At 34.7% G+C, this 56234-nt stretch carries 52 protein-coding genes and 1 other RNA gene; 24 read left to right on the top strand and 29 right to left on the bottom strand.

All coding sequences use genetic code 11. The annotated features are described in order from the left end of the window. On the top strand, window positions 1-1817 hold a 1817-nt coding region (locus RQM59_RS14145), incomplete at its 5' end, for a PKD domain-containing protein (RefSeq protein ID WP_349242775.1). Between the two features lie 5 nt (window positions 1818-1822). Beyond that, the gene (locus RQM59_RS14140; protein ID WP_349242774.1) at window positions 1823-2821 is read left to right on the top strand and encodes a PorP/SprF family type IX secretion system membrane protein; all 999 of its coding nucleotides are present in this window, start codon (window positions 1823-1825) and stop codon (window positions 2819-2821) included. On the opposite strand, the gene RQM59_RS14135 is transcribed toward RQM59_RS14140, so the two are convergent. From RQM59_RS14135 to asnB, 3 genes are all read right to left on the bottom strand, one after another. Further along, window positions 2798-3508, bottom strand: coding sequence for a CPBP family intramembrane glutamic endopeptidase (locus RQM59_RS14135; protein ID WP_349242773.1), 711 nt, complete (start codon window positions 3506-3508; stop codon window positions 2798-2800). The genes RQM59_RS14140 and RQM59_RS14135 overlap by 24 nt on opposite strands. A gap of 22 nt (window positions 3509-3530) precedes the next feature. Then, window positions 3531-4100, bottom strand: coding sequence for a magnetosome magnetite crystal formation protein family (locus tag RQM59_RS14130; protein WP_349242772.1), 570 nt, complete (start codon window positions 4098-4100; stop codon window positions 3531-3533). Between the two features lie 159 nt (window positions 4101-4259). Beyond that, window positions 4260-5924 carry an asparagine synthase B gene (gene asnB, locus RQM59_RS14125; protein WP_349242771.1) on the bottom strand — a complete coding sequence of 555 codons (1665 nt, stop codon included), beginning with the start codon at window positions 5922-5924 and terminating at the stop codon, window positions 4260-4262. Between the two features lie 363 nt (window positions 5925-6287). On the opposite strand from asnB, the gene RQM59_RS14120 reads away from it, so the two are divergent. The 7 genes from RQM59_RS14120 to trpA are packed head-to-tail and all read left to right on the top strand — an operon-like array spanning window position 6288 to window position 12639. Next, on the top strand, window positions 6288-7679 hold the full coding sequence (locus tag RQM59_RS14120) for an anthranilate synthase component I family protein (RefSeq protein WP_349242770.1): 1392 nt from the start codon (window positions 6288-6290) through the stop codon (window positions 7677-7679). Next, window positions 7676-8254: an anthranilate synthase component II gene (locus tag RQM59_RS14115; RefSeq protein ID WP_349242769.1), complete on the top strand. Its 579-nt coding sequence runs from the start codon at window positions 7676-7678 to the stop codon at window positions 8252-8254. Before RQM59_RS14120 ends, RQM59_RS14115 begins: the two co-directional genes overlap by 4 nt. Further along, entirely contained in the window at window positions 8251-9237 is a 987-nt protein-coding gene (gene trpD / locus RQM59_RS14110; RefSeq protein ID WP_349242768.1) for an anthranilate phosphoribosyltransferase, read from the top strand. Before RQM59_RS14115 ends, trpD begins: the two co-directional genes overlap by 4 nt. A 33-nt stretch (window positions 9238-9270) precedes the next feature. Beyond that, window positions 9271-10056 carry an indole-3-glycerol phosphate synthase TrpC gene (gene trpC, locus RQM59_RS14105; RefSeq protein WP_349242767.1) on the top strand — a complete coding sequence of 262 codons (786 nt, stop codon included), beginning with the start codon at window positions 9271-9273 and terminating at the stop codon, window positions 10054-10056. Between the two features lie 3 nt (window positions 10057-10059). After that, window positions 10060-10680 carry a phosphoribosylanthranilate isomerase gene (locus tag RQM59_RS14100; protein WP_349242766.1) on the top strand — a complete coding sequence of 207 codons (621 nt, stop codon included), beginning with the start codon at window positions 10060-10062 and terminating at the stop codon, window positions 10678-10680. Between the two features lie 4 nt (window positions 10681-10684). Next, window positions 10685-11866 (top strand): tryptophan synthase subunit beta, encoded by a 1182-nt coding sequence (trpB, locus tag RQM59_RS14095; protein WP_349242765.1) that lies wholly within the window; start codon window positions 10685-10687, stop codon window positions 11864-11866. 8 nt (window positions 11867-11874) lie between these two features. Further along, a complete protein-coding gene (gene trpA / locus RQM59_RS14090) occupies window positions 11875-12639 on the top strand; it encodes a tryptophan synthase subunit alpha (protein WP_349242764.1) in 765 nt (254 codons plus the stop codon). A 32-nt stretch (window positions 12640-12671) separates the two neighbouring features. Here the strand turns inward: trpA and RQM59_RS14085 are convergent, their stop codons facing one another. The 7 genes from RQM59_RS14085 to RQM59_RS14055 all read right to left on the bottom strand — a co-directional run bounded on the left by RQM59_RS14085 (window position 12672) and on the right by RQM59_RS14055 (window position 22550). Then, window positions 12672-13304, bottom strand: coding sequence for a TonB-dependent receptor plug domain-containing protein (locus RQM59_RS14085; RefSeq protein ID WP_349242763.1), 633 nt, complete (start codon window positions 13302-13304; stop codon window positions 12672-12674). Window positions 13305-13412: 108 nt separating this feature from the next. Then, entirely contained in the window at window positions 13413-15032 is a 1620-nt protein-coding gene (locus RQM59_RS14080; protein ID WP_349242762.1) for an amidohydrolase, read from the bottom strand. Then, window positions 15029-15391, bottom strand: a complete 363-nt coding sequence (locus tag RQM59_RS14075; protein WP_349242761.1) for a DoxX family protein — start codon at window positions 15389-15391, stop codon at window positions 15029-15031. Before RQM59_RS14075 ends, RQM59_RS14080 begins: the two co-directional genes overlap by 4 nt. 3 nt (window positions 15392-15394) lie before the next feature. Further along, the gene (locus tag RQM59_RS14070; RefSeq protein WP_349242760.1) at window positions 15395-16825 is read right to left on the bottom strand and encodes a M20/M25/M40 family metallo-hydrolase; all 1431 of its coding nucleotides are present in this window, start codon (window positions 16823-16825) and stop codon (window positions 15395-15397) included. A gap of 108 nt (window positions 16826-16933) precedes the next feature. Beyond that, window positions 16934-17611 (bottom strand): hypothetical protein, encoded by a 678-nt coding sequence (locus RQM59_RS14065; protein WP_349242759.1) that lies wholly within the window; start codon window positions 17609-17611, stop codon window positions 16934-16936. Window positions 17612-17735: 124 nt separating this feature from the next. Then, window positions 17736-19508: a TonB-dependent receptor gene (locus tag RQM59_RS14060; RefSeq protein ID WP_349242758.1), complete on the bottom strand. Its 1773-nt coding sequence runs from the start codon at window positions 19506-19508 to the stop codon at window positions 17736-17738. Next, window positions 19509-22550, bottom strand: a complete 3042-nt coding sequence (locus RQM59_RS14055; protein ID WP_349242757.1) for a tetratricopeptide repeat protein — start codon at window positions 22548-22550, stop codon at window positions 19509-19511. It lies immediately after the preceding gene. Window positions 22551-22725: 175 nt separating this feature from the next. On the opposite strand from RQM59_RS14055, the gene RQM59_RS14050 reads away from it, so the two are divergent. Then, window positions 22726-23403 carry a cell division ATP-binding protein FtsE gene (locus RQM59_RS14050; RefSeq protein ID WP_349242756.1) on the top strand — a complete coding sequence of 226 codons (678 nt, stop codon included), beginning with the start codon at window positions 22726-22728 and terminating at the stop codon, window positions 23401-23403. Here RQM59_RS14050 and RQM59_RS14045 read toward each other — a convergent pair. The 3 genes from RQM59_RS14045 to ssrA form a co-directional block, all read right to left on the bottom strand. Further along, on the bottom strand, window positions 23400-24428 hold the full coding sequence (locus RQM59_RS14045; protein WP_349242755.1) for a glycosyltransferase family protein: 1029 nt from the start codon (window positions 24426-24428) through the stop codon (window positions 23400-23402). The genes RQM59_RS14050 and RQM59_RS14045 overlap by 4 nt on opposite strands. Window positions 24429-24507: 79 nt before the next feature. After that, window positions 24508-25593 (bottom strand): glycosyltransferase, encoded by a 1086-nt coding sequence (locus RQM59_RS14040; protein ID WP_349242754.1) that lies wholly within the window; start codon window positions 25591-25593, stop codon window positions 24508-24510. A gap of 192 nt (window positions 25594-25785) precedes the next feature. Next, window positions 25786-26180: a transfer-messenger RNA gene (gene ssrA / locus RQM59_RS14035) on the bottom strand. 134 nt (window positions 26181-26314) lie between these two features. Between ssrA and RQM59_RS14030 the strand changes: the two genes are divergently transcribed. Then, a complete protein-coding gene (locus RQM59_RS14030) occupies window positions 26315-27520 on the top strand; it encodes an NAD(P)-dependent oxidoreductase (protein ID WP_349242753.1) in 1206 nt (401 codons plus the stop codon). Here RQM59_RS14030 and RQM59_RS14025 read toward each other — a convergent pair whose 3' ends face one another. Further along, on the bottom strand, window positions 27521-28084 hold the full coding sequence (locus RQM59_RS14025) for a hypothetical protein (RefSeq protein ID WP_349242752.1): 564 nt from the start codon (window positions 28082-28084) through the stop codon (window positions 27521-27523). Window positions 28085-28115: 31 nt separating this feature from the next. Between RQM59_RS14025 and RQM59_RS14020 the strand changes: the two genes are divergently transcribed. Beyond that, window positions 28116-28475 (top strand): DUF1801 domain-containing protein, encoded by a 360-nt coding sequence (locus RQM59_RS14020; protein ID WP_349242751.1) that lies wholly within the window; start codon window positions 28116-28118, stop codon window positions 28473-28475. A gap of 4 nt (window positions 28476-28479) precedes the next feature. Here RQM59_RS14020 and RQM59_RS14015 read toward each other — a convergent pair whose 3' ends face one another. Together RQM59_RS14015 and kdsA are read right to left on the bottom strand one after the other, a co-directional pair. Then, window positions 28480-29439, bottom strand: a complete 960-nt coding sequence (locus RQM59_RS14015; RefSeq protein ID WP_349242750.1) for a transglutaminase domain-containing protein — start codon at window positions 29437-29439, stop codon at window positions 28480-28482. Window positions 29440-29473: 34 nt separating this feature from the next. Then, entirely contained in the window at window positions 29474-30292 is an 819-nt protein-coding gene (gene kdsA, locus RQM59_RS14010) for a 3-deoxy-8-phosphooctulonate synthase (protein ID WP_349242749.1), read from the bottom strand. A gap of 84 nt (window positions 30293-30376) precedes the next feature. On the opposite strand from kdsA, the gene RQM59_RS14005 reads away from it, so the two are divergent. Genes RQM59_RS14005 through RQM59_RS13995 form a run of 3 tightly spaced genes read left to right on the top strand, consistent with a single transcriptional unit; the run spans window position 30377 to window position 32206 of the window. After that, the gene (locus tag RQM59_RS14005; protein ID WP_349242748.1) at window positions 30377-31330 is read left to right on the top strand and encodes a M20/M25/M40 family metallo-hydrolase; all 954 of its coding nucleotides are present in this window, start codon (window positions 30377-30379) and stop codon (window positions 31328-31330) included. 1 nt (window position 31331) lies between these two features. Beyond that, complete coding sequence (locus RQM59_RS14000; RefSeq protein WP_349242747.1) at window positions 31332-31853, top strand: DUF4136 domain-containing protein; 522 nt, start codon at window positions 31332-31334, stop codon at window positions 31851-31853. A 2-nt stretch (window positions 31854-31855) separates the two neighbouring features. Further along, window positions 31856-32206 (top strand): TfoX/Sxy family protein, encoded by a 351-nt coding sequence (locus RQM59_RS13995; RefSeq protein WP_349242746.1) that lies wholly within the window; start codon window positions 31856-31858, stop codon window positions 32204-32206. 31 nt (window positions 32207-32237) lie between these two features. Here the strand turns inward: RQM59_RS13995 and RQM59_RS13990 are convergent, their stop codons facing one another. Then, window positions 32238-32711, bottom strand: coding sequence for a hypothetical protein (locus RQM59_RS13990; RefSeq protein ID WP_349242745.1), 474 nt, complete (start codon window positions 32709-32711; stop codon window positions 32238-32240). Window positions 32712-32839: 128 nt separating this feature from the next. Here RQM59_RS13990 and RQM59_RS13985 point away from each other — a divergent pair, with 128 nt between their 5' ends. After that, a complete protein-coding gene (locus RQM59_RS13985) occupies window positions 32840-34192 on the top strand; it encodes a UDP-N-acetylmuramate--L-alanine ligase (RefSeq protein ID WP_349242744.1) in 1353 nt (450 codons plus the stop codon). Here RQM59_RS13985 and RQM59_RS13980 read toward each other — a convergent pair. From RQM59_RS13980 to trkA, 7 genes are all read right to left on the bottom strand, one after another. Beyond that, window positions 34189-35247 carry a nucleotidyltransferase domain-containing protein gene (locus tag RQM59_RS13980; protein ID WP_349242743.1) on the bottom strand — a complete coding sequence of 353 codons (1059 nt, stop codon included), beginning with the start codon at window positions 35245-35247 and terminating at the stop codon, window positions 34189-34191. The two genes, RQM59_RS13985 and RQM59_RS13980, sit on opposite strands and share 4 nt — an antisense overlap. Continuing rightward, window positions 35237-36370 (bottom strand): phosphoenolpyruvate carboxykinase (ATP), encoded by a 1134-nt coding sequence (locus tag RQM59_RS13975; protein WP_349242742.1) that lies wholly within the window; start codon window positions 36368-36370, stop codon window positions 35237-35239. Before RQM59_RS13975 ends, RQM59_RS13980 begins: the two co-directional genes overlap by 11 nt. 2 nt (window positions 36371-36372) lie before the next feature. Beyond that, complete coding sequence (locus RQM59_RS13970; RefSeq protein WP_349242741.1) at window positions 36373-37593, bottom strand: NAD(P)/FAD-dependent oxidoreductase; 1221 nt, start codon at window positions 37591-37593, stop codon at window positions 36373-36375. A gap of 117 nt (window positions 37594-37710) precedes the next feature. Beyond that, complete coding sequence (locus RQM59_RS13965) at window positions 37711-37866, bottom strand: hypothetical protein (RefSeq protein ID WP_349242740.1); 156 nt, start codon at window positions 37864-37866, stop codon at window positions 37711-37713. Between the two features lie 14 nt (window positions 37867-37880). Beyond that, complete coding sequence (locus tag RQM59_RS13960; RefSeq protein WP_349242739.1) at window positions 37881-41186, bottom strand: T9SS type A sorting domain-containing protein; 3306 nt, start codon at window positions 41184-41186, stop codon at window positions 37881-37883. 114 nt (window positions 41187-41300) lie between these two features. Then, window positions 41301-42800 (bottom strand): TrkH family potassium uptake protein, encoded by a 1500-nt coding sequence (locus RQM59_RS13955; protein WP_349242738.1) that lies wholly within the window; start codon window positions 42798-42800, stop codon window positions 41301-41303. Between the two features lies 1 nt (window position 42801). Next, a complete protein-coding gene (gene trkA, locus RQM59_RS13950) occupies window positions 42802-44148 on the bottom strand; it encodes a Trk system potassium transporter TrkA (RefSeq protein ID WP_349242737.1) in 1347 nt (448 codons plus the stop codon). Between the two features lie 113 nt (window positions 44149-44261). On the opposite strand from trkA, the gene radC reads away from it, so the two are divergent. From radC to RQM59_RS13935, 3 genes are read left to right on the top strand one after another with little or no spacing between them, the layout of a single operon-like run. After that, complete coding sequence (radC, locus tag RQM59_RS13945; protein WP_349242736.1) at window positions 44262-44948, top strand: RadC family protein; 687 nt, start codon at window positions 44262-44264, stop codon at window positions 44946-44948. A gap of 13 nt (window positions 44949-44961) precedes the next feature. Next, complete coding sequence (locus tag RQM59_RS13940) at window positions 44962-46266, top strand: polysaccharide deacetylase family protein (protein ID WP_489752643.1); 1305 nt, start codon at window positions 44962-44964, stop codon at window positions 46264-46266. A 1-nt stretch (window position 46267) separates the two neighbouring features. Continuing rightward, a complete protein-coding gene (locus tag RQM59_RS13935; protein WP_349242734.1) occupies window positions 46268-47173 on the top strand; it encodes a hypothetical protein in 906 nt (301 codons plus the stop codon). On the opposite strand, the gene RQM59_RS13930 is transcribed toward RQM59_RS13935, so the two are convergent. Further along, window positions 47159-47773: a DapH/DapD/GlmU-related protein gene (locus RQM59_RS13930; protein ID WP_349242733.1), complete on the bottom strand. Its 615-nt coding sequence runs from the start codon at window positions 47771-47773 to the stop codon at window positions 47159-47161. The two genes, RQM59_RS13935 and RQM59_RS13930, sit on opposite strands and share 15 nt — an antisense overlap. Continuing rightward, window positions 47766-48965 carry a lipopolysaccharide biosynthesis protein gene (locus RQM59_RS13925; protein ID WP_349242732.1) on the bottom strand — a complete coding sequence of 400 codons (1200 nt, stop codon included), beginning with the start codon at window positions 48963-48965 and terminating at the stop codon, window positions 47766-47768. Before RQM59_RS13925 ends, RQM59_RS13930 begins: the two co-directional genes overlap by 8 nt. Before the next feature lie 82 nt (window positions 48966-49047). Here RQM59_RS13925 and RQM59_RS13920 point away from each other — a divergent pair, with 82 nt between their 5' ends. The 4 genes from RQM59_RS13920 to RQM59_RS13905 are packed head-to-tail and all read left to right on the top strand — an operon-like array spanning window position 49048 to window position 52479. Beyond that, on the top strand, window positions 49048-49734 hold the full coding sequence (locus RQM59_RS13920; RefSeq protein ID WP_349242731.1) for a YjjG family noncanonical pyrimidine nucleotidase: 687 nt from the start codon (window positions 49048-49050) through the stop codon (window positions 49732-49734). Window positions 49735-49756: 22 nt separating this feature from the next. After that, a complete protein-coding gene (locus RQM59_RS13915) occupies window positions 49757-50308 on the top strand; it encodes a hypothetical protein (protein ID WP_349242730.1) in 552 nt (183 codons plus the stop codon). Between the two features lie 37 nt (window positions 50309-50345). Continuing rightward, window positions 50346-51680, top strand: a complete 1335-nt coding sequence (locus RQM59_RS13910) for a DUF5723 family protein (protein ID WP_349242729.1) — start codon at window positions 50346-50348, stop codon at window positions 51678-51680. Between the two features lie 49 nt (window positions 51681-51729). Then, window positions 51730-52479, top strand: a complete 750-nt coding sequence (locus RQM59_RS13905; RefSeq protein ID WP_349242728.1) for a hypothetical protein — start codon at window positions 51730-51732, stop codon at window positions 52477-52479. On the opposite strand, the gene RQM59_RS13900 is transcribed toward RQM59_RS13905, so the two are convergent. Further along, a complete protein-coding gene (locus tag RQM59_RS13900; protein ID WP_349242727.1) occupies window positions 52476-53750 on the bottom strand; it encodes a replication-associated recombination protein A in 1275 nt (424 codons plus the stop codon). The two genes, RQM59_RS13905 and RQM59_RS13900, sit on opposite strands and share 4 nt — an antisense overlap. 75 nt (window positions 53751-53825) lie before the next feature. On the opposite strand from RQM59_RS13900, the gene RQM59_RS13895 reads away from it, so the two are divergent. Further along, the gene (locus RQM59_RS13895) at window positions 53826-54485 is read left to right on the top strand and encodes a rhomboid family intramembrane serine protease (protein ID WP_349242726.1); all 660 of its coding nucleotides are present in this window, start codon (window positions 53826-53828) and stop codon (window positions 54483-54485) included. Between the two features lie 7 nt (window positions 54486-54492). On the opposite strand, the gene rlmB is transcribed toward RQM59_RS13895, so the two are convergent. Together rlmB and RQM59_RS13885 are read right to left on the bottom strand one after the other, a co-directional pair. Beyond that, on the bottom strand, window positions 54493-55236 hold the full coding sequence (rlmB, locus tag RQM59_RS13890; RefSeq protein ID WP_349242725.1) for a 23S rRNA (guanosine(2251)-2'-O)-methyltransferase RlmB: 744 nt from the start codon (window positions 55234-55236) through the stop codon (window positions 54493-54495). Between the two features lie 78 nt (window positions 55237-55314). After that, window positions 55315-56034 carry a hypothetical protein gene (locus RQM59_RS13885; RefSeq protein ID WP_349242724.1) on the bottom strand — a complete coding sequence of 240 codons (720 nt, stop codon included), beginning with the start codon at window positions 56032-56034 and terminating at the stop codon, window positions 55315-55317. Window positions 56035-56234: the final 200 nt, after the last annotated feature.

Here is a 56234-nt window from a genome sequence, read left to right as displayed (position 1 = left end):
ATTATCAGGTAACCATTATGGATGCAAATGGCTGTATGATTGTTCAACAGTGGACCCTTAATGAGCCAGCCGATTTGTTAATATCAGAAGTGTTAGCATCCCATCAGAATGTATTGTGTTTTGGAGACACTACTGGAGTTATTGAAGTATCTATAGATCAAGGTTCAGTACCAAATTATACATTTATACTGAGAGATTCATTTACATCAGCAATCGTTCAACAAGGAACAAACCAGACGGGTCCTAATTATACATTTAACAATTTACCAGCTTCTACATATAATGTAACTGTATCGGATGCTAATGGAACTTCTAAAGTGATTAATGGAATCATTATTAGTTCCCAATCACCAGAGATAGTTGTAAATTATACAACAACAGATCTTACTTGTTACAATGATAATACAGGAAGTATAACCATGAACGTAACCGGAGGAATAGCACCGTTAACCTATACATGGAATGATTTAGCAACGGGTCCTATAAGAAATAATTTAGCAGCTGGAACCTATACGGTAACAATTGTAGATGCCATAGGATGTCAACAAGTGCGTCAAATAGAAATCTTTAATGGTCCTTTATTCGATATTACACCGGCGGTATCAAATGTTAGTTGTTTTGGAGCGAATGATGGATCAATTCAATTAAATCTTGCTGGAGGTGTAGCTCCGGTTACCGTTACCTGGTCAGATGGAAGTACAGATGGTTTGGTTCGAAATAATTTACTTCCAGGAACGTATAATGTAACAGTTAACGATGCTTCTGGATGCTCTATTAATCGACAGTTTATTATTATAGAACCACAAGAATTGATCCTAGATGCTGTTATTACAGATGCAACGGATTGTGTGGACCCGAATAGTGGAGCTATTGACTTAATCGTAAGTGGCGGAAGTGCTCCTTTTACATTTGTTTGGAGCAATGGAGATACCACTGAAGATTTACAGAATATAGGCGCAAATAATTATGCCGTAACGGTCACAGATATGAATGGCTGTTCGGCACAACAATCATTTAGTGTTATACGTCCAGATCCCGTTACAGCAACTATTGCCACATCGGAAAGTGCCGATTGCGATACTAGAATAGTGATGCAAAGAAATGTAGTTAACATTACGGGAGGTGTTCCTCCATTTTCAATTGTTTGGAGCGCGGGCACAGTAAGCGGTACTAATGGAGAAATCATGGAAACATCTCAGAATGGAACTTATTTTGCCGATGTAACGGATGCATTTGGTTGTACAGAACGCATTTCGGTTGATGTGAATTTGCCTGTTATTGGTACACCTGATTTTGAATATACTTCTTTGGCATTAACAACGTATGGAGAACTTTCTATAGAAGATCCAATCACTTTTACAAATCTATCTACAGGAGACCCTGTTAGTTACTTATGGAACTTTGGAGGAGGGCATACATCAACAGAAGAAAATCCTGTGCATACGTTTGCATCACCAGGAACGTACAATGTTCAATTAACGGTAGAATATCCTTTTAATTGTCGATATACGCACACTGTTTCGTTGGTGATAACTGAGGGCTATCGATTGATTGTTCCAACTGCGTTTACACCAAATGGTGATAATATCAATGATGTGATCAGACCAGTTTTTAGAGGTATGAGCGAAGTTGAAATGCGCGTATATAATACCTGGGGAAATCTTATTTATTCAGAAAAAGGAGCAACCCTGGAAGGATGGAACGGAATTGTTAATGGAAAGAAAGCAGAGAACGGAGATTATGTAATGGCAATAAAAGCTACGGTGTTTTACGGTCGGGTAATTGAACGAAGTGGACCTGTAACCCTTATTAAGTAAAGAGAATGAAAAGATTAATAGTCACTTTTATAGCAGTATTGCTAAGTAATTTTTTATATGCACAAGATCCTATATTTACACAATCTTTTATGATACCTGAAAGTATCAATTCAGGGTTTTTCGGATCGCAAGAAATAACCAGAGCAGGAGGAGTTCATAGAGTACAATGGCCTGGACTGGATTTTAGTATGAATACACAATTTGTGTATGTTGATGGATGGGTAGAATCTATAGGCTCTGGAATTGGATTTAGTCTTGTGAAGCATCAGGAGAGCAATACAAATTACACCTTTACGCAGGTAAACTATCATCATTCTTTGGTATTTCAACTGAATAGTTTTTGGTATTTCAGACCTAGTGTTTCTGTTGGATTAGGTATGAAGAGTTTTGGATTTCAGAATTTAGTTTTGGAAGATCAGATCAATATTTTTACTGGGATTGTAAATACTTCCTCCATTGATTCTTCAGTGTTAAATGAAAAGATCAATTTCGTAGATTTTAGCACTTCTGTTTTATTTCATAATGAAGATTCTTGGTTTGGATTAACCTTGAGACATCTAACTCAGCCAGATATTTCTTTTACACAACAAGGAAATAATGCTCCGTTGGATATGTTCTTTTCTGCACATGCAGCTTACAATCTTTCAAGAGATCTCATTCCTATTGAGCGGGTTTTTGGAAATGATAGTAATCTTTATGGATTGTTTAATTATATGAAGCAAGGCCAGATTAGTCGAATTGATTTAGGATTTCAATTGGGGATAGAGCAATTATCATTTGGTGTTATTGCGGTTGCAAGCCCTAATAAAAGCGAACTGAATGATAGCTTAATATCTTCTCTTAATTTCTTGATAGGAGTAAAGTGGGAAAACTGGAAGTTTAGCTACTCTCAAGATTTCACCACAAATAAAATAGGCAATACTGGAGGTATCTATGAAGTTTCAATCAATTATGATTTTGGAAGTCTTAGAAGCCGAAGGTTACCCTGTCCGAGAATCTTTTAATCCTCTGTTTACTGCCAGAGTCACTTTAATAGCAATGACTGTTACAATTGAAGGAAATATACCCTTAAAAAGTAATAGTAAAAACCCGTTCCACTCAGATAAATGTATTCTGGATATTTCTTTGAATAGGAGTTCTCCATATGGTTGGTTTTCGAAGAATAAAGACATCGTTAAGTTGTATCCAATATGAAAACCCAAAGGCATCATGATCGATTTTGATTTGTAAAATAAATATGCCCATATATAACCGGTTAGTCCAGTAACAAGCACTACATAGAGTATTGGAATTATGTCGCTTCCGACCATACCATAAGAAAATACGTGATAGATGCCGAAGGAAATGGCGGACAAAAGGAGTGCTTTTTTTACACCAGCTCTTTTGATAAGAATATAAAGTATGGCGCCTCTAAATACAAGATCTTCAGTCAATGCAGATCTGAGATGATATACAAATGCATTGAATATTGATGTATAGTTAATCTGGCTATGTTGACTCCATTGAATTTTTGCAATGAAGCTTTCAATGCTGATCGTTAAAAGAACAATGAGCATCATGGCTACAAAACCAACAAAGAATTGATAAACTCTTACGCGATTAGGAACAATTCCTAAAGCATCTAAACCTTCTTTCTGAATAAAGTGTAGCAATATCCATGAGATTGCTACTATGACTAATAATCCTAACATCTGTTTTTAAAATTGTAAGAGATTAAACCCGTGTTGGTTTCAAAAATGAAATGGAAAGAGGATAGTTGCAGGTACCTTCATTCAAGGCAGACGTTATATTTAAAACCGTTACAACAATTCCAAAAAGTACGACTCCTCCCGTTAAGAAGAAATTATAGCCAGGGAATGGGAAAAAGAGTAGTAATGAAATGACAACATACAGGGTGATGGAACTATGGAAGTTAACAATTGCCCTTCCATGATGATCATACGTTCTATTATCTTTTGACTTATGGATCCATAGAAATAAGGGAAATAGAATATTGCCAAACGGAATGATCAACCCTAAAAAAGGAATGGCATGCAATAACAACATCCATTTTCTTTGAATATCTTCTTCATTGGGGTTTTCAACAGGAAGTAGATCATTGACTTCGATATTGAGTCCTGCTGCCAGTAATTTGATAGTTTGTAAATGTGGCTGTGTTTGCCCTTTTTCAATCCTTTGTATTGTGCGAATACCAACAGTGGTTTTTTCAGAAAGATCTTCCTGAGTATACCCTTTTAGTTTTCGTTGGTAGACTAAATTTTCGCTTAACGATGGCGTTTTCATTTCGTATAATTTGATGCTACAAAGTTATTGTCAACCCGCGGAAATTGTAGCGTCATTTACATGTCACCTATCTGTCATTTTCAGTATTTAAAGGTGATTCGACGCTAATATAGAACAAAAAACCCCGCCGAGGCGGGATTCATAATCTAAAATCTAAAATTAATAAGCATCTTCATGAACCATGGAAATGGCTCTTCCAGAAGGTTCGTTCATATGTCTAAAACTCTCATCCCATTCCAATGCGATTTTTGTACTACAAGCTATGGAAGGTTCCTGGGGGACGCATAATGCAGCCGTATCACTTGGAAAATGTTCAGTGAATATAGAACGGTAAAAAAATTCTTCTTTTGTTGTGGGTGTTTGGATAGGGAATTTGTACTGGGCATTTGCAAGTTGCTCATCGGTTACCGCTATGTTGACAATATCTTTTAGGGTATCTATCCAACTGTATCCAACTCCGTCCGAGAATTGTTCTTTTTGTCTCCAAACCACGGATTCAGGTAAATAACTTTCAAACGCTTTGCGAATAACCCACTTTTCCATACGCTCTCCGTTAATCATTTTATCTTTTGGATTAATGCGCATAGCCACATCCATAAATTCCTTATCCAAAAAAGGAACTCGACCTTCTATCCCCCAGGCAGCTAATGATTTATTTGCTCTAAGGCAATCGTACATATGAAGCTTGTCTAATTTACGCACCGTTTCTTTATGAAACTCTTCTGCATTTGGAGCTTTATGAAAATATAGATATCCTCCAAAAAGTTCATCAGCCCCTTCACCAGATAGCACCATTTTTACACCCATAGATTTGATTACTCTGGCCATTAAATACATTGGAGCGGAAGCTCTAATCGTAGTAATGTCATAGGTCTCTAGTTTGTAGATCACATCTCTAATAGCGTCTAAACCTTCTTGAATAGTAAATTTGATTTCATGGTGAACCGTGCCAATATGATCTGCTACTTTCTGTGCAGCCGTCAGGTCTGGCGAACCTTCCAGCCCTACAGCAAAAGAATGTAATTGCGGCCACCAAGCTTCTTTTGTATCTCCTGATTCGATGCGCTTTTCAGCATACTTTTTTGCTATTGCAGAAGTTACAGAAGAATCCAAGCCACCTGATAGTAGTACTCCATAAGGAACGTCGCTCATAAGCTGTCTATGCACCGCTGCTTCTAATGCCTTACGTACTTCTTCAATAGTAGTTTCATTTTCTTTAACAGCATCATACTCCATCCAATCTCTTTGATACCATTGTTTTAGCTGACCATCTTTGCTAGACAGATAATGACCTGGAGGAAATAGTTCGATCTTAGTACAAACACCCTCAAGGGCTTTTAGTTCTGAAGCAACATAAAATGTTCCGTGCTGGTCCCAGCCCATATATAATGGAATGATGCCCATATGATCTCTAGCCACAAAATATTCATCTTGTTCAACGTCATAGATCGCAAATCCAAAAATACCGTTCAGTTCATCTAAAAAATGTGCACCTTTTTCCTTATATAAAGCTAGAATCACTTCACAATCTGATGCCGTTTGGAATGTATAAGAACCTTCAAACTTTGCTCTTAATTCTCTATGATTGTAAATCTCTCCATTCGCTGCTAATATTAATTTTTTGTCTTCACTGAATAAAGGCTGTTTTCCAGATGCGGGATCAACAATTGCCAAACGCTCATGCGCTAAAATCGCTTTATCGCTGCTGTAAATTCCACTCCAATCTGGACCTCTATGTCTAATCTTAGCAGACATCTTTAATAGTTGAGGTCTTAATACTTCTGATTTCTCTTTTAAGTCAAAGGCACATACAATACCACACATAATCTTTTCTTTTTAATTGTAATTAAGCTACAAATGAAATAATTATGTTTATAAATGACATGTAAATCATAATATTAGTTTTAAAATATTACTAAATATTGTATTATTATATGTTTTTGTAGTTTTTTTGTTTAAAAATTGACTAAAAACTTATGATTTAAAAAAAATGAATGAAAACTTGCCGTATTCAGATTCAGTATTTATTTTTGTTGCATAATGTTACAGAATCAAAATACATGGTGGTGGAACTCTCTTATTTCATAAGTGAGAAGGAAACCTATATGTAAATAATATAAACAAAAGGCTTATCTCACGATAAGCCTTTTTTATTTTGAATAATAGTTCTAAAATAAATCAGAACACGTGCAAAAAACAAACATAAAAACAATCAGTAGAAAGCGTATTGCAGATACAATAACTCCCGTGGGTCTTTATTTGAGATTTCGAGATAAATATGCAAACACATTGCTACTGGAAAGTTCTGACTATCATAGTAAAGAAGAAAGTTTCTCTTTCATATGTATTGAGCCAATTCTGACGATGAAAGTTGCGAACAATAAATTCGCTATCGAAAAAAAAGGAGAACAAACGTCTTCTCAAAAAATAGATGAGAATTTTTACCAACTTTTTGATGCTTTTAGCTCTAGTATTTCATTGGACTGTGATGAGTCATTACAATCTTTTAATGGGTTATATGGGTATACAACATACGATAGCGTACAATATTTTGAGACGATTGAGTTGAATGTATCGGAAGCACCTTCAGCAATTCCTTTGATGCAATACAGTTTTTATCGATTTATTATTGCGATCAATCATTTTAATGATGAAATGATAGTAATCGAAAATATAGAAGACGGAGAAGATGCTCGTATTGAAGAGGTTCAAACAATCATTGAAGCACAGGCATTTAATACGCAAAAATTTGAAATTGTTGGAGAAGAGTCTTCGAACTGTACGAACGAAGATTTTAAAGAGTATGTGCGAAATGCCAAAGCGCATTGCAAAAGAGGAGATGTATTTCAATTAGTGCTGTCTAGACAGTTTCAGCAACGTTTTAAAGGAGATGAATTCAATGTGTATAGAGCACTAAGGTCTATTAATCCATCCCCTTATCTATTCTATTTTGACTATGGAAGTTTTAAGTTAATGGGATCTTCGCCAGAAGCACAAATCAAAATTAATGAAGGAAAAGCGATCATCAATCCGATTGCAGGAACGTTTAGACGTACTGGTGATATGACAGAAGATTTGAAATTGGGGAAAAAGCTATCTGAAGATAAAAAAGAAACGGCAGAGCATGTAATGTTAGTGGATCTTGCAAGAAATGACTTGAGTAAACATGCAGATAATGTGACGGTAGAAGTATTTAAAGAAGTACAATATTTTAGTCATGTAATCCATTTAGTTTCGACAGTACAAGGACAGATCAAAGGGAACCCTATCGAAATTGTTGGAGATACCTTTCCAGCAGGAACTTTAAGTGGGGCGCCTAAGTACAAAGCAATGGAGTTGATCGACAAATATGAAAATCAGTCGCGTGGATTTTATGGAGGAGCCGTTGGTATTATAGGACTAAATGGTTCGGTAAACCTGGCGATTGCCATTCGCTCGTTTGTGAGTAAACAAAACAAATTGTACTATCAAGCAGGAGCTGGAATTGTTATCCATTCCGATGAAGAAAATGAACTACAAGAAGTAAATAATAAATTAGCAGCTTTAAAGAAGGCACTGTTATTAGCAGAGAACATATGAAAATATTAATTATAGATAATTACGACTCGTTTACCTACAATCTGGTGCATATGGTAGAGAAGATCACAGGAATTTTCCCTTCGGTATTCAGAAATGATGAAATTTCCTTAGAAGAAATGGAGGCCTATGATCTGATCATGCTTTCGCCCGGACCAGGTATTCCGGATGAAGCAGGAGTTTTGAAAGATGCGATAAAAATGTATGCAGGAAAGAAACCCATTTTTGGTGTTTGTTTAGGCTTGCAAGCAATTACTGAAGTGTTTGGTGGATCCATCTCTAATATGAATGAAGTGTTTCATGGAGTTGCTACCGAGATGAAAGTTACGAAAGAGGATACCGTATTATTTAAAGACGTGGCAAATAGTTTTCCAGCTGCAAGGTATCATTCGTGGATCGCATCCGAGGAGAATTTTCCAGAAGTGCTAGAAGTAACCGCTTTAGATAATGAAGGCGGAATTATGGCTATCCGACATAGAGAATATCCTATAAGTGCAGTACAGTTTCACCCAGAGTCGATTTTAACTGAAGTAGGAGAAGATATCGTTAGGAATTTTATAGAAGCACATGCATCATGAAGCAAATTTTAAACCATCTATATCAGCACAAAAGGTTAACAGAATCTCAGGCAAAAGAGATCTTAATAAACATTGCCTCGGAAAAGTATAATGATGCTCATCTTGCATCTTTCATGACCGTTTTTATGATGCGACCTATTACGGTAGAGGAATTATCAGGGTTTAGAAAAGCATTAAAAGAGTTAGCTATCAAAGTGGATCTTTCAGATTACAATACCATAGATATTGTGGGAACGGGAGGTGATGGAAAAGATACTTTCAATATATCAACATTAACCTCTTTTATAGTGGCTGGAACCGGTCAGAAAGTGGCGAAACATGGAAATTATAGTGTGTCTTCACAATCGGGTTCTTCAGATATGTTGGAAAGCTTCGGATATGAATTTACCAATAATGAGGATACTTTAAAAGAGCATTTAGAAAAGGCAAATATTTGCTTTTTGCATGCACCAAAATTCCATCCAGCAATGAAAGCTGTTGGTCCAACTAGAAAAGCATTGGCGTTGAAAACATTTTTCAATATGCTGGGACCATTGGTAAACCCAAGTTCTCCTCAGAATCAACTGCTGGGAACTTTTAATTTAGAGGTAGCTAGACTTTACAACTATATTCTTCAAGAGGAGGTAAGTAACTATGGTATTGTACATGCCTTAGATGGTTATGACGAGATATCATTAACCGGAGGGTTTAAGCTATTCACCAAAACGGGAGAACAATTGATTACGCCGGAGGATCTTGGGCAAAAAAGAGTGGCGCAATCCGATATCTTTGGAGGAAATTCTGTTGCAGATGCTGCCAAAATATTTAAAACCATTCTCTCAGGAGGCGGCACAGACCCTCAAAATAGTGTGGTGTTGACAAATGCTGCAATAGCATTGACTATTGTAGATGTCAATAAATCGTTTGAAGATGCTTTTGCTGAGGCAGAAAACTCTTTGTTAGGAGGGAAGGCAAAAGAATGTTTAGAAAAATTAGTAAAATAAAAGCGTCAGCCGAGTCTGACAAAAAGTAGATACATGACTATACTTGATAAAATAATAGCATTTAAAAAGAAAGAAGTCGCAAAAATAAAAGCGGACGTTCCATTACAAAGATTGGTAGAAAGTCCAAATTTTAAACGGGATCCATTCTCTCTTAGAAAATCGTTACTTGATCCTTATTCCACTGGAATTATTGCAGAGTTTAAAAGACAATCACCTTCCAAAGGAATTATTAATGATACAGCAAAAATTGAGGAGGTTACAGAAGGATATTTAAATGCAGATGTTGCCGCTCAATCAATTCTGACGGATACCTCGTTTTTTGGAGGTACTATGGTCGATCTAATGCAGGCAAGAGCCATTAATACGAGCAAGCCAATTTTGCGTAAAGATTTTATTGTGGATGGTTTTCAGATTGTAGAGGCCAAAGCGATTGGAGCTGATGTAATTTTATTGATAGCCGCTTGCTTGACAAAAGAAGAAATTAAAAACTATGGACAGCTAGCAAACGATCTTGGAATGGAAGTACTATACGAGGTGCATACGAAAGAAGACTTAGATAAAATTGAGCTTGAGAATAAGGTTATTGGAATCAATAATAGAAACTTAAAAACGTTCGAAGTAGATCTTGAGCATTCTATAGCCTTAGCAAGTCAAATACCATCGAGTTGTGTCAGAGTTTCCGAAAGTGGTATTAGTGATCCAAGAATTATTACTGGACTTAAAGAGTACGATTTCAAAGGATTCTTGATTGGAGAGAATTTTATGAAAGAAGAAGATCCAGGTCTCGCTTGTGAAGAATTTATTAGTCAAATACGTTAGAAGATGAAACTAAAAGTTTGTGGAATGAAGTATGTAGAGAATATTCGATCAGTTGCGGATTTGCAACCTGATTATATGGGATTTATTTTCTATGAGAGATCCAAACGAAATTTTGAAGGAATCATTCCAGAACTACCTAAAGGTGTTAAGAAAACAGGTGTTTTTGTGAATGAACCTATGGAGATCGTAGTTTCTTTAGTTGAAGAATATGAGCTGGAAGCCATTCAGTTACATGGCGATGAATCTGTAGCCTATATTGAGGAGTTGAAGCGTTATATTAAACATGTTGAGATTATTAAAGTTTTTGGGATCAAAGATGATTTTGACTTTTCTCTTTTAAAGGGGTATGAAAAGACAGTTGATTATTTTTTATTTGACACCAAAGGAAAAGAACGCGGAGGTAATGGTATAAAGTTCGACTGGTCAGTTTTAAAGAACTATCCGTATTCGGTACCCTTTTTTCTAAGTGGAGGAATTGATTTAAATGATATTGAAGAAATAAGAAAAGTGAACGCTTCAGGACTACCAATATATGCTATTGACGTTAATAGTAAGTTTGAAAGTAAACCTGGATTTAAAGAAACAAAAAAACTAAAAGCTTTTAAGAAAGCATTGAAAATATAAAGACATGAAATCGAAGTTTCAACCAGATGAAAATGGATATTACGGGCAATTCGGAGGAGCCTTTATTCCCGAGTTATTATATCCAAATGTTAAGGAGATCGATGAACATTATATTCAAATCATTGAGTCGGAAGAATTTCAATCAGAATATAAATCCTTGTTAAAAGATTATGTTGGTAGACCTAGTCCTTTGTATCTAGCCAAGAGACTATCAAATAAATATGGAGCCCATATTTATTTAAAACGTGAGGATCTAAATCATACAGGAGCGCATAAGGTCAATAATACTATTGGTCAGATATTGATTGCTAAAAAGCTAGGAAAGACCAGGATTATTGCGGAAACTGGTGCAGGTCAGCACGGAGTTGCTACGGCCACGGTCTGTGCTTTGATGGGGTTGGATTGTACTGTTTTTATGGGAGAGATAGATATTAAAAGACAAGCGCCTAATGTTGCGAGGATGAAAATGTTGGGAGCTACTGTGGTTCCTGCAAAAAGTGGTAGCAAAACATTGAAGGACGCAACTAATGAGGCTATCCGTTATTGGATACAACACCCAGAAACGTATTACTTGATCGGTTCAGTAGTGGGACCGGCTCCCTATCCTGATATGGTAGCGAGGTTACAAGCAGTGATCTCAGAAGAGATCAAATGGCAATTGAAAGAGCATACAGGAAAAGAAAATCCTGATACTATCATTGCATGTGTGGGAGGAGGTAGCAATGCTGCAGGAGCATTTTATCATTATATGGACAATGAAGAGGTTGAATTGATTGCCGTAGAAGCAGCAGGACTAGGAGTTCATTCTGGAGAAAGTGCTGCGACGTCTCAATTGGGTGAAGTAGGTGTGATTCATGGCAGTAAAACTATTTTAATGCAGGATGAATATGGTCAGATTGTTGAGCCGTATTCAATATCTGCTGGATTAGATTACCCAGGAGTAGGTCCTTTGCATGCATATTTATATGAAAGTAAGCGCGCAACATTTATGAATGCAACGGATAAAGAAGCATTGACTGCAGCTTATGAGTTAACGAAGATTGAAGGGATCATTCCAGCACTAGAAACAGCTCATGCGCTGGCCGTTTTACCCAAAATGGATATAGTGAAAGATCAGGTAATAGTAATTAATTTGTCGGGAAGAGGAGATAAGGACTTAGAGACATTTATCAAACACTTAGAATAATAGGATTCATGAATTCAATAAAAAAAATATTTCAAGAAAAAGACAAAAACATTCTGTCTATTTATTTTACCTCTGGATTCCCGGAATTAAATGACACTTCAAAAGTTATTGAAGGATTGAGTCATGGAGGTGTAGATTTCATTGAAGTTGGATTGCCATATTCAGACCCACTGGCAGATGGACCGACTATTCAAGATAGCAGTCAGGTGGCATTAAAAAATGGAATTAATTTAGATATCATATTTGATCAACTACTCTCAATCAAAGAAAGCAATAATGCACCTTTGATTGTGATGGGATATCTAAATCAAATGCTAAAATACGGAGAGGAGCGATTCTGTCAAAAGTTAGTTGAATGCGGAATTGATACAGTGATATTACCAGATCTTCCAATGGTTGAGTATGAGAATCGTTATAAAGTATTATTTGATAAATATGGAATCAATAATGTATTCTTAATTACACCGCAAACCTCTGAAGAGCGCATCCGAAAGATTGATGGATATACAAAGAGTTTTATCTACATGGTTGCATCAAGTTCTATTACAGGGGCAAAAGGAGATATATCTCAATCTCAGATTGATTATTTTAAAAGAATAAAAGCAATGAAATTACAAAGTAATTTGATTATCGGTTTTGGGATCTCAGATAGAAGTACATTTTCTAAGGCATGCGAATATGCAAGTGGAGCTATTATAGGTTCGGCCTTTATTAAGTTTTTGGCACAAAATGGCACAAAAAAAATTGGTGACTTTATATCACCAATTTTATAATATATTATAAAACAGATTCTTACAAACCTATTTTAAAAAGTTTCTACTTTAATAACTCCGTTTGCACCTCTGGCACCATAATGAGCGGCATCAGTTCCTTTTAAAATAGAAACAGACTTGATGTTTGTAGGAACAATGTTTCCAAAAATATCTTGATCTACTGCATTACCATTTACAATGAACAAAGGAGATAAACTTCCATTAACCGTATTGTATCCTCGAATTGTAATTTCATTATTAGGATTGACATGAACACCAGGAACTTGTCCTCTGATGTAATCATAGATACTTCTATACTGTATTGGATTTAACCCTTTCTTCTTAGCATCTCCTATCACATAATGATCATTACCCTTCTTTATGGTAATTACCATATTCTTAGAGTTATTATACTTTACTTTTTTAATACCTATAGTAGGATAGAAAGCACTAATTTCTTTTGGCGCTTTATCTAACTTTACCTTAAAATATCCTTTAGCATTTGCTCTTCTTTTTTGCTTTACATCATCAAAAAGAATAATCGCTCCTGGTACAGGTTTATTATCAGTGTCTTTAACTAAAATCGAAATAGTTACATCTTTTTTCTTTTTCTCTTTTTTCTGAGCAACAATGGCAACAGAAAAAGAAAGAGCCAGTAAAAAAATGAGGTTTTTAATTGCTTTCATATCCAAATATTTTAAACTTTTAACTTACGTATTGACTATAACTCCTTAATTCAGAGTATTGTAAATATACGATTTTATTCGCTAAGAATATGTTAAATTATTTAACAGTTAATGCACTTTTTCTCCATTTACATAAGTGGATGTAGCTGTTGTTTCTGGTATTTTTTCACCTGATACTTGCATAATATCTTGACTTAAAATGGCAAAATCAGCAAACTTTCCAGCCTCTATACTTCCTTTTTCATGTTCCTCGAAATTTGCATATGCTGCCCAAATAGTCATTCCTTTTAATGTTTCTTCTCTAGATAATGCATTTTCCATTTGATAACCATTAGCTGGATATCCTTTTATATCTTTTCTAACTACCGCCGCATAAAAAGTTAAAAAAGGATTCACTTGTTCAACAGGGTAATCAGTACCCAAGGCTACCTTACCGTAGATGTCGAGTAACTTTTTGTAAGCATACCCACCTTTAATTCTTTCCGATCCAACACGGTCTTCGGCCCAATACATATCAGACGTAGCATGGGTTGGTTGAATAGATGGAATTACATTCTTGAACAAGTCAAAATCTTGATGGTCTACAATTTGAGCATGTTCAATTCTCCATCGTCTATCTGACTCATTTTTTAAGGCCTCTTTATACACGTTTAACACCCAATAATTTGCTGAATCACCGATGGCATGTGTATTCATTTGATATGCTGACGCTGCAATTTGTTTTGCAATTTCTTGATAACGTTTAGGGCTATAGATTAAAGCACCAAAATGACCCTCACGATCACTATATGGTTTTTTCATCGCAGCACCTCGAGAACCTAGGGCACCATCGCCATATACCTTAAAAGAACGAACATTTAAACGATCGGTTTTTATAATCCCTTTTTTTGTATAGTAATCTAGGTTTTGTTGTGTTGCAGAAACCATGGCATAGATTCGAATTTTTAGATCACCTGTATTTTGTAAACTATCTATGAGTTCTATAGTAGGTTGACTAATGCCAGCATCGTCTACTGTTGTTAACCCATAGCTAAAGTTGATCTTTTGCGCATCTAATAAGCCTAAAATAGACTCCTTTCTAGTGCTTGGAGGAATTTTTATATAACGCATTGCAGCATCTATCAACACACCTGTTAAACGTCCATTTTTAGTAATAAACTCGCCTCCTGAAATGTCTTTAGGAAAATTAGTTTCGGATAGTCCGGAATATTGTAAGGCAGCATCGTTAACCAGTAAAGCATGTCCATCTACCCTTCGAATTGCTATTGGAGTTCTAGGAAATAATTTGTCTAGTTTTTTCTTGGTAGGGAATTCCTTTACTTCCCAATCGTTTTGATCCCATCCACGGCCAGTGATGTAAGAAACATTTTTTTCGTCTTGAAATTTTGAAATCTGCTGAATTACTTCATCGAAGCTCTTTGTTCCTTCCAAATTGACTCTTTGCTGTTGTAGCCCTAAACCATAAAAATGACAATGCGCATCTATTAACCCAGGGACGATAGTCTGACCTTGAGCATCTACAATTTCTTTTGCTGTATAGTTTTCTGTAATTTCTTGAGTAGTCCCAACGGCCAAGAATTTTCCGTTTTTAATTGCAAAAGCCTGTGCTTTGCTAAAGTTGGTATTGACGGTGTAGATATTTGCATTGGTAACTATGAGGTCCACTTCTTGTTGTTTACATGAAGTAAAAGAAACGATAAGAACGATTAGAAATATAAGTTTTTTCATGAGTGTTGATAAATTAGATATGCACAAAACATTAGTAAAAATTGAAGAGGAATTCTGATAATAGCAGCTTTTTTTGAGCCAATGGCCGGTCTCTCTTTGGTAACATCCCATATATGAATAGGGAGAAATAAAATCATTAAGATAAAAATACCAATAGCAGCATAAGACGTAGTTTGATGAAAAAACAAAGCTATTCCTAAAGAAAATTCAATGACTCCAACGACATAGTTGACTACTTTTTTTGGAAAAATATCGGGTATAAAGTGTTTAAAAATATCGGGTTTTATAATGTGCATGATTCCGGCGAATGTTAAAAATCCTCCAAAAACAATTTTTAAAACCAGTGTAAACAGCACCATAGATTAAGGCTTTACGGGTGTGTTATTATAAAGGTATTTATCCATCAAATAGATAATACTTGCCATAGAAGCACTTCCTAATTGTAATTCTCGTTTATTCACTTTATCAAAAGTATCGGTTGAGGTGTGATGATAATCAAAATAACGCTGACTATCTGGGCGATACCCAACTAAAGTAACTGCCTCTCCTTTTAAAGGCGAAATATCTGCGCCACTACCACCTTTATCAAGATCATGCAATCCATAAGGAGATAATAATTTTTTCCAGCTTTGCAGCAAAGCTGTATTGGAAGCATTAGCATCAATACTAAAACCTCTCGGAGTATGCCCCCCAGCATCTGATTCTAAACCACCTATGTGTGTCTCTTTATGAAGTTTCGCTAATCTAGCGTATTCCTTGGCTCCTCTAGTTCCATTTTCTTCGTTCATAAAGAAAACAACGCGCAATGTGTTTTTAGGTTTGATATCGTTTTTCTTAAACAGATATGCCACCTCTAAAGATTGTACAACACCAGTTCCATCGTCATGAGCTCCGTCTCCTAAATCCCAAGAATCTAAATGACCACCAACAACCATAATATTTTCAGGAGTCTCATAGCCTTTAATTTCTCCAACTACATTGAACGATGGTGCATCTGGTAAAGTCTTGCAACTTTGTTTGAAATAGAACTTTAGATTTGGGTTCTTTTTAAGGTCATCACTTAATATATTTGCTGCTCTAGAACTGATAGCCGCAGTTGGGATGTACTCTTCTTTTGGGATATTACCATAGCTCATTGTTCCAGTATGTGGATAGTCGTCAACACCATTTGTCATAGATCGTACGATTACGCCTTTCGCACCATATTTACCACATACGGCAGCTCCACGTACACGTTGTCCTACACAACCTCCATAAGCTCTGAATGTGTTAATAAGCGTATTGTCAAATGGTCTATTGAAAAACACGATCTTTCCTCTCATTTTTTCTCCAAGCGCTTCAGCTTCTTTTAATCCTTGTACCTCTATCACTTCTGCCGTGACTCCATTCTTAGGTGTTGCAATAGAAAAACCTAAAGCACAAATAGGGACATTCTTTTTTTGCCCATTGACACTATAATTAGCTACTTCTTTTTCTCCACGAACCCAGTGCGGTACCATTACAGGTTGTAGCCAAACAGAATCTAAACCGACTTCTTTCATTAACCTTTCTCCCCATTCTACGGCTTTCTGTGCTTCGGGAGACCCAGATAAACGACCTCCTATATTACTTGTTAAATCTCTTAACCATTCATAGGATTGACCTTCCATTAAAGCAGTATTAAATAGGTGTTTAATATTGGTCGAATCTTTTTTTTCTTCGGTAGTTAATCCAAGTTCAGTATTCGAAGATTCTTTTTTCTCTGCACACGAAAATGCGAGTACAAGAATGACAAAAAGAGATAGTTTTTTCATGGTTATGTTAGTTTTAAGAAGTTAAATTTACATAAACTTCTCGACAACGATCTTATGAATGAAAAATGTATATTTGATTTTAACGGAATTAATGGAATTGTTTAATTCTTAATGTATTTGAACATGAATATGATCATCATGTCTTACCGACCTACATCCTTGAAATCGAATCTTAGAGCTCTTTAGTTTAAGTCTATGTTTGAGATGAGGTTCTACGAATATTTTTTCAACTTTAGGATGACTAGCAATAAGGTTGATCAATCTGGTATTTGCACGATTACTAAAGGTTAGATGATTGTTTATTTCACCAAAAGTCACAAATTTGCTATAATCATATTGCCAGAATCCTTGTTTTTTACATTTAGTTGTTTGATCTAATCCTTTGTTATTTGGATGTTCAAATACACCATAGCCGCTTCTCGATTTTTTTAAATTGGTGAGTGCTCCATTTGTTTCTTCATAGGTAAAAGCCAGATCTATTTTCTTGCCGTCGTTATGACTTAAGTGAGGTAATAAAGGAAAACTATCAAAAAAAGGGAAGTTTGCATCGAGGTACATCACTTTGATTCCAGAATATTCTTTCTGAAGTTGTACAGCTACATTGGTAATGACTTGATTCATTTCTTCCGTTACATAATTTCTGTTGAGTAACTTCGTAAAGAAACTATGGGCATGAATACTCTTTGATTCTTTAATTTGAACTCGACCAAAATAAGGAGAGATATTCGGAATCAATAAAAAAGAGGAAGCAACATATAAAAGCGTAAAAGCAAACCATCTTTTCAATCGATACTGCTTTTTATTTCGACTTATAAGGAACAGTGAAGTTAAATAGATAATACCGCCTGTCTGTGAAACTATCGTTAATACTAGAAATAGTAGAATATGCAGTACGATCTTAAGCACACCGCTAAAAATCAAACTTATAGGTAATACCTGCTATTACCTGGAATCCTTGTACGGTGAAGTTTGCATAACGCTGATAATCTGAGTTCAGGACATTATTAAACTTTACAAAAGCAGATAGCATATCACTAAAATGGTATCCACCGTTTAAGTTTAGATCTAAATAGGACTTAAGATTCTGTACACCTGATGTTGCAGATGGGAAGATGCCGCCATAGAGTATGTCTTTTCGCTCCCCTACAAAGAACAGATCTGCTCCTGCATACCATTTGTCCTTTTTATATTTACCATAAATGGTACTTTCTACTTTTGGTAAGTTCCAGGCTTCTTGTTGCCCTGTTAGGGTGTAGGAATGAAATTGTAGGTTGGCACCAATCATCATTCTTTTGGAAACATCTACTTCTAGTTCAGAGTAAAAAGTAAAGGTCTTTACATCATCATAAAACACATTGAAAGAATTTCCATATTCGTACCCCAGTAGAGGGATACTGTTCGCTATATTAGTTGTCCCATCTGATTTAGAGTTATTCCTAATGAACAATGGTTTGTCTTCTTCGTTTCTGTAACTTCCTTTTATTTGATAGGTCACATTTGGAGAAAACTTACCATTAACACTTGCAAAGAAGTTATACTGCTCATTGGTTTGTGTCATAAAAAGCGTTGGCGAAACAAAAGGATTTGAGTTTGAAAAATTTCTGTAGCTATTCATCTCTAAATCACCACCTGCGCCTAAATTCAAATAGGCTAAACTCTTTACAATAGGGTAGGAGATCTCGATGTCTGGGTAGATGAAAAAGTCAGTAAGACTATTTTGAGTATCTAACGCCAGGTATACTTTAGCACCCGCTTTTACTTTTAATTTATCATCGCCAAAACGATAGGTTGGGTTCACTTTAAAATTAAAAAAGGAGTATTCTTGTTTGGTAGTTCCTAGATAATCCTGCATAAACTCACCACTTAAATAGGTTAAAGAGGTGTTTACATTTAGGTTCTTCAATTTTCTGCTAAGTGCTGTTAACGGCAACTGTAGGTCTGCTGCTAAAGAAAAGAACAACTCTTTACTTTTAAAATCATCTGAAAAGGAATAGATTTTAGCATTTGCATTTTCTATATATGCGTCTTCAAAGATCATTTCACCATTCAGAGAGAAATACTTGAATTTTTGCTTCTCTTCGATCGCATTCAGCGTAGGAACGTCGAATGTTAAGGCTGGCAGCCCATACCAATTGTACTGATTGCTTTCTACGTCAACTCCAACTTTCCAGTTAAAATAACGTTCTTCTTTCATATAATACCCACCTAAGTTCAGATTTCGATAACCGTTGTTTAATAAAGCATCAGCAACCCCATTTTCTGAAGATATATATTTTGCATAGATTCCAAAATCTGTCTCGTGCTTTGTGTTTTGATGTAAAAACAACTCAACAAAAGGAGTAGCGTAATTACCAAACCCTGCAGCTAGGTAATTGTCGTACAGACGTTCTTTAACACCAAGATCAATGCCTTTTACCACTCCGCTTTTAGGAATAAAAGTAGATGCCACAGGTGCTGAGAAAATGGTGTATTTCAATTTTTTCTTTTGAGACTTCTCACTTAAGACTATTTTAGGATTCTTCTTGATCTTAAAGGCATCCGCAATGGTAGGTGTATAGGAAGTTACTACATTAATAACTTCAGGTTTTAAGGTATCCTTAGCAGTCTCTTTTTTTTCTTCTTTCTGAGCACTTGCTTGATATGAACCAAAAACAACCCCCAGCAATAATAAAAACTTTTTCATCTATTCTTTATTTTTAGGAGTTACAGATATGTTTGTTTTGGCTTCGTTGGTCTTGATTTTTTTGAGTTCGTTTTCAGCTTCATTAATAACGTCTTCAAATTGTGTAAAGTTCTTGATAATGTTTTCTAAAATAAATGTGGCTTGATAGGGATCCGATTTTTCAATCGCATAATAGTTTTTCGCCATAATAATAAAGCTCTTTGCTCCCCAATATTTATAGGCAGAGTAATCTGAAATTACTTTCTGAACTACTTTGTTAGATTCTGCATACTTCTTATTATAGTTCTTAAAAAACGCACTAAAGTATAAGGCTTCCGCTTTTAATTCTCCACTAGCGTTTCTTTCAACCTCTTTATAGAATTCTTCTGCAGTAACATAATCATCTGTCTTATAGGCTGATCTTGCTATAATGATCTTCGCATCATACTCTACATTAGCATCTATTTTAGAGTTTTGCAAAACTTTTTCGGCATATGCAACGGCATTTTTGTAATCATCAGATTGGTAATACCCTTTCATTAAATTACTTTGCGCATAAATAACATTTTGAGGGAAATTAGCCTCTGTTTCTAATCTAGCCAATAGTGGAATCGCGTTTGTCCAATCTTCTTTTTCTAATAAGATCTGAGATAGTTTGTTCAATGCTTCCTCGCTAAACTCACTTTGATCCTGATCTACCACGTATTGATAATTAGGAATAGCTTCGTCATTTCTTCCTTCTTTTACTAATAATTGAGCCAAGTAAAAATTGGATTTGAGTGCATGTAATCCTTCTGGGAAATTGGTGATGTACTTTTGAAAACCACTGATGGCCCCCTTCGTTTTATTCGCTAAAAACTTATTCTCGGCAGACTCGAACATCGTATTGTCTAGCTCGGTATCGGTTACATCCATAAATTTGACCGTCCTCACCCAGGTTGCATATTCATCCACCGTTCCTAATTCAACATGTACGTTTCTAGCATTGGTTACTGCTTGCTTTGCCTCCGGAGAATTTGGATATTTAGCAACAATTTGTTTGAAAATAGTTAACGCTTTTTCGTTCTCATTGTCGTTAAAATATAATAACCCATTTCTCAATAAAACATTGGCATTAAAAGAACTTCTTGGGAACTCACTGGTTAGTTTTTCGTAAGATAAATGTGCATTTTCATTGTCTTTATCAATAGCATAAGTATTTCCTAATTGAAAATAGGCATCATCTCTCAAACCTGAAGTTTCAAAATCTTTAATCAGCTTTAAAAGCTGTGCAACTTTCTTGGTATTATCTTTTAGGAATCCATAACTCATGGCAGATTGGTACTGTGCATAGTCCGCACCAGAACCGTAAGCATCAATTACTTTTTTGTAGGAAGCAATTGCCTTTCTGTAGTTCTTAGTGGCATACTCACTATCTCCTTTTCTAATAATCGCGTCATCATTCATTACGACATCGTCATTTTCGGTAGCAATGAAGCGCTGAAAAGCCACTACTGCATTTGGGTATTCTTTAAGCTTGAAATAGCTATACCCAATATTATAATCGACTTGCGCATATTCTTCTACATCTTTCGAACCCGAAATCTTTTTAAAGGCAATAAAGTCATCCAAAGCATTTTGGAAATTTCCTAGTTGGTAATTCGCTTCTGCTTTCCAGTATTGAGATTTAGACTTGACGATAGGGTCTGTACATTTGATACCTGCTATAAAGAAGGGAATAGCTTCTTTTAATTTCCGGTCCATAAATAATTGCACACCTCTATAATACGATACTTCGTAGGTCAGTTCCTTGTTTTGAGCGCTTTTGTTTTTAGCCAAATAATCCAAAGCCCCCACATAATCCTGCTGATACAGGTAAGAGGTTACTACCAATCCATTTATTTCTTCATAACTAGGAGATTTTGGATATGCCTTTAGGAAATCTTGCAATACCAGTGCTACGCTTTTATAGGGATTTCCTTCTTCGTAGCTCAATTTTGCATAATTTAATGCGGCGTCTTCCTTTACTTTTGGGTTAAAGTCCATTTCGCTAGCATTCTTAAAAGCATTTAAAGCTTCTGTCTTTTTTTCCAAGTACATATAGCACTCACCTAGATTGTAGTAGGCATTTTGAGAAACATTATTTTGCTCGTCTATAATTCTGTTGAAATTACTTACCGCTTTTTCAAAATCATTTTGTTTGTAATAGGCAAACCCTAGTTGATAATAATCGGTATTACTCCATTTTCCTTTTTTTCCTCTATACTCCTCCAAATATGAGATAGATTTTTCATACTCTTTAAGATTGAAGTAACTCTCTCCAACTATTTTTGCAATTTCGGATCGCTCTTTTGGTTTGGCTTTTTCTAGTAATTTGAGACCCACTTCGATACACCTTTCAAACTTTCCAGCCTTAAAACTGATATCTAATAAGTAGTAGGTTACTTCACTTTTGTATGCCTCTTGATCAGCTAACTCACTAAGTGTGGTCTCAGCTTCTTCATAATCTTCCTGTTTATAGGCAATATATCCATAATAGTACCTAGAATCATTCCCATATTTTGGATCGTTGATCAACTTTAAAAAATGCCCTCTCGCACGTTTTAAGTTTTGCGTGGTTAATAGGGCGTATCCCATTTTAAAATCCAGCTCTTTTTTATTTTCTTCCGAAAGGGCTTCACGATTTACTTTGGTAAACCATTTTAAGGCGTAAGATGCTCTTTTGTTGGCAAAATAATAATTTCCAACCAAGAAGAAGGCTTTATCTTTTTTCGTGCTATTAGGGTATTTTTCTACAAAGCCCAGAACCTTTTTATCTGCATCTGTTTGATTCAACTTAATAGCGCACATTGCATCGTAATAATCGGCTTCTGCTCTTAAATTTGTATTGTCTTTGAGTTTTTTAGAAACGTCGACAAAGTTCTTTTGAGCAGCAGCATAGGCTTTATTGTTAAATAATTTTACAGCATGATTATAATCGTTAAAGATATTTACATCAATATCTGATTGTTGCCCCCAAATTACACTCGTATAAAGAGTCAAAAGAAGAAATAAGATTGGTGATTTTAAAAAGTAATATTTCATTGATGTTATTTTTATTACCTGAAATCTATAACGCCTTATTTTTATTTTTGTTGGATAGAAATAAAAAAAAGAAACAAAGAGTATAGTTGATTGGCAAGTTAAAATTAGAATAAGTTCTACAATTTTTGATCTTTTTGTTGATCAAATTTTATGTAGGTTTGTAAAAACGAAAAATATGGAGAATTCAATTTTACATTTAGAAAATGCAGATATCTATCAACGAGATAATCTAGTGCTATCTAAGGTAAACTTGACCATTAATAAAGGTGATTTTTTCTACCTGATAGGTAAAACGGGAAGCGGAAAAAGTAGCTTAATGAAAACCTTATATGGAGATCTGAAACTGCAACGAGGTACTGGCGCTATTGTAGGATTTGATCTTAAAAAATTAAAAGATAAAGAGATTCCTTTTCTCAGAAGAAAAATAGGGATTGTCTTTCAGGATTTTAAGCTATTGAATGATCGAACTGTTTTTGATAATTTATTGTTCGTTTTGAAAGCTACTGGCTGGAAAGATAAAGAAGCAATAAAAGCCAAGATAGAGGAGGTGCTAGACCATGTAGGAATGAAAATGCAATACTACAAGAAGCCTTTTGAACTCTCGGGAGGAGAACAACAAAGGGTTGCTATTGCTCGAGCATTATTGAATGATCCTGAATTGATCTTAGCTGATGAACCTACAGGTAATTTAGACCCAAAAACTTCTTTAGAAGTGATGGAGCTATTAAACGAAATTCATCAAAGCGGAAAGAGCATTTTAATGGCCACACATGACTATGCCTTAATTGTTAAGTTCAAACAGCAAACCATAAAATGTGAAGGAGGAGAATTATTTGAAGTAGCTCAGGGCTAATTAAAGATAGTATCTATTATTTTTTGCCCTCCTTGTATTGGATCGAACTGCTGTAATATCTGAAGTCTCTCGTTAACAATGTCATTTGAAAAATCAGTATTGAACAACATTTCCGTCTTGTTTAAAAACTCAGCCTTTGTATTGGCTCTTTCACATAGCGTTTCTAGCCCAGTATCATCAATCATAAAATCATTGGCAATCACAAATTTGCTTTGATATAGCGTGTTTAATAGTTTCAGCTTTATCCCTGTTTTTTGAAACGTTGGTAGTACATTTATGTGAGCTTCTTCAAAAAGCTTTGATAGGTCATTTTCTTCACGAATATGTGTAAATGAAATATTAGGATGCAACCCAATCTCTTTAACAAGTGTTTTATGTACATGACTACTTGCAATTTTAAAGGTGAATTTAGAACCTTTATAAACCTTAATTAAAAATAGTGCTGCTTTGACATTTTCAGGAACCATCATATTCCCATGGTACAGAATGTATGTTCCTTTGTTTTTTAAATGTTGCTTTTTAAAGACCTCATGAAAAGCGGGAACGTATTGGCAATGATCACCAAATTTTTGAAAAAAATAGGCTTGTTCAAACGGCGAGATGGTAAATACACCATTTACTTTTTTTAAAACTTGTTGATAGCGCTTCAATTTTTTCGCTTCTTGTTTAAAGAATCTTTTTTTAAAAAGGTTAGATTCACTTTCAGACAAACCTTTATAAAAACGATGCTCTATATTATGAGCTCTTACAAATACAGGTTGCCCTTTTAATAGGTTTTCAAAAACAGGATACGTCGTATGTAAACCCTCGAATAAGATAGGGAAAGGATCCTTATTTAGGTTGGTAGTTAAGCGATCGTTACTTCGACTTTTGACAATAAATGGATCTGTTGATAAAAAGCTTTTTACAAAAGGATTCCGTTTATAATAATGAACTTCTTTACAATATTTTGTGAGTTCTTTTTGTTCACCTCTGCCATACTCAAACATATGTAAATAGATATCGACGCCTAATTCTGATAACATTTTTATCTTATAAAATACGTCAATAACCCCTCCATAATTGGGTGGAAAGGGGACATCGAAAGAGACAATATGTAATTTTTTAGTTGAGATGCTTAAAAATATGGATTAATTTTTCTTTTTCTACGCTCCAGCTAAGCTCTTTTTTAGTTTTTTTCAAAGCATTTGAATATTGGCGCTTATCCATAGACTTGATCAAAGAGGATAATTCTTTAGACCTTCTGTCTTTTAAAACCCTTCCTATCTGGTGCGTTTCAACTATTTTCTTCATCTCTGGCAAGTCTGAAACTACTACAGGAATTTCTGCATGTATATAGTCGAATACTTTATTTGGTAGCGCATAACGGTAATTAAGTCCAAGATCTTCTTCCAAACTGATGCCAATATCTGCCAAGGGGGTAATGCTTTTAAGTTGAGCCGGGCCTAGTTTTCCCAGAAAAATAATTGAGTTTTCGAGCTCTTTTTGTTTTACTTGTTCTTTCAACGTTTCTATAATATCTCCATCTCCAGCAATCATAAATATATAGTCCTCTAAAAGAGACATCGCATCAATCATTAGCTCTAATCCTCTACCCATGTTGATTGACCCTTGATATAAAATTGTTTTCTTTCCTTGATGATCAAATGGTAATGCTAAAGGCTTTACTGAAATTTCTTTTGGAATGTTTCGCACAATATGACAATGTACATTGTAAGCTTTCTCATAATAATCTGCTACTCCAGGGCTCACAACTATCACGTTTTTAAGCTTTGGAAAAATGCGTTTTTCTATACTAGTCCAAAACCTTCTCACAAAAGATTTGTCAACTAGTTCTGGGACTTCGGTGAATATCTCGTGACTATCATACACTAACTTTTTTCGTTGTAGTTTGCTTATGATATAGTTTGGGAGTAAAGTATCCAGGTCATTAGAGATTAGCAGCTTTTTCTTTGAGAACAGCAAGAAAAAGAAAAGACGAAAATTATATTCTGCATAAAACAAGAAGGACTTATTAAATAAGAGGTTGAACCTTTTTGTTTTGTACGATCTTGAAATAGGCGTGCTACTTTTTAGCTTTCGTCCAACTAATAGTACTTCATAGCCAAGATCAACTAAAGTATCGCAAGTTTTAGCAACTCTTTGGTCGGTGTTTAAATCGTTGGTAACAGATACTATCGCTCTACTCAAGAAACATATATTTTAAAAAGCAATATAAAAAAGAAAACCCACTCTCATCTGAAAAAGAGTGGGAAATTTGCTATGAAAAAGAATGATAAGAAAGGCTCTTATCGTTCATGTGGTCGTAAAAAAGCGGAGCTAATTACAGAGAGTCAGGAAATAGTTGTAAATAAAAAACCTTCCTTAACTTAAGGAAGGTTTTTGTGGAGACGCCGAGAATCGAACTCGGGTCCAAACAAGCAGTTAAATGGCTTTCTACATATTTAGTTTTTGTTTGATTTTCGACTTAAAGCTGATCAAAAACAATCTACTTAAAGCTTATCTTCTTTAATTTCGAAGTACTATCGAAGTGCTAGTATCTCTAGATCTATTTTTACGATGCCCAAAAAAGAAACGCCATAAATCAGGGCTTTTCGTGGACATAAAGCTTGCACACCTTGTGTGCCTAGGCTAGTCTTACTATAAATTCAGACTATGCAGCTAAAGCGTAATTATTTTCGCCGTTTAAAAAGTTGAAATAAGTTTTACGAGTTATGATCTCATTCCTCGATATGCTTACAATTTTACTGACCTTGCTGTCAAAACCAGTCGTCCCCATGTATCTTCAATTAAATTGAAAATGAATTTCAATAAACAGGAGGACAAAAGTAAGAAAAATCAGATGAATTCATATTTGCATGTCCTCTTTAATTCCAGTAATTTCGAGGCGAATTTAAAAAGATGAACATCTATGAAATTTGGCATCATTAAAGAGCGCAAAAACCCACCAGATAGAAGAGTGGTCTTTTCTCCTTCGAAATTAAAAGAATTGCAAGAATCATTTTCTGAGGCAAGTATCAAAGTGGAAAGCTCTGAGATACGTGTTTTTTCGGATGATCAGTATAAGAGAGAAGGAATAGAAGTTGCTAATGATGTGTCGGATTGTGATGTTATGATTGGGGTAAAAGAAGTACCTATCGATGCGTTGATCTCAAATAAAAAATACTTTTTCTTTAGTCATACCATCAAAAAACAACCTTACAACAGAGAACTGCTTAAAGCAATTTTAGACAAGAATATTGAGTTGTATGATCATGAAGTAATTACCAAAGAGAACGGAAATCGACTTATTGGTTTTGGAAGATATGCTGGTATTGTAGGGGCCTACAATGGTTTTAGAGCTTTCGGAATGAAACATGGATCTTTTGATTTACCTAAAGCGGAAAACCTGCCAGATCAAAAAGCATTGATCGAGGCATTGAATACGATACATCTCCCTAATATTAAAATACTACTAACGGGTAGTGGTAAGGTAGCACATGGAGCGAAGGAAATGTTAGATGCTATGCAGATTGAAAAAGTTTCTGTGGAAGCGTATTTAACTAAAACCTATAATGAACCTGTATACTGTTTGATCGATGTGTTGGATTATAATAAAAGAACTGACGGTCAACAATTGGGACGAAGGGATTTTTATAATAATCCTGAACATTATGAATCTGATTTTATGCGTTTTGCCAAAGTAACGGATTATTTCATTGCAGGCCATTTTTATGGAGATGGAGCTCCGTATTTATTTACCAGAGAGGATGCTAAATCTGAAGATTTTAACATTCGTTTCGTGGCGGATGTGTCTTGTGATATTGATGGCCCCGTTGCTTCTACCATTCGATCTTCTACGATTGCAGATCCCATTTACGGATATGACCCGAAAACCGAGTCTGAGGTCGATTTTAAAGAGGAAAGAGCGATTACCGTAATGGCTGTAGATAACCTTCCTTGTGAATTACCTAAAGATGCCAGTGAAGGTTTTGGTGAACTATTCTTAACACATGTGATCCCTGCTTTTTATAATAATGATAAAGATAGCATTCTTGCCAGAGCTAAAATGACTGAAAATGGGAAGCTTACTGAAAGATATGCCTATTTACAGGATTATGTGGATGACAAGGAATAACTAAATTTTTACCACACCATAGGCAAAATGGGCTACGCCAATCAATAGCATAGAAGAGTACCAATAGTTCGGAATAATAAAGTTCATTACTGCTAATAATATAGCTACAAAAGCAAATAAGTAGAAGGTTTTATTCGATGCGCTTAAAGCCGTTAATAGGAAGGCATATAAGATCAATCCTACCGGGCCTATATAGTTATACAGTCCATTTGAATATAGCAAAATCAGAATAGATAGGCTGATAATAATGTGGGTTAAGAATATCCAAAATCGCTTTTTGGAACTGGGATTCCATATTTTTTGACTAGCTCTTCTTGCTTTTCTACGATTTGAATAAAATATAGCTAGTGAAGAAAACAAAGACAATAAAAACAGGATGCCCGCTATAAAAAACTCCATCAATTGTACAGACATAAACATCATAAATGTGTCGTCTACTAAAAAATTACCAATTGTTTTTTTTATCAAATAGGCGCTTGCTAAAAAATACAACCCAACTTGAGCACTGGTAAAACCTTTTAAAATAAAATTTGGAGAATGAGTATCTTGCACGTCGTTATTCATAAATGGGTAAACTTACGCTAATATACAAAAAATGAATCCTGTCGAACAGTACATTTTAAGACAACAGGAACCTTTTAAATCGATATTGTTTCAACTACAAATAGTAATAGAATCTGAGTATCCCGAAGTTGATCTAAAATACAAGTGGAAAATACCGTATTACTATTTACATGAAAAACCTTTTTGCTTTTTAAATGTTACGAAAGGATATGTAGATGTGGGTTTCTGGATGCCTTATTCGATTACAGATTTTGAAGATTATTTAATTAGAGACAACAGAAAAGTAATGAAATCGCTCCGATATTTTACTGTAGAAGATATAGATCAAACGGTTTTAGTCAACGTCTTAAAAGAAGTACATAAGCACTATCAAAAAGGGTTTAAGAAATAAGTAATTAATGCTGTGCTACCTTGTATTCCAAAATGGAAACACTTTCAATAAAAAGATATAGCTCGGTACTTCTCGCTGGTGCAGGTATGGTTACCCAGAAAACACCGTCACTTGGAGCGATTGCTGCTTTTTGCGAATAACGCTGACCTTTATAGTAATAGGTGATCCTAGAATTTTCCGGTAAGTTTTCAAGTTTGAAAACAAGCTCATTATCCTTGTTTGGAGAAATAATTCCTTTGGTATGGTTTACTAACTTAATGTTGTGATTTAGTAAGTATTGATGGTAAATAGGTTGACTATAAAATTCTTTTAACGTACCGTAGTTTAGCAATAATTGCCACTTTTTATCCGAGGGGTAATGTGTTAGTCCAATTTTTTCTTTCGGCATATTGAAAAAATAATTTCCAAATACGCGTTCCCATCGTCCATTAATAACAAAACCGGCTGCCCAAGTTGCATCAATAAACATCCATTTGCCATTAATTTTTACAGCGTTCCAAACATGATTCGTCCCTTCTGGAGTCTCTGCAATTTCACTAGCATTATTTCTAACATATCCTTTTAGAAGCGTAGATTCAATATTCATTAAATCACATAGTTTCTTTAGAGATTGGGCATATTCTTCGCAAACACCGCTTCTAGAAATAAATGTATCAGCAACGATTTTGTCTCGGATTTTTTGTAGTTGATCCTGACGTTCTTTTTCGCTACTATATGTGAAACTAATGGTTCTCTGGTTGTGAAAATAATAGTCCAGACTGTAACTGATATTATTCGTTAACCATTTAAAAGAAGCTCTGACCTTATCCAGATCAGAGGAAAAATCTTTCGAAATTCTATCTGCCAACTGTTGAGGTGATCGATATTTGGGATAATTATTTACGATATTATCAACTCGTGTAAATTCTTGACCCGAAACAGTTCCGGAGATCAACAGAAAAAGAAATAGTAGTTTTTTCATCATATAGGATAACAATTTTGTCTCGCAAAAATTGTGCCTATAATGAATTTACTGTTTTTCTAATGGCAACTAAATTGGTAAGTAAGCCTTCAAGATGGTCTAGGTGTAACATGTTTGCTCCATCACTTTTAGCATTGGAAGGATCAAAATGAGTTTCTATAAAAAGACCGTCTACATTATTAACAACACCTGCCCTTGCTATAGTTTCTATCATATCTGGCCTACCTCCGGTAACACCTGATGATTGGTTCGGTTGTTGCAATGAATGAGTTACATCTAATACGGTAGGTGCAAATTCTCTCATTTCTGGAATACCTCTAAAATCTACGATCATATCCTGATAACCGAACATGGTACCTCTATCAGTAACCATAACTTGATCATTTCCTGAATCCATAACTTTTTTAACCGCATGTTTCATTGCAGAGGGACTCATAAATTGCCCCTTCTTTAAGTTTACCACTTTACCGGTGTTTGCCGCTGCAACAACTAGATCCGTTTGACGCACTAAGAAGGCAGGAATTTGCAGTACATCTACATATTCAGCAGCCAGTGCAGCGTCGGATACTTCGTGTATGTCGGTAACGGTAGGAACATTAAATGTCTCAGAGACCTTCTTTAAAATTTGTAAGGCTTTTTCATCGCCAATTCCCGTAAAACTATCAATTCGACTTCGATTAGCTTTTTTAAAACTGCCTTTAAAAACATAAGGAATCTTTAGTTTATCAGTAATACTAATGACCTTTTCTGCAATCCGCAAGGCCATATCTTCGCCCTCAATAGCACAAGGACCAGCAAGTAAAAAAAAGTTGTTAGAATCCAAGTTTTTAATGTTGGGAACTTTAGATAAATTCATCTGAAAAAAATTTTAACAAAAGTACAAAATATTTATTGTCAAGGTTTGGTATCTTTAGCCTTTATAACCATTATATTCTAAAAAATGAATCGAATAAAATCTTTATTAATTTTTGCTATTATAGCAGTATTCTCAGTATCAACTTTTGCTCAAGAAAAGATTCATATTGATACTACTACCGTTAGAAAACATTTATATACACTAGCTTCTGATGATATGGCTGGAAGAAAGCCAGGAACTGAAGGAATTGAAAAAGCTGCACAATATATAGAAGGAGAGTTTAAACGAATTGGATTAAAAAAGTATAACAACTTAAAAACATATAGACAAAACTTTGAGCATAAAGGAATAAAGATGTTTAATGTAATTGGTGTTTTAGAAGGGAAATCTAGAAAAGACGAGTACGTAATTGTATCTGCACATTACGATCACCTAGGAACTAAGAAGAGTGGGGAAGGGGACCTTATTTTTAATGGAGCAAATGATGATGCCTCTGGAGTTACTGGAGTATTAGCATTAGCTGAGTATTTTGCTAAGAAAGGAAAAAATGAACGAACCATTGTTTTTGTTGCATTTACAGCAGAAGAAATGGGCTTGGTTGGTTCTAGATATTTTGGAAAAGATATAGATGCAAGTAAGTTTGTAGCTGGGATTAACTTAGAGCTTATAGGAAAAGAACCTAAAACGGGCCCTAAAACAGCTTGGTTAACAGGGTTTGAAAGATCAGATTTTGGGAAGATAATTCAGAAGAATCTAGAAGGAACGGGATACAAACTATTTCCAGATCCATATGTGAAATTTAACTTGTTCTTTAGGTCAGATAATGCGTCATTGGCAAGATTGGGTGTGCCTTCACATACATTCTCTACAACACCAATTGACATTGATAAAAATTACCATCAAGTATCAGATGAGGCCGAAACATTAGATGTGGGGATTATTACCGAAACTATTAAGGCGGTCGCAAGAGGAACGGAAAGTATCATCAACGGAAAAGATACTCCAACAAGAGTGGTCATTAAGGAAAAAAAGAAGTAGTATGAGAAATATCTGTTTTGTTTTTATATTGATGTTATTCGTTGGGTGTGGATCCAATAAGATTGTCTATGATTATGATAGCAAGACAGACTTTACTAGCTTTAAAACATTTAACTTTTATGATGATGCTGGAAATGGAATGAACGAACTGGACGTCAAAAGAGCACAAGGGATTATAGAAAATGAACTCATACGCAAAGGTTTTAAAAAGGTTGAGTCACCAGACTTCTTAATCAACTTCATGTCTCAAAAAATGGATTTAGAAGAGAATAATAGTGTTGGTGTTGGAATAGGAGGTGGTAGAAATGTTGGATTCGGGATATCTGCAGGAATACCTATAGGATCAAAGAAGATAAATGAAGAATTAACGATCGAATTCGTAAATACAAAAACCAACGAGCTTTTTTGGCAAGGCGTATCAATAAAAAAGATCAAAGAAAAGATCAAACCGCAAGAAAGAGAGGTATACTTGAAAGAAGTAGTAAGAAAAACCTTTGAGAAATATCCTCCAAGTAAGAAATAATTATGGCGTATAACGAGTATTTGGCAGATAGGATCTCTCAGTTTTTTAGAGAGAAAAGCGTACCCTTTGAAGCAAAGAAAATGATGGGCGGACTATGTTTTATGGTAGATGGTAAGATGTGTGTTGGTGTAAACAGAGACGAAATTATGGCAAGGATCAATCCTGCTATATATGAAGAATCTTTAAAGAAAGAGGGATGTAAAGAGATGAACTTTACGGGTAGGCCTATGAAAGGCTTTGTATTTTTAACAGAAGACGCCACAGATTTAGATGATGATTTGAACAGTTGGTTGCAGCTGGCACTTGATTTTAATCCATTGGCAAAAGCAAGTAAAAAGAAAAAAAAGAAATAAAAAAGGCTCGGAATTCCGAGCCTTTTTTTATTTAAAATTGATATCTAACACTTAGCGCAAAATCGGAGTTAAATCCGTCATAAATGTCGCTGAAACCAAATTCTGGTCTATAATCAAAAGAGAGTAAAAGCGGAATATCAAAGCTATACTCAATACCAATGTTTCCTGCTCCAAATAGAACAGCTTCACTGTTATTAAGTACTTTGTTTTTCCAGCTGCCAATTCCACCTCCAACACCAGCATACCAATTAAAGTTGTTGTCAAGATCCCATACCCATTGGTAAAGACCAGTGAGTTTAAAAGAACTTAGATTTGAATCTGATCTGGTTCCAAGGTTTATTTCTAACCTATTCGCTTCTTTCAATTTGTGTTGATAAGAGATCTCAGCTCCTAAACCGCTATTGTCTCCTAAACGAATTCCTATAGCGTTTTTTGAAATTTCTTGAGCACTTAGTGCAAATGTTGTCATGCATAAAATGACAAAGCTTACCATTATTTTTTTCATAATTTAATGTTTTAAAAATACCTTCTATACAAAGTCTGTGCCTAATGCCTAAACAGCGCCTTAATATTATATAAAAAAAGAGTTATTAAGAAGAAGGTTTCTTATTTTTACGTACTAAAATATAACAGATGAATATTCATTTTATTGCTATAGGAGGTAGCGCTATGCATAATTTAGCAATAGCATTACATCTTAAAGGATACCAAGTTTCTGGAAGTGATGACACTATTCACGATCCTTCTAAATCTCGTTTAGAGAAGTATGGTTTATTACCATCGGAGTTTGGTTGGTTTAAAGAGAAAATCTCATCTGACCTAGATGTTATTATTTTAGGAATGCACGCGAAAAAAGACAACCCTGAATTGCTAGAAGCGCAGAAATTAGGTTTGAAAATTTATAGCTATCCAGAGTTTTTGTATGAACAATCTATAGATAAGACTAGAGTAGTTATTGGTGGCTCTCATGGTAAAACAACTATTACGTCAATGATCCTACATGTTTTGAATTATCATGAACGAGAAGTAGATTATATGGTTGGTGCTCAATTGGAAGGTTTTGAAACCATGGTACATTTAACAAAGGAAAATGATTTTATCGTACTAGAAGGGGATGAATATTTAAGCTCTCCCATAGATAGACGTCCAAAATTTCATCTATATAAACCAAATATTGCCTTAATAAGCGGAATTGCTTGGGATCATATTAACGTATTTCCAACTTTTGAAAACTACGTGGATCAATTCAGAATTTTTACTGATTCTTTAATTCATGGTGGAAGCATGGTCTATAATGAGGAAGATCCAGTAGTAAAAGAAATTGTAGAATCTTCTGAAAATTCCATAAAAAAGTATTCTTATGGTACGCCAGAGTATACGATCGAGAATGGTATTACGTATTTAGATACTTCAGATGGAGATATGCCGCTTGAAATTTTTGGAGATCATAATCTTCAAAACCTTGCAGGAGCAAAATGGATTTGCCAACATATGGGTATAGACGAAGATGATTTTTATGAGGCTATTTCCAGCTTTAAAGGAGCTAGTAAACGTTTGGAGAAAATAGCAGAAAATGATAAAACTGTTGTTTTTAAAGATTTTGCACATAGTCCAAGCAAAGTAGATGCAACAACTAAAGCGGTAAAGAAACAATATGCAGATCGAACTGTAGTAGCATGTTTAGAGTTGCATACCTATAGCAGTCTGAACGCAGATTTCTTAAGAGAGTATGAAGGAGCGCTAGATAGCGCGGATGTAGCAGTAGTATTTTATTCACCGCATGCAGTTAAAATTAAACAATTAGATGAGGTTACTGTGGATCAGATAGGGGATGCTTTTAAAAGAGATGATTTAATCATTTACACAAACCCAAGCGATTTTAAGGCGTTTTTGTTTCGTCAAGATTTACAAGATAAAGCCTTACTTCTCATGAGTTCTGGAAACTACGGAGGCTTAGATTTTAATGAATTGAAAAGGTTAGTCTAACGTTTAAACATTAGATTAAACAGGTGGGTTCTTACATCTTTATTGGTGAATGCAAGTTTTAACTTTTTAAACCTTGTTTTACTGTTGAAATAAATATCCCAAAGCTGTCTATTCTTTTTCATCTTTTTAGGGGTATCCAATAATTCTAACTGACGATGTATATACGTATTTGTTTTTCTATTCTTGTCAAATGTAATAGAAGTGCTATGATTGAATACAAAATGACAACTCGCCAGAAAAGCATTAAGAATATCGAAATGTTTTGATACGGATTTTATAGCGCTAAGTGTATTCGTTTTTTTTGACAATAAAAAAAGGTCGTAGCAGTTCCTAAGAGAAATGGTCTTATACCAATAGCCTAGGTCATTGGCTTGCTTATTGAAAACGGTATGTAATACTTGATGATCATAATTTAAAATTCGAATATTTTCTGGTAATTCAACAGTATGATTCTTTACAAACTCATAATTGAATACCTCATCATAAGGTTCTTTTAAAATGCGAAAGTGAACTTCAACTGCAGCAATTTTTTCTTTATGAATAAGTCTAGGATAATGCTTTCCTAACTTTACATTATCTAATTTATGAGCTTTATTACCGTAGCCATTCTTTTTTAAAACAGTTATAGCATTCTCATAATCTTTTTCAGATACTATAAAGTCTATATCACCAATCATCCTTTCGGCAATATTTTCATAAAAGCCCTGTAACAGGAAACCAGTTCCCTTTAAAAAAACAGGAAGAATACCTCTTGTTTTTAAAAGCTTATTAATTTCCAGAGCTTGCTCTTTAATCTGAAGATTACGGTCCTTGTTTAACGTTGCGATATGTTGCATATATTCAACAAGATCCTTGGGTAAATGTGATAAAAGTTCTTTACGTTTTAGATTGCAGTATAAGGCCGGAAAAACATAATGTTCTGTACTAACTTTAACAACAGAATCCCAATCAACAGTCTCTTTTTCTACGGCATTTTTTACAATAACATAGTTCGCGGTTTCATGAGAAATCGTTAAACATTTCGCAATGAAAAATAATGTTTCTTTATAAGACATTAGCGAATAGTTTAGAAACCTCCGAAATCATTCTTTCATTATTAGAATATACAATTCTATAACAAGGGATGGTTGCAAACCAATCTAAGAAAGACGTTACATTTTGCGGAATAGGAGAAAGCCAAGAATCGGGAATCAACTTTTCAAAAGCTTCTATACTTGAGATTTCGGTTAATTCAAAATCGATGTGTTTATCATACTTTATAAAAACAAACCCTTTACAAGGTACCTGTGTTATAGCGTTCTCATTTTTTGGTGGTAAAAACCGAACGATTTTTTTTAAACGAGTAAAATTATATTCAGCCGTCGTTTTTAACTCTGGATAAAAAGGTAACAATACATCTAAACTGTTCTTTTTGATAGAAATAGCAGCGGGAAAAGAATAAATATCTTGTGCTAATGCGCTTACAGGAACAAAATCGTCTGCAACACAATGAAAATTATGCGCTTGCAATAACGCAAGAGAAGTACTCTTTCCGTTTCCTGAATCACCTAAAAACAACATGCCATTGGAGCCATCTGAAACTGCCGATGCATGGAAAACTCCGAGCCAATCTTTTTCAGGTTTTTGGTGCATATGTTGCACGATTTCCATGGATAACTTGCCTTGGAAATAATGTATATTAGAATATGCCCAAGCTCCAATAAAAGTGTCCTCTACGTACAAAAAAGTACGTTCGTTTTGGGTAAATACGTGATAATGATGATTGATTTTTTCTTGACCAGATATTTCAAGATGCGCAAATTTAGGATGCACTAGAGAGAGTTCAAATTCACTTGAGAAATCGATCTTGAAAGTTAGCGTATCAATCTTATATGTTTTGTATAACTCGAAGTTTACGGGAATTACTACATCACTATATACACTCGAGCCTCCTAATTGTTCCTCTTGATTTGGGAGTACTATATTTCTTTCAATGTCCTGAACAAAACCCATTGCCTGTTCAACAGGAATATCAAAATCACTAGCCAATGAATTTGCTATCGTATTAGCAGCAATGTTTTCATGTAATTGTTTTACAATTTGGGCAGCCCTTTTTTCCAATACCACATAGCGATTTGAGTTCTCAAACCAAACTACTGTTTTATCTTCAATATCTTTGAAAAGGATGTCTTTACTCAAGGTTAAAAAGTTTGTTTTTTAAATTTATCTTTAAACTTTAAGTAATATACTTGAAAAATTCGTAGAATCAATCTGCTAAATCTAAAATTAAATAAAGTATCTATTAAGCTATTGATGTCAGTGCTCTTGTACAAATAGGATATTCTTTTTTCTATTTGACTATCATTATATCTACTATACATTCTTCTACAAGACACTTCGCTAATTTGCCATTTTAACAAATGCTTGCGCCTCCACTTTTTCCGATATTGCTTAAAATTAGTGGTTCCAGTCTGTAAATATTCATCAATATATTGTACAGCAAGAGAAGCATTTTGCATGGCATATCTTATACCTTCCCCTCCTAAAGGGTTTACAGTAGAAACAGCATCACCCACAGCAAAAACCTTGTCCTTATAAAAGGAGTCCTGAATGCTAGGACTATATCGTAACGTTCCGCCATGTACATCAATTAAAGTATAGTCGTCAGGTTGTATATAGTCGTTAATAATTTTTTCGGTAAGTTTTTTGGTGGTTTTGGTGGTTTTTCCCTCGTCTTTTGCTTGAATATGTACTTTTCCCGAACCAACTTTCAGTATTCTATTTTCCATTGGAAAAATCCAAGAGTATCCTTTCAAAGCCCATTTATCACCTAAGAAGAAAATCAGTGTTTCTTTGTATTTATCATAGGCCTTTTGATCTACTTTTATCAGGTATTCAATTCCGCTACCATACACCATTTCAGGTTGATCATCTTTAGAATCATACATTACTTTTCTAAGTGGACCTGTACCATCAACTAGTAATTTAGCTTTTAGTTGGATGGTTTCTGAAGCATCGGCGTTTTTAAATTCTGCGATAACTCCATTATTCGTGACCGTCTTTTTTACATAGCGATGACCCATTAATACTTCACCTCCATTAGCTATTGTTTCATCCGCGAGAAATTGACGTAACCTTCCAAAATCCAAAACAACACCTTTTCGCTCATCTCCTTTCCAACGATACTCTTCTTTAGAACATTGAATTACAAAGTCATTCCAATAGGTACCAATAACGCTCTCAGGAATATCAAATTCTTCGAGAGGTGCTAAGGTCATACCTGCACTTGAAAAGTTATTGTCTTCAAAACTTTTATATCGCTCAACCAATAGCGTTTTATGTCCTTTTGCGGATAATTCTCTTGCACATTGCCCACCAGCTGGACCACCTCCAATGACAATCACATCATATTCTTTGATCATGTATCTCAATAATTTTCTAAGGTGATAAAGATACTATTTTGAATGTAAGATTTGACTTGGATGTAATTAAAAAAGCCTTGAAATGTTCCAAGGCTTTTTTAATGGGTTATTTTACTTTTAAAATCCAGTTCCCGGATCTTCAGGGCTGGCCGCTTGCGCTTTTTTAGGTTGTAATAAAATGTACGTCCCTAATGCGGTTAATGCAGCATATTTTCCATAATTACCTATTTTTTGTATGGCTTCTTTACGCGTAATATCTTTATTGTTTTTCATGATAGGGGTCATTTTTAGTTATTTAGTATGATCTTTTTATTCAACGTTCCATTGTCTGTGGACAATCGAATTATATAGACCCCAGTTTTGACATTGGGTAGCGTTATATCATGCAAACTACTGGCTTCGAATGACGACTGTAGCACTTGTTTTCCTAAAATATCAAAGATGCTTAAAGAAGCATTTCCATTTTGAAGACCTACAATTCTTAGATTGGTATTGCTTGTCTTATAAATACTCACAGTACTTAGATCAAAAGATGTTGTACTTAGCGCACTCTGTGTATTGGTATGTAAATAAAAACGACCAATGCCATTAAGATCACTTCCCAATGTAACTGTATATGCTGCATTCGCCACATCTAGCTGTGTATATATACCTAAGTCACGGTCTTCTATGAATACGTTTAATCCATTTGGGATGTTTAGTGCATTGGCGGTAAATGTAATCTCTGTGCCATTATCAGCATTTACCCCAATAGGAACAATGAGATTTTCATGATTACTATTAGGTAAAGTTTGTCTCATAAAGTCAACACCTTGACTGTTACTAATTAGATGTGAATAAACATGGAAGCTATTGGAGGTTCCAGTAAAAGTACCAATATCGAACCTAGGATCTAACCCTGTCGTTTTACCATCTGAATACTTAATTTCTGTCATTTTAGTACTTTGTCCATCTGAAAGAGTCAACTCTATTGATGAATCTGTCGATGCGTTTCTATAGAAAGTAATTCCCGTTTGATGGCTTAACATGTTTTCATTAATAGCTACAGAAGTACTTGCCACATTAGAATTCACAAAGAACCCTTGTCCAGGATGTATATGTCCGGTTGTTAATGCTACATAAGCTGTTCCGTTCCAAACATAAATAGCTTCTCTACTATCCTCTAAAGCTGTGGCGTTTGCTGCTAAACCTAAGAAGTCATCAATACTTACATAAGAAGGAAAAGGATTTCCTATTAAGGTCCATCTATTTTCTCCACCACCTCCAATGTCATTTGCTGTAATTGCAATGGACGCATCGTCGTCTTTCATAGTACCAATAAAGCCATAATCACCGGCTGCTGTTCGAAGCAACGAATACCCTTGGCCTGTATTAAATGTAGTGGCTGCTCCACCAGTTTGAAAATAATCCCAATTACCATCTGCATCGGTTGTATTGTCATAGGTGCTCACTCCATCATTAAGTAAGTTTCCAGAAACATTAATAGAATTTAAGGTATTCCAAGCATCGTCATATTGCTCCCCCTCTACAGGAGCAGAAATTAAGTGCCAGTTCGTATCTGCAACATTGACATTATAAGTAATGTTCCCAGTAGCCGAACCCGATACTAATAAAGAGGCGGTTGAATTTATGATAAGGGTTCCGTTATTTGTAAGGTTGCCGTTGGCAGTCAAAGAAACCCCAGCGTTTATGGTAAGTGTTTGTCCAGAAGAAATACCTATGACATTGGCTGCTGAGTTTGCTGAAACTGTAAAACTATCGTAAAGATAAGCATCTACAGCTGCAGTTGTGCCGTCTAAAGCAGTACTATTTACCCAAGCACCACCATTATATACTAAGTAATCTAGCTCTCCCGGATTTGCTTGATTATAATTTCCCGATGTTGAAAAAACACCTGTAAAGATATTTTGAATATCTCTATCGATTCCGACTCCAGCATCAGTGTCATCTATGAGTGTGCCATCATCAGTATTTGCAGTACCGCCAACTTGTAATCTCCATCGCCTTCCAGTTCCAAAAAATAAGCTAGAATTTCCTCCATTATAGCTTACACCCGAATCTAAGGTAATTCCATATTCTGTATTAAACTCTGCCAACGTAGCACCTCTAGTAATTATTATAAAGCCATAAGCAGGTATAGTGGCATCTGTATTTGCTGTTGTTTCATCCGTGCCAAAATCAAAAACATATTCAGAAGTGTTTGTACCGCCGTTTGCCCTAATTAACTTACTTGTACTTAAGTCGATGTCATCCCCAGAATTATTAAATAGCTCTATGTATTCTGCATTAAAATCTGAATTGGAATCCACAATTTCAGTTATAAAGACTGTTCCAGCGGTCGGAAGTACGGGTAGTTCATCGTCATTTATAGTCACAGTATGAGTGGCTTGAGAAATTACTAAACCAGTAACACTACTCGTTTCTGTAATAGTAAAAATGATAGTTTCATCGCTACTGTCTCCATCGTCATTTACTTGAAAAGTTATATTTTGTGTTGAGTCACTTGTAAAAGATAGAGAAGTAGGAGAGGTAAACGTATAATCTCCAACTTCAGCGGTACCTCCCGTCACATTTACATTAATGTCTATTTGATTTCCATCATAGCCACTAACAGTTATTGGTATATTAGCACTGGTAAAAGTAGCATCTGTCTCATTTTCAGTACTAGTAGCTGAATCAAAACCTATAGTGGGTGGAGATTCATCATCGTTAATGGTCACTGTATGTGTTGCTTGAGAAATGACTAAGCCAGCGACACTACTTGTCTCTGTAATTGTTAAAATTACCGTTTCATCAGTAAAACCAGCATCAGAATTAATATCTAAAGATACGTTTTGACTACCATCTCCCGTAAAAGATAAAGAAGTAGTATTTAAGGTATAATCTGCCATTTCTGCAGTTCCACCAGTAACGGCAACACTCAAATCTACTTGATTTCCATCATGACTGGACATTGTAATTGGGATAAGAGTATTTACTGTTCCATTAGTTTCATTTACGGAACTGGAAGCTGAGTCAAAACCTACTACTGGACTCGACGCAGAAACGCTACCTTCTAGGTTTAGCGTACTGTTATTGATCCTCCAAGTACCTCCCGATGCTTCTGCATTATATCCGTACCACCTTATTTTTAAAGTTTCCCCATCGGCTACATCAATGTTTAGCCCGGAGATGTCACCAACTCTTTCAGATGTATTATCAGGTACGTTTACTGTAGCGATTGTATTATCGCTTGCAAAATCATCTATAGACCATCTAACTTGATAATCTCGCATTCCTGTCCCAGACCTTCTTTCACCAAAATTAATATCGGTTATGTTAATTTCGAAACCAGAATTTGGAGTTACCGTAATTTCAAAGTACTTGCCAGTATCAATGGCTCCTGTAGACCATCCATTAGCAAAGGCTCCTGAGGAACCAAAAGAGAGAGTACCTGTACCTGTTGATGTAAATGCCGAAGCACTTATATTCGCATGTACACCTGATGCATTTCCATCTGAAGTTAAAACCCAACTAGCAATTTGTCCAAAACCATTTGAAGCAGTCAGAGTTAGAAGTAGGAACAATAATTTTAGAAAGTTTTTTTGTTTCATATGAGATACTGGGTTTTTAAGTTAAAGAATTATGGAATAAAAATAATTATAAAAAATAGTATAAAAAATTTAAGACCAAACCTTTACAAAAAAATAACCTAAGAGAGTCTTTTGTTAATTTTTCCTCCAGAAGAAAGGAGTTAACAAAATAAGTACAGTAAACAGTTCTAATCTCCCAATCAACATTAAAAAGGAACAAAACCATTTAGCGCCATCGCTTAAATGGGCAAAATTATCTACTGGACTCACACTTCCTATAGCGGGTCCAATATTTCCAAGGGAGGAAGCAGCTGCTCCCAATGCGGAAACAAAATCTAAACCGAAAAAAGTGAGAATTACCGAAGAAATGATAAAGATGAGCATGTAAATAATAAAAAAGGAAATAATATTAAATACAATAGTTTGATTTACAGCTTTCCGATCATATCGAATTGGGATGATGGCATTAGGGTGTAATGCTTTTTTAAATTCTAAAAAGCTACTCTTTAGCATCACAATATGACGTACTATTTTAATACCTCCGGAAGTAGAACCTGCTGATCCGCCCACAAAAAATAGCGCAAAGAAAATGCCTGTTGCAAAAAAGCTCCACATCGTAAAATCGGCCGTAACAAACCCCGTTGTGGTTATAATTGAGGTAACCTGGAACAGCGCATGTCTAACAGCACTTTCGGAAGCACCATAGACCATAGGGTGTTCGATACTGGATTGTAGACTTTCATCTTGAAAGAAAAGAATGATAATTGTAACAATGGCAGAAACACTTATAATTCCAAATAAATAATATTTAAACTCTTCACTTTTAAATACTTTTTGAATTTTACCTTTCAACGCAAAATAGGTAAGTACAAAATTGGTCCCTGCAACCAACATGAAAAAGATAATGATATACTGAATAAGTGGAATGTCATTATAAAAAGCGATACTCGCGTTTTTTGTTGAGAACCCACCAGTACTTACAGTAGCCATTGCATGGTTGATAGCATCAAACCACGTCATACCAGCTACCTTTAATAAAAAGAACTCAGCGAAAGTAAGTATTACATAGATCAACCATAATCGTTTTGCGGTATCTGTAATTCTTGGGTGCAGTTTATCTGCTGATGGTCCAGGAGCTTCGGCCATAAATAGCTGCATACCTCCAATTCCTAGTAGTGGAAGAATCGCAATGGTTAAAACAATGATCCCCATACCACCAATCCAATGTGTAGCACTTCGCCAAAACAGGATTCCTTTTGGCATAGCTTCTATATCTGTTAATATGGAAGACCCAGTGGTAGAATACCCCGATAAGGTTTCAAAAAAAGCATTGGTTACATTAGGAATACTTCCCGTAAACAAGTACGGTAACATTCCTGTAACTGACAGTGTAAGCCAACCTAAGGTAACAATGAGATATCCCTCTTTTTTTTGAATGTTTGTACTTTTAGGCTTATTAAAAAAATAGAGTAGGAGTCCAGCAAATATGGTAACAATACCAGCATTTAAAATACTCCAACCTTCAGGCTCATTATTGTAAAAACTGAAAGGTGAAGCAATAAACATAAACAGTCCATTTAGAACTGCTGTAAGCCCAAGAAACCTATATATGATTTTAAAATTCAGGTTGTTCATTTTAATTGAATAGGTCTTCTATAGAACCAATAGCTTCTGGAAGACAAAATACAATAACCTTGTCGCCAGATTGAATCTGAAACTCACCGTGAACTATTAGTGCTTTTTCATCCCTTATAATCCCTCCAAATACAGCTTCCCTTGGAAATTTAAGGTCCTTTATTAGTTTTTTAGTAACCACAGCGTTTGCCTGTACTTCGAACTCAAAAACTTCGGCATCAATATTATGTAAGTTAGCCAATGCCAGGATTTCTCCTTTTCTAATGTGCCTAAAAATATTACTAGCAGCAATTAGTTTTTTGTTGATAAGCGTATTAATACCAATCGTTTGAGAGATATTGATATAGTCCATGTTTTCTACCAAGGCTACCGTCTTTTTAACTCCTTTAGATTTGGCAACCAAACAAGACATGATATTCGTTTCAGAATCTCCTGTAACCGCTATAAAGGCATCCATCTCTCGGATATTTTCTTCTTCGAGTAACTCAATATCTCTTCCATCACCATTTATGAGCAGTGTATTGTTCAGTTCTTCTGCTAGTACCAGAGATTTTTCCTTACTCTTTTCAATCAACTTTACTTTGAAGTTTTCTTTACAAAGGTTTCTTGCTGTTTTAGAACCAATACTACTTCCTCCTAAAATCATAACATTTTTAATGTTAATCTGTTTTTTCCCTACAATGGGATAAATATCATCCAAGCTATAATTTGGAATGGAAAAATACACCTGATCATTTAGTTTATATGTAGTATCACCTCTGGGGATAATTGTTTGAGAAATCCCCTCTCTTTTTATAGCGATAGTCATAAAATCTACATTGTAGAATTTATCACGTGCTTCTTTAACTGTTAGGTCTAATAAAGGAGATTTATACCCTAATGTAATTCCCATGATATTAAACAAACCATTTTCGAAAGCAACTGTATCATTAAAAGAAGATTGATTTAGGAGCATCTTTATTTCTTTCGCTGCAAGTTCTTCGGGAGATATCATAAAGTCTACACCAAAATCCTTAAAGTCGATCTCCTCATTCTCTAAAAATTCAGGATTGTCAATTCTTGCAATTGTTTTTTTAGCCCCCAAAGACTTCCCTATTACAGAAACAGTGAAATTTGTATTTTGAGATTCGGTAACCGCTAGAAGTAAATCTGCAGATTCAATACCAATATCTTTTAAAAGGCTAATGGAAGTAGCATCACCTTTTTTTGTAATTACGTCTAAATGATTATTAATATAATTTAGCTTTTCTCCATCAAAATCTATGATATAAGTATCTTGAGATTCGTAAGAAAGTAATTTAGCTAAATGAAATCCAACATCGCCCGCCCCAGCTATTATAATCTTCATATAAAAAGAATCAGTATAAAGAGCAAAGATATAAACTTGTCGGTGTTAAAACAAAAATGTACTCTTATTTCGAAAATCCAAAGGATAACTGTAACTTTAGAAAAAATTGAAATATGAAAAAGTTAACCATCAAATCATGGGCGTTAGATGATCGCCCTAGGGAGAAGTTGATTGCTAAAGGCAAAGCTACATTGTCGGATGCAGAGCTCATAGCCATCCTTATAGGATCAGGAAATAAGAGTGAAAGTGCCGTTGATGTATCGAAACGAATTTTGGCTTTTGTTGATAATAATTTGAACAGTCTGGCAAAATTATCTATTGAAGCGCTAACACGGTTTAAGGGTATAGGAGAGGTTAAGGCAATAAGTATTATCACGGCTCTGGAACTAGGAAAGAGAAGGCAGTTTGAACAGGAGTATTTAAAACCCAAAATAAGAAGTAGTAAAGACGCATTTGTATTGATGCAACCCATTATAGGAGAGCTAGATCATGAAGAGTTTTGGGTCTTATACGTTAATAATTCTAACGTGGTTATAGCCAAAGATCAAATAAGTAAGGGAGGGTTGACAGCTACGATTGTAGATGTCCGGATATTATTAAAAAAGGCAATAGAAACGATGTGTGTGGCCATAATAATATGTCACAATCATCCTTCTGGAAAATTGAAACCGAGTCTTTCAGATATAGATGTGACGGATAAAATCAACATGGCGGCAAAGACATTAGACATAAAATTATTAGATCATTTGATTATTACTCAAAAATCTTATTTTAGTTTTGCCGATGAAGGCAAACTATAAACCATAACTTCAATTGATATTAATTTATTCCCATAAAATTACACCTAGAGTGAAGTATATATGTAAGCATATATTTACAAGAATATTGAATGTCGAAGTTGATTTTGCAAGCAAAGTGGAGGAATTTGTGGCATTCAATGGCCCAAAGCTGAGTTATACAAAGCTCCCTTTAGGAAAGGAGTTTTTTATTAGAAGTAACGATCTCCTTTTTGAACAGGGAGTTAACGATCTTGATATTAGTGTACAAAAATGGGATGATGTTCCATGCTTTTTTAATGCTGGCGCTAAATCTGTGATACCATATGATATTTTTGCTGCAAGTTTTTATTTGATTTCTAGATACGAAGAATACTTACCTCATGTTAAGGATGTTCATGAACGATTTACTGCAGAACAAAGTCTAGCGTTTAAGTTTCGTTTCTTAGATAAACCAGTAATAGATATTTGGGCTTTTAAATTAAGAGAGAAATTACAAGAGAAATTTCCAGATTATGTGTTTCCCGATAGAGAATGCACATATACATCTACCATTGATATTGATAACGCATACGCCTACAAATATAAAAGCTTTGTAAGGTCTTCTGGCGGATTTATAAATGATTTTATAAAATTTCAACTGGGTAGTTTTTGGGACAGGTTTGCTGTGTTAACAAATATCAAAAAAGACCCAAATAATACTTTCGAAAAGTTATTGTCTTTGAGTGAAGAGTACAAAATGGAAACGATCTTTTTCTTTTTAGTGGGAGACTATACTACTTTTGACACCAATGTTTCAGCATCGAAAAGAAAGTTTAGACTACTTATAAAACATATTGTAGATTATGTTCAAGTAGGTCTTCATCCGTCATATTTTACCATGAAGGATAGTAAAATGTTAAAAAAAGAGAAGGAGAGATTAGAGAGCATCACCAATATTCCTACATCTAAATCTCGACAACATTTTTTAAGATTCAGTTTACCCGAAACGTATCAGAATTTAATTGACCTAGAGATTTATGAGGATTATTCTATGGGATATGCAAGTGATGTTGGATTTAGAGCAAGTACCTGTACGCCTTTTTATTTTTACGATTTAGATTTTGAAATTCAAACCCCTTTAAAGATATACCCGTTTGCGTTAATGGATACTACGCTAAATGATTATTTAGGGCTGACCCCTAAACAGTCATTGGGTAGAATTAGAGATATACAAAATGAAGTAAAGGCCGTTAATGGATCTTTCATAACCTTATTCCACAATGAAAGTTTAAGCGGTTATAAGCGTTGGAAAGGCTGGCAAAGAGTATATGAAACTATGTTAAAAACTGCAAATTCGTAGTATGATCTCGTTTATAAATAGAGAAGAATTAGATGTAGTTAAGTACAATCACTGTATTGAAAAATCGTTGCAAAGCAGAGTTTTTGGATATTCATGGTATTTGGATATTGCTTGTGATACTTGGGGAGCACTTATATTGGATGATTACCAAGCTGTAATGCCCATTCCCTGGAATAAAAAATATACTATCAAATATGTATACCCTCCATTATGGGTTTTAGAACTCGGAGTATTTTCTCTCGAAAAAATTGAAACGAAGCCTTTTCTTGAATCACTGTTGAGGTGTTTTAAGTTTGTAGAACTACGATTGAATACGGATAATGGAATAGAAAAGATCAATGATCAGAGTGTTATCAGAAAAATGCAATGGATATCAATTGCTGAAGGGTATGATGATGTATTTTTAAGATATAGAAAAGACAGAAAGAAAGATTTAGTAAAAGCGAATAAATTTGGACTTAGAGAGGTTTGGCAGGATACATCTGAAAACCTAGTTACATTATTTAAGAACAATATCGGCAAGCGCGACCAAAATATTGAAGAGAAGGATTATCAGAACCTATCATCTTTGATAGAGAAATGTATACGTCAAAAGGTGGGTGAGGTTCTGTCAATTTACGATGAGAATGAATGTTTAGTTGCTTCTGCTTTTTTTCTTTTATATAACAAAACAGCAACTATTTTAGTGTCATCCACAGATTTAAGGAATCGCAAGAACGGCGCCAATACTTTTTTGATAGATCGGGCAATTTCTAAATATCAAGAAACATACACTTCTTTTAATTTCGGAGGATCGTCAATACAAACGGTAGCGGACTATTTCAAGAGTTTTGGAGCGAATGAATCGAATTATTCTTTTCTTAAACAAAACAAACTTCCAGTCTTGATTAAGTTATTTAGAAAGTGAGTTTATGTACTCCTGATGCTTTTTTGATAACTTTCTGTTAAAAATAATAGTACTTAAATCTTCGCTATACGTCTTTTTTGACTTAACTACATTACAAGGGTTCCCTACAGCAATGCTGTTTGATGGAATATCTTTAGTTACAACAGAATTAGCACCAATAGTCACATTGTCTCCGATCGTAACTTCGGGAAGGATGGTTGAATTGGCACCAATCCAAACATTATTTCCAATGGAAATTGGTTTTGCTTTTAAATGGTTGCTTAAATTTTCCGAATCGTGGTTTGCAGAAATAATAGAAACCCCTGGCCCTAACTCAATATTATTGCCAAAAGAAATCCCATTATTTGCCTGAATGTAATTATTAAGATTGTCACCTGGATCGCAGAGCACTCCTTTCGTAATATTATCTGGAGCGATTACCTTTGATGTGTGGTGAACAGGCCACTTGACTTTTGGATTTAATCGGAATAGCTTTTGTGGTATTAAGTAATGGAAAAACAATATGTAGTAACGTTGATATCCATATTTTGGACGGTAGTATTCTGGGTAGAATAGATTTATAATCCATCCAAAGAAGAAGAAATCTAACTTATTAAACATTCTCTAGGTTCTTTAATAGCTTCAAAAAATACAACAACAAAACCAAATAGCCAACTCCTCCAAAGAGAGAAAGAATCGAAACAGCTATTGTTATATCCGCATATACATACCCTACGTAAATGGCAATAATATTTACTAAAAACAAATAAATATTGAACCAAAGGCTTATATGATTTTTATTCAGTATGATCATTAAACTACTAATAGGATTAAACGAAGTTCTTGCTAAAATTAGAAATGACAAAATAAGCGTAAAAAATCTAATATTCTCCCATTCCGGATCAAGGTACCATTCCAAAAAGTACATAGCAACCGTGTTTATAAGAAGCAAAATAAAAAGCATAATTAATAGATTCCCTTTCACAATTTTTTTAGTCATTTTAAGTATATCAGTCCTTTTAGAATGATACAATTCAGATGCTTTTTGAAAATATACCTGAGATACTGAAGATGAGATTAAAAACAGCGGAGCTGTGAGTAATTTTGTCACGAAAAAGTAGACTCCCGCTTGTTCTTCGCTGAAAAAAGCAGCTATGAAAATTGGCATTAAATGGATAGCAAATGCATTTATAGCATTGCCAGGGAGTAAAAATTTAATAATTGTATTGTTAGCCTTTAGGTCATTTTTTATATCATTTTGGACAGGAAAACCTACAAATTTTATGTTGTTTACGTAAAAGTATAAGACAATGATACATTGTGAGATAACATAACCATATATTAAGCCATAAAATTGATATTTATAAAAAAGTATTACCTGTAGCGCCACATTAATAAAGGTGAGTAACACTTTGCTGTTAGATAGCAGTTTGAATTTCTTTCGGTATATAAAGAAGCTTTCGTTTACAACGAAAAGAGCGACAAAAACGCTTCCAAGAAAGGACCAAAGAACAACATTAGTGTCAATATTTTGGAGAAGATCTGCCTTGTACAATCCATAAAAAACAAGAAGAAACAAACCAGCGACTAATGGAGAGCTAAACGTTAAAAAGGCGTACCAATTCTTGCTTTTGTCAATGGTTTTCGCTGTAACAACATTCTTTTCTAGTTGCAATGTGTTAATAATCGAAAAAATACTGGTAATGCTTATAAATACACCAAAAATACCATACGCATTTGCTCCATATAATTTTGCTAAATACAATGACCCTAGAATAGCAACGATTTGCGAAATCACTGTTCCTCGGAACATTATTAAAATGTTCTTCACAAAAATAGATATGGGCTTTTTATGTATTTTTGAAATCAATACTTTTTTATCAAATATAACTGAAATGAAACATATACAGCATGTATTCTTTGATTTAGACCACACATTATGGGATTTTGAAAAAAACTCAGCTTTGACATTTAAAAAAATTTTACATGAGTATTCTGTGAACGTAAGTTTCGAGTCATTTATTGACATTTACAAGCCAATTAATGCTAACTATTGGAAATTATATAGAGAAGAAAGAGTTTCTAAAGAAAAACTGAGGTATGGCAGATTGAATGAAACATTTGAAAAATTAAACTACAATGCTTCAGATGATCTTATTAACCTACTGTCGGAAAAATATATTGAGCATTTGCCTAGTTTTAATCATTTATTTGAAGGAACTTTTGAGCTACTCGAGTATTTGCAAGACAAGTATGTACTACATATTATTACAAATGGGTTCGAGGAGGTGCAAACCGTAAAAATGGAAAAATCGGGGATTTTATCGTATTTCAATGAAATAATTACGTCTGAATCGGTAGGAGTGAAGAAGCCTAATCCTAAGGTGTTTAAATATGCCCTTGAGAAAGCAAATGCAAAATCAGAAAACTCATTAATGATCGGAGATAACTTGGAAGCAGACATTCAGGGAGCTTTAAATTGTAATTTTTCTGTTATTCACTGTAATTTTGACGAAGAAAAAGTGAAACTTGATAATTTAATCTCGGTTACATCGTTAAATGAAATAATGAAGTATCTTTAAAACTTTTTTATTGAACCTTACGATGAAAACAAATATATTGAAATGGTATTTACTCTCGATTTTTTCATTGAGCACGTTGTACTCATGTGTAGATAATTTGGATTTTGACCAAATTGAATATTCTGCCTCGCCGGTGTATAATTCACCGATTATTTCTTTTGACCTCAATCAAAGTAATTTTATCGACCCTACTACAAATACAGATGTTACCACGGTTTCTGATATTACCGATTTTACATACCTAGACAACTCCTTTGTTAGAGATAACTTACAGAGGGTAGCGCTAAATTTCGAAGTTAACAATCAATTTGACAATAGAACTTTTTCTTTTTCCATCGAATTTTTAGACGCGAATAATAACCCAACGCATCCAATCATAAATTTCACAGCCCAACCTAATCAATTATTGGTGCCACCTATAGAGACTATACTTATTGCTAATAATCAAGATTTTCTAAGAACCAGAAAGATTAGGGTTAGTGTGGAAATGTCTACCAGTACAACACCACTAAGCCCAACAGTGATCCAGAATTTAAGTTTTAAATCAGCAGGAACATTTTACGTTAGCACATAGTATGATTATTAAAAGAATAGTTTTTTATATACTTTTGATGATCTCAAGTATAACGTTAGCGCAGCAAAAATTACTTTATGGTTTTGCAGAAACTCCTCAAACATTACTACTAAACCCTGGTGCTGAAACCAATTACAGATATCATGTTGGGATCCCTTTTTTGTCAGGATTTTCGGTGAATTTGAGTTCCACAAATCTAGTTTTAGGAGATTTATTTTTAAGTGACGGTATAGATTTTAGTACAAAAGTTAATAGAGCCATAGATAAGTTAGATAAGGATGATTATATTCATTTGAATACATCAATTGATGTACTAAATGGAGGTTTTAGGTATGATGATAAGACCTATTTGAGTTTTGGATTTTATCAGGAATTAGATTTTATCTTTTATTTCCCTAAGGATATTGCTACACTTATCAATCAAGGAAATGAGCCTTTTTTAAATAGACCTTTTTCTGTTTCTGAACTAGCATTTAAAGCGGATATACTTGGAGTATTGCACGCGGGTATTTCAAGAAAAGTGGATGAACGACTAAATATAGGAGCTAGGGTAAAGATATATTCTTCTAGTTTAAATGCAGAAACGAAGAATAATTCTGGAACGTTCACCACCATCGAGCACGACACCAATTTATTAAGACAATACCTCAGTGGAGTGGACGTGAATGTTAGATCTTCTGGTATTGTAGAAAATGACGAAACCCTTGATAATCCTTCAAGTCTTTATACAAAGACTTTTTTAAGTGGAAACTTAGGTTTTGGTTTCGATATTGGTTTTACGTATCATATAAACCCTCAATTAGAACTTTCTGGTAGTCTTCTAGATGTTGGTTTTATCAAACATTCTAAAAGCATTAAAAACTTTACTGCTAAGGGAGATTTTGTTTTTGACGGAGTAAACTTTCAATATGATGGTAATAATACCGATTATTGGAATGAATTGGATATAGCTTTTGAAGAACAAGTACCCAATGGTGAAAATCAAAACTCATACATCTCTTGGAGGCCGGCCAAATTAAATGCAGCCTTGAAATATAGTTTTGGAGAAAGAAGATCTAAGGTGTGTTATGCTGATACTAAGAAAGGATATTACTATAATGCGATAGGCGTGCAGTTACACTCTGTTTTTAGACCTTTGGGACAACAATTTGCTTTAACTAGTTTTTTTGAAGCTACTATTACCGAGAAGTTCCATACAAAGTTTACCCACACTATAAATGATTTTTCAAGTAAGAATTTTGGTTTTGGTTTTGTAGGAGAGTTGTTTAATGTCAATATATTTGGAATGGTTGATAATATTCTTGGGTTAACTGAAATAGCTCGTTCAAAATCTACCTCTGTTTCTTTTGGAGTCAACATGGTCTTTGATTAGAATGGATATATTTAATTATCTTTATAGTGATATCAATAAATACAACAAGATGAAAAAAATACTATTTGTATTTGCACTTTTTGTAGGTTTTTTAGTTCAATCGCAAGAAAAACCTAGTGTTAATTCGTTTAAATATGTAATAGTTCCGGTTAAACTTGATTTTCTAAATGAACCAGATCAATATCAAACAAGCTCATTGTCAAAGTTTTTGTTTGAAAAAAGTGGGTTTAAAGCTTATTTGAGCAATGAGGTTTTACCAAAAGATCTTTCAAAAGACAGGTGTTTGGCGCTGACGGCAAATATTCTTAGAAAATCTGCCTTTTTGGCGACCAAAATATATATAGAGCTTTTGGATTGTAGAAATAACGTTGTTTTTAAAACCGATGTGTTTGGGACTAAGGAGAAAAAGTACACAAAAGCATATAGAGAGGTTTTAAGGAATGCTTTTAAACCAATCATGGCGCTAAATTACTTGTATCAGCCTTCTAACGATCATCCTGAAAAAAGAATCGAAACACCGAAAAAAGAAAAGACAGAAGTAAAACCGAAAACCACCGTTGTAGTTATGGACGATATTGCGAAGTTGCCAAGACTTACTGCTAAGCCCATAAAAAACGGATTTGATCTAGTTGATTCAAAATCAATGGGCGTGTATCAAATATTGAAAACAAAGACTGACAACGTTTTTATTATTAAAGGTAAGAACGGAACAATGTATAAAGAAGGAAATTACTGGGTGGCCGAGTTCTACAATACAAGTAATGAACTTGTCAAGAAAAAATACGTAATCGTATTTTAGTAATTATACTTTTTCTTCCAAAGATTCCTTAGAAAAGTCCTAAAATTGTTTTCTCTTGAGTTTTTCCCAGGATCATAAAGTTTCGTATTTGAAATTGTATCTGGTAAGTATTCCTGCGCTGCGAAGTTATTTTCGAAATCGTGAGAATATTTGTAGTTTTTGCCATATTCAAGGTCCTTCATTAGTTTTGTAGGAGCATTTCGTAGGTGCAGAGGTACGGACAGATCCCCCGTTTCTTTCACCAAAGCTTGTGCTTTACCAATAGCTTTGTAGGAAGCATTGCTTTTTGGAGAAGAAGCTAAATAAACAGCACATTGGCTTAGTATGATCCTAGATTCGGGATTTCCAATGATTGAAACTGCTTGAAAAGTGTTGTTAGCCAATATCAAAGCCGTTGGGTTGGCATTTCCTATATCTTCGGATGCTAGAATTACAAGTCTTCTAGCAATGAACTTAACATCCTCACCGCCTTCAATCATTCGCGCTAACCAATATACAGCAGCATTGGGATCACTTCCGCGAATGGATTTTATGAATGCAGAAATAATATCGTAGTGCTGTTCTCCAGTTTTATCATATCTCGCGGTGTTCTTTTGAACTTTCTCTAAAACGTAACTATTCGTTATTTTAACAGGGTCATCACTCGAATTTACCAACAATTCAAAGATGTTTAGTAATTTCCTAGCATCTCCTCCTGATACCTGCATAAGTGCATCCGTTTCTTCCAGGACAATCTCTCTTTCAGAAATAATATCATCTTTATCTATTGCTCTTTGCAATAGCGCAATGAGATCATTCTTGTCGAATGAATTTAAAATATAGACCTGGCATCTGGATAGTAATGCTGGAATAACCTCAAAGCTTGGGTTTTCTGTGGTGGCACCTATTAATGTTACCCAACCTTTCTCTACTGCGCCTAATAGAGAATCTTGTTGTGATTTACTGAAACGGTGAATTTCGTCAATGAATAGGATTGGGTTTTTAGTCGTGAATAAACCGGCACTCTTTTTTGCTTTGTCTATTACTTCACGTACATCCTTTACTCCCGAACTAATAGCACTTAAAGTATAAAATGGTCTTTCGGATTCATTGGCAATGATATTTGCTAATGTTGTTTTGCCAATGCCTGGAGGGCCCCAAAGAATTAAAGAAGGAATAATCCCCCTCTTAATATGATTGGTTAATATACCTGTTTTACCAACTAAATGTTGCTGACTAATATAGTCGTCAAGACTTTTTGGTCTAATTCTTTCTGCCAAAGGTTCATTCATTAGGTAAAAATAATAAAGATTTATGACAGAACTTCAGTAATTTAAGAATGGATACATTTTTGGTAATATTGTAATATGGAGCGTCAATTACCTCAAAAAATCAATTTAAGTGCTTTTAGAATTCCAATCTTATTTGTGATCGTTATTTGGGTCGTATATTGGATAGAAATTAATTTTGGATGGAATTTTAACAAATTTGGAGTATTTCCAAGAACATTTAAAGGCCTTAGAGGCGTGTTGTTCACACATTTCATTCATAGTGACACGTCACACCTATTTAATAATTCAATCCCTATATTGGTGCTTATGACGGCCTTATTTAGTTTTTATAAGGAAGCAGCTATTAAAGTATTGGTATTAGGAGGTCTTTTTTCTGGATTATTGACATGGATAATTGCGAGGGATGCGTATCATATTGGGGCAAGCGGAATTGTATACCTATTATTTAGTTTTATTTTTTTTAGTGGAATTATCCGAAGGCATTACCGATTGATAGCAGTGTCATTGATAGTCATTTTTTTATATGGAAGTATGGTGTGGTATGTACTGCCAATTAAAGAAGGAATGTCATGGGAAGGTCACTTATCTGGTTTTATTATGGGGGTTGTTCTAGCATTAATCTACAGGAAAGTTGGAATGGTTAAAGAAGAGTTCGAATTTTCACAAACTGATTTTGATCTTTTGTTTGATGAAAATGGTCAGCTAATAGATAATGGAGTAGAAGAGGGTAATTAAGAAAACCCTACAGACGTTGCCTTACAGATTCGTACAGTAATACACCACAAGCAACAGACACGTTTAAAGATTCGATAGCTCCTAATAAAGGCAGTTTAGCTTTATAATCAACCATTTTTAATACTGATGGATTTATACCTCTGTGTTCAGACCCCATGATAATGGCTAATGGCTGGTTCAAATCTATGTCGTATACAGAATCTTCTGTTTTCTCTGTAGCGGCTACCGTTTTAATGCCTTCTGCTTGTAATAGAAATAGCGCATCTTTAATATGATTCACTTTACATATTGGTACCTTAAATGCAGCACCAGCAGAAGTTTTAATAGTTTCTGCATTAACGGGAGCACTACCATTTTGCTGAATTATAATACCATGTACCCCAGTACATTCAGCTGTTCTTATAATGGCTCCAAAGTTTCGAACGTCGGATATTTGATCCAAAAGGAGAAACAAAGGAATTGTGTTTTGATTAGTTGTTTCCTCAATCAATTTTTCTAAATCATGGAATTCTATAGGAGAAATTTGAGCAACCGCTCCTTGATGATTTTTATTTTTAGAGAGCCTATCTAATTTTTCAACAGGAACCATGCTAGTGGTAATCTTATTTATTTTAATAAGCTTGTCTAGCTGATAAAAAATATCTCCACGCAGGCCTTTTTGTAGATATACTTTGTTTATAGTGCTACCACTTTCTATAGCCTCGATAATAGCCCTTAGACCAAAAATTGTTGTTTGCGTATTGTTCTCCATAGTATAGTTATGTATAATATAAAAAACAAATAGATTGCACAAGGCAATCTATTTGTTTTTTTAAAAAGGTATTACCTACTAAGGTACTGTAAACATTACATTAGCTGTAGATGTGTACGAAGTAGGACTAATAGAATATTGTCCATTTGCAGTTGTAACATCAACTGTTGTACCACCATCTCCATAAGCATCATTGATAGTAAAAGTATATGTACCATCTGCTAAACAGTAAGCTTTTGTCCAATCTGAATTATCAGGAGCAGTAGCAAAAGCTCCAGCTGTTGTAGAGTCTACTACATTTGTACCATCCGATAATACGTATGAAGCTTCTTCTGGCCATTGGTCAAAAGTAAGTTTTACAGAAACATCGTTCCAAGGACATACTTGTGCAACATTTAAAACAATATTTGCACCTGGGAATAAACCTGACTCAGCTCCGAAAGCTAACTCAATTGTTTGTCCAGCCGAACCAATATTGATATCAGAAATAGTTATACTTAGCGAACCAACGTTAGAATTTGCAGGAACACTTACGGTTGTAGGAACTACATAAGACGCAGGGTCTGCAGAAGTACCAGCGGCAACAACATTTACTGTAAAAGTTCTAGCAGAACCAGTTATGTTTGCCGTATATACCTTAATCTCTCTTGTATTAGAGGATCCGATATCTACACCGAAGTTATAGGTTGCTGATTCAAACGTAACATAGTTGACACCTGTTGGGTCAACATTATCTTCACAGCTATTTAAAGAAATCATTGCAACGAATGCAAATAATAATAATGTAATTTTTTTCATCTTAATTTGGATTTTGTTGATAAGATAATCACCATGCTTATAATCGATAAGCATGGTGATTAATTATTATTGATGACTAATTATTTTGATCGTTAACGAAAGGATTGTTTTGAATTTCATCTAACGGAATTTCAAATTGCATTCTTTCATCGTTATAAGGGATTGGCACACCTACAAAAGATAAGTGATTAGATCCTCTA

Source organism: Asprobacillus argus (genome assembly GCF_032248395.1).
In the GTDB taxonomy this organism is placed as follows: domain Bacteria; phylum Bacteroidota; class Bacteroidia; order Flavobacteriales; family Flavobacteriaceae; genus Polaribacter; species Polaribacter argus.
This window is presented reverse-complemented; position numbering and strand designations above follow the sequence as displayed.

Excerpts from the sequence above, each read along its gene's own strand:
- RQM59_RS13895 (WP_349242726.1), top strand. The coding sequence starts at position 53,826 with ATGGAGCGTCAATTACCTCAAAAAATCAATTTAAGTGCTTTTAGAATT.
- RQM59_RS14140 (WP_349242774.1), top strand. The coding sequence starts at position 1,823 with ATGAAAAGATTAATAGTCACTTTTATAGCAGTATTGCTAAGTAATTTT.
- RQM59_RS13965 (WP_349242740.1), bottom strand. The coding sequence starts at position 37,866 with ATGAAAAACAATAAAGATATTACGCGTAAAGAAGCCATACAAAAAATA.
- RQM59_RS13925 (WP_349242732.1), bottom strand. The coding sequence starts at position 48,965 with ATGTTCCGAGGAACAGTGATTTCGCAAATCGTTGCTATTCTAGGGTCA.
- RQM59_RS13970 (WP_349242741.1), bottom strand. The coding sequence starts at position 37,593 with ATGATCAAAGAATATGATGTGATTGTCATTGGAGGTGGTCCAGCTGGT.
- RQM59_RS13920 (WP_349242731.1), top strand. The coding sequence starts at position 49,048 with ATGAAACATATACAGCATGTATTCTTTGATTTAGACCACACATTATGG.
- RQM59_RS14025 (WP_349242752.1), bottom strand. The coding sequence starts at position 28,084 with ATGAATAACGACGTGCAAGATACTCATTCTCCAAATTTTATTTTAAAA.
- RQM59_RS14020 (WP_349242751.1), top strand. The coding sequence starts at position 28,116 with ATGAATCCTGTCGAACAGTACATTTTAAGACAACAGGAACCTTTTAAA.
- trpC (WP_349242767.1), top strand. The coding sequence starts at position 9,271 with ATGACTATACTTGATAAAATAATAGCATTTAAAAAGAAAGAAGTCGCA.
- RQM59_RS14085 (WP_349242763.1), bottom strand. The coding sequence starts at position 13,304 with ATGAAAGCAATTAAAAACCTCATTTTTTTACTGGCTCTTTCTTTTTCT.
- RQM59_RS13990 (WP_349242745.1), bottom strand. The coding sequence starts at position 32,711 with ATGAAAAAAATAATGGTAAGCTTTGTCATTTTATGCATGACAACATTT.
- trpA (WP_349242764.1), top strand. The coding sequence starts at position 11,875 with ATGAATTCAATAAAAAAAATATTTCAAGAAAAAGACAAAAACATTCTG.
- RQM59_RS14135 (WP_349242773.1), bottom strand. The coding sequence starts at position 3,508 with ATGTTAGGATTATTAGTCATAGTAGCAATCTCATGGATATTGCTACAC.
- trkA (WP_349242737.1), bottom strand. The coding sequence starts at position 44,148 with ATGAAGATTATAATAGCTGGGGCGGGCGATGTTGGATTTCATTTAGCT.
- RQM59_RS14130 (WP_349242772.1), bottom strand. The coding sequence starts at position 4,100 with ATGAAAACGCCATCGTTAAGCGAAAATTTAGTCTACCAACGAAAACTA.
- RQM59_RS13980 (WP_349242743.1), bottom strand. The coding sequence starts at position 35,247 with ATGTCTTATAAAGAAACATTATTTTTCATTGCGAAATGTTTAACGATT.
- RQM59_RS14080 (WP_349242762.1), bottom strand. The coding sequence starts at position 15,032 with ATGAAAAAACTTATATTTCTAATCGTTCTTATCGTTTCTTTTACTTCA.
- trpD (WP_349242768.1), top strand. The coding sequence starts at position 8,251 with ATGAAGCAAATTTTAAACCATCTATATCAGCACAAAAGGTTAACAGAA.
- RQM59_RS13960 (WP_349242739.1), bottom strand. The coding sequence starts at position 41,186 with ATGAAACAAAAAAACTTTCTAAAATTATTGTTCCTACTTCTAACTCTG.
- RQM59_RS14055 (WP_349242757.1), bottom strand. The coding sequence starts at position 22,550 with ATGAAATATTACTTTTTAAAATCACCAATCTTATTTCTTCTTTTGACT.
- RQM59_RS13935 (WP_349242734.1), top strand. The coding sequence starts at position 46,268 with ATGATCTCGTTTATAAATAGAGAAGAATTAGATGTAGTTAAGTACAAT.
- RQM59_RS13915 (WP_349242730.1), top strand. The coding sequence starts at position 49,757 with ATGAAAACAAATATATTGAAATGGTATTTACTCTCGATTTTTTCATTG.
- RQM59_RS14115 (WP_349242769.1), top strand. The coding sequence starts at position 7,676 with ATGAAAATATTAATTATAGATAATTACGACTCGTTTACCTACAATCTG.
- RQM59_RS14000 (WP_349242747.1), top strand. The coding sequence starts at position 31,332 with ATGAGAAATATCTGTTTTGTTTTTATATTGATGTTATTCGTTGGGTGT.
- RQM59_RS13905 (WP_349242728.1), top strand. The coding sequence starts at position 51,730 with ATGAAAAAAATACTATTTGTATTTGCACTTTTTGTAGGTTTTTTAGTT.
- RQM59_RS14005 (WP_349242748.1), top strand. The coding sequence starts at position 30,377 with ATGAATCGAATAAAATCTTTATTAATTTTTGCTATTATAGCAGTATTC.
- RQM59_RS13900 (WP_349242727.1), bottom strand. The coding sequence starts at position 53,750 with ATGAATGAACCTTTGGCAGAAAGAATTAGACCAAAAAGTCTTGACGAC.
- RQM59_RS14100 (WP_349242766.1), top strand. The coding sequence starts at position 10,060 with ATGAAACTAAAAGTTTGTGGAATGAAGTATGTAGAGAATATTCGATCA.
- RQM59_RS13885 (WP_349242724.1), bottom strand. The coding sequence starts at position 56,034 with ATGAAAAAAATTACATTATTATTATTTGCATTCGTTGCAATGATTTCT.
- RQM59_RS14030 (WP_349242753.1), top strand. The coding sequence starts at position 26,315 with ATGAAATTTGGCATCATTAAAGAGCGCAAAAACCCACCAGATAGAAGA.
- rlmB (WP_349242725.1), bottom strand. The coding sequence starts at position 55,236 with ATGGAGAACAATACGCAAACAACAATTTTTGGTCTAAGGGCTATTATC.
- RQM59_RS13930 (WP_349242733.1), bottom strand. The coding sequence starts at position 47,773 with ATGTTTAATAAGTTAGATTTCTTCTTCTTTGGATGGATTATAAATCTA.
- RQM59_RS14045 (WP_349242755.1), bottom strand. The coding sequence starts at position 24,428 with ATGTTATCAGAATTAGGCGTCGATATCTATTTACATATGTTTGAGTAT.
- RQM59_RS14075 (WP_349242761.1), bottom strand. The coding sequence starts at position 15,391 with ATGGTGCTGTTTACACTGGTTTTAAAAATTGTTTTTGGAGGATTTTTA.
- RQM59_RS14060 (WP_349242758.1), bottom strand. The coding sequence starts at position 19,508 with ATGAAAAAGTTTTTATTATTGCTGGGGGTTGTTTTTGGTTCATATCAA.
- RQM59_RS13985 (WP_349242744.1), top strand. The coding sequence starts at position 32,840 with ATGAATATTCATTTTATTGCTATAGGAGGTAGCGCTATGCATAATTTA.
- kdsA (WP_349242749.1), bottom strand. The coding sequence starts at position 30,292 with ATGAATTTATCTAAAGTTCCCAACATTAAAAACTTGGATTCTAACAAC.
- RQM59_RS14015 (WP_349242750.1), bottom strand. The coding sequence starts at position 29,439 with ATGATGAAAAAACTACTATTTCTTTTTCTGTTGATCTCCGGAACTGTT.
- asnB (WP_349242771.1), bottom strand. The coding sequence starts at position 5,924 with ATGTGTGGTATTGTATGTGCCTTTGACTTAAAAGAGAAATCAGAAGTA.
- RQM59_RS13955 (WP_349242738.1), bottom strand. The coding sequence starts at position 42,800 with ATGAACAACCTGAATTTTAAAATCATATATAGGTTTCTTGGGCTTACA.
- RQM59_RS13995 (WP_349242746.1), top strand. The coding sequence starts at position 31,856 with ATGGCGTATAACGAGTATTTGGCAGATAGGATCTCTCAGTTTTTTAGA.
- RQM59_RS14070 (WP_349242760.1), bottom strand. The coding sequence starts at position 16,825 with ATGAAAAAACTATCTCTTTTTGTCATTCTTGTACTCGCATTTTCGTGT.
- RQM59_RS14050 (WP_349242756.1), top strand. The coding sequence starts at position 22,726 with ATGGAGAATTCAATTTTACATTTAGAAAATGCAGATATCTATCAACGA.
- RQM59_RS13910 (WP_349242729.1), top strand. The coding sequence starts at position 50,346 with ATGATCTCAAGTATAACGTTAGCGCAGCAAAAATTACTTTATGGTTTT.
- trpB (WP_349242765.1), top strand. The coding sequence starts at position 10,685 with ATGAAATCGAAGTTTCAACCAGATGAAAATGGATATTACGGGCAATTC.
- radC (WP_349242736.1), top strand. The coding sequence starts at position 44,262 with ATGAAAAAGTTAACCATCAAATCATGGGCGTTAGATGATCGCCCTAGG.